55 protein-coding genes, 1 tRNA gene and 1 pseudogene (2 of these 57 running past the window's edge) are annotated in these 55,264 nt (G+C 68.1%); 35 read left to right on the top strand and 22 right to left on the bottom strand.

What is annotated here, in order from left to right:
• The 3 genes and pseudogenes from BN1959_RS13315 to BN1959_RS13305 form a co-directional block, all read right to left on the bottom strand.
• Positions 1-29, bottom strand: a pseudogene (locus tag BN1959_RS13315) (ATP-binding cassette domain-containing protein) (its annotated part extends 766 nt beyond the left edge of the window); the annotation flags it as partial.
• Positions 30-85: 56 nt separating this feature from the next.
• Positions 86-805 carry an ABC transporter permease gene (locus BN1959_RS13310; protein ID WP_053949106.1) on the bottom strand — a complete coding sequence of 240 codons (720 nt, stop codon included), beginning with the start codon at positions 803-805 and terminating at the stop codon, positions 86-88.
• A gap of 2 nt (positions 806-807) precedes the next feature.
• A complete protein-coding gene (locus BN1959_RS13305) occupies positions 808-1,731 on the bottom strand; it encodes a substrate-binding domain-containing protein (RefSeq protein WP_394325249.1) in 924 nt (307 codons plus the stop codon).
• Positions 1,732-2,040: 309 nt separating this feature from the next.
• Between BN1959_RS13305 and BN1959_RS13300 the strand changes: the two genes are divergently transcribed.
• The 15 genes from BN1959_RS13300 (at position 2,041) to BN1959_RS13235 (ending at position 19,978) form a co-directional block, all read left to right on the top strand.
• A complete protein-coding gene (locus BN1959_RS13300; RefSeq protein WP_053949407.1) occupies positions 2,041-3,117 on the top strand; it encodes a Na+/H+ antiporter subunit E in 1,077 nt (358 codons plus the stop codon).
• Complete coding sequence (locus BN1959_RS13295) at positions 3,114-3,383, top strand: cation:proton antiporter (protein ID WP_053949104.1); 270 nt, start codon at positions 3,114-3,116, stop codon at positions 3,381-3,383. Before BN1959_RS13300 ends, BN1959_RS13295 begins: the two co-directional genes overlap by 4 nt.
• Entirely contained in the window at positions 3,380-3,694 is a 315-nt protein-coding gene (mnhG, locus tag BN1959_RS13290; RefSeq protein ID WP_053949103.1) for a monovalent cation/H(+) antiporter subunit G, read from the top strand. The genes BN1959_RS13295 and mnhG overlap by 4 nt, the downstream gene beginning before the upstream one ends.
• Positions 3,691-4,224: a DUF4040 domain-containing protein gene (locus BN1959_RS13285; RefSeq protein ID WP_053949102.1), complete on the top strand. Its 534-nt coding sequence runs from the start codon at positions 3,691-3,693 to the stop codon at positions 4,222-4,224. The genes mnhG and BN1959_RS13285 overlap by 4 nt, the downstream gene beginning before the upstream one ends.
• The gene (locus tag BN1959_RS13280; RefSeq protein ID WP_053949101.1) at positions 4,224-4,718 is read left to right on the top strand and encodes an MnhB domain-containing protein; all 495 of its coding nucleotides are present in this window, start codon (positions 4,224-4,226) and stop codon (positions 4,716-4,718) included. The genes BN1959_RS13285 and BN1959_RS13280 overlap by 1 nt, the downstream gene beginning before the upstream one ends.
• Positions 4,715-5,071, top strand: coding sequence for a cation:proton antiporter subunit C (locus tag BN1959_RS13275; protein WP_053949100.1), 357 nt, complete (start codon positions 4,715-4,717; stop codon positions 5,069-5,071). The genes BN1959_RS13280 and BN1959_RS13275 overlap by 4 nt, the downstream gene beginning before the upstream one ends.
• On the top strand, positions 5,064-6,650 hold the full coding sequence (locus tag BN1959_RS13270) for a monovalent cation/H+ antiporter subunit D family protein (protein WP_053949099.1): 1,587 nt from the start codon (positions 5,064-5,066) through the stop codon (positions 6,648-6,650). Before BN1959_RS13275 ends, BN1959_RS13270 begins: the two co-directional genes overlap by 8 nt.
• The gene (locus BN1959_RS13265) at positions 6,647-8,401 is read left to right on the top strand and encodes a cation:proton antiporter (protein WP_053949098.1); all 1,755 of its coding nucleotides are present in this window, start codon (positions 6,647-6,649) and stop codon (positions 8,399-8,401) included. The genes BN1959_RS13270 and BN1959_RS13265 overlap by 4 nt, the downstream gene beginning before the upstream one ends.
• On the top strand, positions 8,401-10,179 hold the full coding sequence (locus BN1959_RS13260) for a Na(+)/H(+) antiporter subunit D (protein ID WP_053949097.1): 1,779 nt from the start codon (positions 8,401-8,403) through the stop codon (positions 10,177-10,179). The genes BN1959_RS13265 and BN1959_RS13260 overlap by 1 nt, the downstream gene beginning before the upstream one ends.
• 57 nt (positions 10,180-10,236) lie before the next feature.
• Positions 10,237-13,551 (top strand): hypothetical protein, encoded by a 3,315-nt coding sequence (locus BN1959_RS13255; RefSeq protein ID WP_053949096.1) that lies wholly within the window; start codon positions 10,237-10,239, stop codon positions 13,549-13,551.
• Positions 13,552-13,641: 90 nt separating this feature from the next.
• The gene (locus BN1959_RS13250; RefSeq protein WP_053949095.1) at positions 13,642-13,947 is read left to right on the top strand and encodes a DUF7518 family protein; all 306 of its coding nucleotides are present in this window, start codon (positions 13,642-13,644) and stop codon (positions 13,945-13,947) included.
• Between the two features lie 6 nt (positions 13,948-13,953).
• The gene (smc, locus tag BN1959_RS13245) at positions 13,954-17,541 is read left to right on the top strand and encodes a chromosome segregation protein SMC (RefSeq protein ID WP_053949094.1); all 3,588 of its coding nucleotides are present in this window, start codon (positions 13,954-13,956) and stop codon (positions 17,539-17,541) included.
• Between the two features lie 24 nt (positions 17,542-17,565).
• Entirely contained in the window at positions 17,566-18,582 is a 1,017-nt protein-coding gene (locus tag BN1959_RS15135; RefSeq protein WP_202594692.1) for a segregation and condensation protein A, read from the top strand.
• Between the two features lie 39 nt (positions 18,583-18,621).
• Entirely contained in the window at positions 18,622-18,792 is a 171-nt protein-coding gene (locus BN1959_RS15130) for a DUF7859 family protein (protein ID WP_202594691.1), read from the top strand.
• A gap of 64 nt (positions 18,793-18,856) precedes the next feature.
• Positions 18,857-19,978 carry an inorganic phosphate transporter gene (locus tag BN1959_RS13235; RefSeq protein ID WP_053949406.1) on the top strand — a complete coding sequence of 374 codons (1,122 nt, stop codon included), beginning with the start codon at positions 18,857-18,859 and terminating at the stop codon, positions 19,976-19,978.
• Here BN1959_RS13235 and tgtA read toward each other — a convergent pair.
• The 7 genes from tgtA to BN1959_RS13200 form a co-directional block, all read right to left on the bottom strand.
• Complete coding sequence (gene tgtA / locus BN1959_RS13230; protein ID WP_053949093.1) at positions 19,975-21,459, bottom strand: tRNA guanosine(15) transglycosylase TgtA; 1,485 nt, start codon at positions 21,457-21,459, stop codon at positions 19,975-19,977. The two genes, BN1959_RS13235 and tgtA, sit on opposite strands and share 4 nt — an antisense overlap.
• A gap of 39 nt (positions 21,460-21,498) precedes the next feature.
• A complete protein-coding gene (locus tag BN1959_RS13225) occupies positions 21,499-22,266 on the bottom strand; it encodes a CPBP family intramembrane glutamic endopeptidase (protein ID WP_053949092.1) in 768 nt (255 codons plus the stop codon).
• Positions 22,267-22,305: 39 nt separating this feature from the next.
• Positions 22,306-22,851 (bottom strand): NUDIX hydrolase, encoded by a 546-nt coding sequence (locus BN1959_RS13220; protein WP_053949091.1) that lies wholly within the window; start codon positions 22,849-22,851, stop codon positions 22,306-22,308.
• A 72-nt stretch (positions 22,852-22,923) separates the two neighbouring features.
• Positions 22,924-24,237: an aryl-sulfate sulfotransferase gene (locus tag BN1959_RS13215; RefSeq protein WP_053949090.1), complete on the bottom strand. Its 1,314-nt coding sequence runs from the start codon at positions 24,235-24,237 to the stop codon at positions 22,924-22,926.
• Between the two features lie 52 nt (positions 24,238-24,289).
• Entirely contained in the window at positions 24,290-25,630 is a 1,341-nt protein-coding gene (locus BN1959_RS13210) for an RNA-guided endonuclease InsQ/TnpB family protein (RefSeq protein ID WP_053949089.1), read from the bottom strand.
• Between the two features lie 199 nt (positions 25,631-25,829).
• Positions 25,830-26,345: an AAA family ATPase gene (locus tag BN1959_RS13205; protein ID WP_053949088.1), complete on the bottom strand. Its 516-nt coding sequence runs from the start codon at positions 26,343-26,345 to the stop codon at positions 25,830-25,832.
• Between the two features lie 262 nt (positions 26,346-26,607).
• Positions 26,608-26,680, bottom strand: a tRNA-Pro gene (locus tag BN1959_RS13200).
• Positions 26,681-26,950: 270 nt separating this feature from the next.
• Between BN1959_RS13200 and BN1959_RS13195 the strand changes: the two genes are divergently transcribed.
• Positions 26,951-28,234: an RNA-guided endonuclease InsQ/TnpB family protein gene (locus BN1959_RS13195; protein ID WP_053949087.1), complete on the top strand. Its 1,284-nt coding sequence runs from the start codon at positions 26,951-26,953 to the stop codon at positions 28,232-28,234.
• 11 nt (positions 28,235-28,245) lie between these two features.
• Here the strand turns inward: BN1959_RS13195 and BN1959_RS13190 are convergent, their stop codons facing one another.
• Positions 28,246-29,031 (bottom strand): hypothetical protein, encoded by a 786-nt coding sequence (locus BN1959_RS13190; protein WP_053949086.1) that lies wholly within the window; start codon positions 29,029-29,031, stop codon positions 28,246-28,248.
• A gap of 137 nt (positions 29,032-29,168) precedes the next feature.
• Between BN1959_RS13190 and BN1959_RS13185 the strand changes: the two genes are divergently transcribed.
• From BN1959_RS13185 to BN1959_RS13170, 4 genes are read left to right on the top strand one after another with little or no spacing between them, the layout of a single operon-like run.
• Entirely contained in the window at positions 29,169-29,969 is an 801-nt protein-coding gene (locus BN1959_RS13185; RefSeq protein WP_079978704.1) for a hypothetical protein, read from the top strand.
• A complete protein-coding gene (locus BN1959_RS13180) occupies positions 29,962-30,483 on the top strand; it encodes a hypothetical protein (RefSeq protein WP_053949085.1) in 522 nt (173 codons plus the stop codon). The genes BN1959_RS13185 and BN1959_RS13180 overlap by 8 nt, the downstream gene beginning before the upstream one ends.
• A gap of 34 nt (positions 30,484-30,517) precedes the next feature.
• A complete protein-coding gene (locus BN1959_RS13175; protein WP_053949084.1) occupies positions 30,518-30,841 on the top strand; it encodes a transcription factor S in 324 nt (107 codons plus the stop codon).
• Positions 30,842-30,883: 42 nt separating this feature from the next.
• Complete coding sequence (locus BN1959_RS13170) at positions 30,884-31,306, top strand: hypothetical protein (protein ID WP_053949083.1); 423 nt, start codon at positions 30,884-30,886, stop codon at positions 31,304-31,306.
• Between the two features lies 1 nt (position 31,307).
• Here the strand turns inward: BN1959_RS13170 and BN1959_RS13165 are convergent, their stop codons facing one another.
• Entirely contained in the window at positions 31,308-31,937 is a 630-nt protein-coding gene (locus tag BN1959_RS13165) for a dienelactone hydrolase family protein (protein WP_053949082.1), read from the bottom strand.
• Positions 31,938-32,030: 93 nt separating this feature from the next.
• On the opposite strand from BN1959_RS13165, the gene BN1959_RS13160 reads away from it, so the two are divergent.
• Both BN1959_RS13160 and BN1959_RS13155 read left to right on the top strand, forming a co-directional pair.
• On the top strand, positions 32,031-32,849 hold the full coding sequence (locus tag BN1959_RS13160) for a PspA/IM30 family protein (protein WP_053949081.1): 819 nt from the start codon (positions 32,031-32,033) through the stop codon (positions 32,847-32,849).
• Positions 32,850-32,880: 31 nt separating this feature from the next.
• A complete protein-coding gene (locus BN1959_RS13155) occupies positions 32,881-33,918 on the top strand; it encodes a hypothetical protein (RefSeq protein WP_053949405.1) in 1,038 nt (345 codons plus the stop codon).
• Here the strand turns inward: BN1959_RS13155 and BN1959_RS13150 are convergent, their stop codons facing one another.
• The 6 genes from BN1959_RS13150 to BN1959_RS13130 all read right to left on the bottom strand — a co-directional run bounded on the left by BN1959_RS13150 (position 33,919) and on the right by BN1959_RS13130 (position 38,030).
• Complete coding sequence (locus BN1959_RS13150; protein ID WP_053949080.1) at positions 33,919-34,959, bottom strand: dipeptide epimerase; 1,041 nt, start codon at positions 34,957-34,959, stop codon at positions 33,919-33,921.
• Positions 34,956-35,990, bottom strand: coding sequence for a DUF1611 domain-containing protein (locus tag BN1959_RS13145; protein WP_053949079.1), 1,035 nt, complete (start codon positions 35,988-35,990; stop codon positions 34,956-34,958). Before BN1959_RS13145 ends, BN1959_RS13150 begins: the two co-directional genes overlap by 4 nt.
• A gap of 117 nt (positions 35,991-36,107) precedes the next feature.
• Positions 36,108-36,416 (bottom strand): hypothetical protein, encoded by a 309-nt coding sequence (locus tag BN1959_RS13140; protein ID WP_053949078.1) that lies wholly within the window; start codon positions 36,414-36,416, stop codon positions 36,108-36,110.
• Between the two features lie 72 nt (positions 36,417-36,488).
• Positions 36,489-37,391: a Vms1/Ankzf1 family peptidyl-tRNA hydrolase gene (locus BN1959_RS13135; RefSeq protein ID WP_053949077.1), complete on the bottom strand. Its 903-nt coding sequence runs from the start codon at positions 37,389-37,391 to the stop codon at positions 36,489-36,491.
• A 40-nt stretch (positions 37,392-37,431) separates the two neighbouring features.
• Complete coding sequence (locus tag BN1959_RS14875) at positions 37,432-37,569, bottom strand: hypothetical protein (RefSeq protein ID WP_154018291.1); 138 nt, start codon at positions 37,567-37,569, stop codon at positions 37,432-37,434.
• 119 nt (positions 37,570-37,688) lie between these two features.
• A complete protein-coding gene (locus BN1959_RS13130) occupies positions 37,689-38,030 on the bottom strand; it encodes a DUF5802 family protein (protein ID WP_053949404.1) in 342 nt (113 codons plus the stop codon).
• Between the two features lie 132 nt (positions 38,031-38,162).
• Between BN1959_RS13130 and BN1959_RS13125 the strand changes: the two genes are divergently transcribed.
• Both BN1959_RS13125 and BN1959_RS13120 read left to right on the top strand, forming a co-directional pair.
• The gene (locus BN1959_RS13125) at positions 38,163-39,623 is read left to right on the top strand and encodes an outer membrane protein assembly factor BamB family protein (RefSeq protein ID WP_053949076.1); all 1,461 of its coding nucleotides are present in this window, start codon (positions 38,163-38,165) and stop codon (positions 39,621-39,623) included.
• Positions 39,620-41,176: a hypothetical protein gene (locus tag BN1959_RS13120; protein ID WP_053949075.1), complete on the top strand. Its 1,557-nt coding sequence runs from the start codon at positions 39,620-39,622 to the stop codon at positions 41,174-41,176. The genes BN1959_RS13125 and BN1959_RS13120 overlap by 4 nt, the downstream gene beginning before the upstream one ends.
• A gap of 204 nt (positions 41,177-41,380) precedes the next feature.
• On the opposite strand, the gene BN1959_RS13115 is transcribed toward BN1959_RS13120, so the two are convergent.
• A complete protein-coding gene (locus tag BN1959_RS13115) occupies positions 41,381-41,950 on the bottom strand; it encodes a peptidylprolyl isomerase (RefSeq protein ID WP_053949074.1) in 570 nt (189 codons plus the stop codon).
• A 103-nt stretch (positions 41,951-42,053) separates the two neighbouring features.
• On the opposite strand from BN1959_RS13115, the gene BN1959_RS13110 reads away from it, so the two are divergent.
• From BN1959_RS13110 to BN1959_RS13085, 6 genes are all read left to right on the top strand, one after another.
• Entirely contained in the window at positions 42,054-42,248 is a 195-nt protein-coding gene (locus BN1959_RS13110) for a XapX domain-containing protein (protein ID WP_053949073.1), read from the top strand.
• Between the two features lie 56 nt (positions 42,249-42,304).
• Positions 42,305-43,609, top strand: a complete 1,305-nt coding sequence (locus BN1959_RS13105; RefSeq protein WP_053949072.1) for a 5'-deoxyadenosine deaminase — start codon at positions 42,305-42,307, stop codon at positions 43,607-43,609.
• Positions 43,610-43,918: 309 nt separating this feature from the next.
• Positions 43,919-45,571 carry a glutamine hydrolyzing CTP synthase gene (locus BN1959_RS13100; RefSeq protein ID WP_053949071.1) on the top strand — a complete coding sequence of 551 codons (1,653 nt, stop codon included), beginning with the start codon at positions 43,919-43,921 and terminating at the stop codon, positions 45,569-45,571.
• Entirely contained in the window at positions 45,571-46,488 is a 918-nt protein-coding gene (gene guaA, locus BN1959_RS13095) for a glutamine-hydrolyzing GMP synthase (RefSeq protein WP_053949070.1), read from the top strand. Before BN1959_RS13100 ends, guaA begins: the two co-directional genes overlap by 1 nt.
• Positions 46,485-46,814, top strand: a complete 330-nt coding sequence (locus tag BN1959_RS13090; protein ID WP_053949069.1) for a DUF7126 family protein — start codon at positions 46,485-46,487, stop codon at positions 46,812-46,814. The genes guaA and BN1959_RS13090 overlap by 4 nt, the downstream gene beginning before the upstream one ends.
• A 215-nt stretch (positions 46,815-47,029) precedes the next feature.
• A complete protein-coding gene (locus tag BN1959_RS13085; RefSeq protein ID WP_053949068.1) occupies positions 47,030-48,088 on the top strand; it encodes a hypothetical protein in 1,059 nt (352 codons plus the stop codon).
• A 233-nt stretch (positions 48,089-48,321) separates the two neighbouring features.
• On the opposite strand, the gene BN1959_RS13080 is transcribed toward BN1959_RS13085, so the two are convergent.
• Both BN1959_RS13080 and BN1959_RS13075 read right to left on the bottom strand, forming a co-directional pair.
• A complete protein-coding gene (locus BN1959_RS13080) occupies positions 48,322-50,484 on the bottom strand; it encodes an amino acid permease (protein WP_053949067.1) in 2,163 nt (720 codons plus the stop codon).
• The gene (locus BN1959_RS13075) at positions 50,481-50,903 is read right to left on the bottom strand and encodes an NAD-binding protein (RefSeq protein WP_053949403.1); all 423 of its coding nucleotides are present in this window, start codon (positions 50,901-50,903) and stop codon (positions 50,481-50,483) included. Before BN1959_RS13075 ends, BN1959_RS13080 begins: the two co-directional genes overlap by 4 nt.
• Before the next feature lie 210 nt (positions 50,904-51,113).
• Here BN1959_RS13075 and BN1959_RS13070 point away from each other — a divergent pair, with 210 nt between their 5' ends.
• From BN1959_RS13070 to BN1959_RS13050, 5 genes are all read left to right on the top strand, one after another.
• Complete coding sequence (locus tag BN1959_RS13070) at positions 51,114-51,590, top strand: Lrp/AsnC family transcriptional regulator (RefSeq protein WP_053949402.1); 477 nt, start codon at positions 51,114-51,116, stop codon at positions 51,588-51,590.
• Between the two features lie 61 nt (positions 51,591-51,651).
• Positions 51,652-51,960 carry a cupin domain-containing protein gene (locus BN1959_RS13065; protein WP_053949066.1) on the top strand — a complete coding sequence of 103 codons (309 nt, stop codon included), beginning with the start codon at positions 51,652-51,654 and terminating at the stop codon, positions 51,958-51,960.
• Positions 51,960-52,736 (top strand): PHP domain-containing protein, encoded by a 777-nt coding sequence (locus BN1959_RS13060; RefSeq protein ID WP_053949065.1) that lies wholly within the window; start codon positions 51,960-51,962, stop codon positions 52,734-52,736. The genes BN1959_RS13065 and BN1959_RS13060 overlap by 1 nt, the downstream gene beginning before the upstream one ends.
• 49 nt (positions 52,737-52,785) lie before the next feature.
• Complete coding sequence (locus BN1959_RS13055; RefSeq protein ID WP_053949064.1) at positions 52,786-53,586, top strand: aldo/keto reductase; 801 nt, start codon at positions 52,786-52,788, stop codon at positions 53,584-53,586.
• Positions 53,587-53,694: 108 nt separating this feature from the next.
• Positions 53,695-54,126 (top strand): hypothetical protein, encoded by a 432-nt coding sequence (locus BN1959_RS13050; RefSeq protein ID WP_053949063.1) that lies wholly within the window; start codon positions 53,695-53,697, stop codon positions 54,124-54,126.
• 300 nt (positions 54,127-54,426) lie between these two features.
• Here BN1959_RS13050 and BN1959_RS13045 read toward each other — a convergent pair whose 3' ends face one another.
• Positions 54,427-55,264, bottom strand: partial view of a S9 family peptidase gene (locus tag BN1959_RS13045; RefSeq protein WP_053949062.1) — the 3' end only. It continues 983 nt past the right edge of the window; 838 of the gene's 1,821 nt are visible here — the last part of the coding sequence; its start codon lies beyond the right edge, outside the window; it ends in the stop codon at positions 54,427-54,429.

The following is a 55,264-nucleotide window of genomic DNA, read 5'->3' as shown; positions in this document are numbered from 1 at the left end:
GTTACCTCGCCGGGTTCGATCGACAGCGACACGTCGTCGACGACCCGCTCCTCGTCGTAGGCGTGGGCGACGCCGTCGAGTCGGATCATCGGTTTACCGCCTCCGTGTCGCCGAGCCGGACGACGATCGCGTTGACGAGCAGCACGAGCGTCACCAGCACCGCGCCGAGCACGAGTGCGGTGTCGTACTGGCCCTGTCGGGCCTCCAGTTGGATCGCGGTCGTCAGCGTCCGCGTCTGGGAGATGCCGTCGGCGCTGGTGATGTTCCCGCCGACGATGAGCACCGAGCCGACCTCGCTGATCGCGCGACCGAAGCCCGCCAGCACGGCAGTCGCGATGCCGTAGCGGGCCTCCTTGATCACGACCAGCGCCGTGTCGAGGCGGGTGCCGCCGAGCACGCGGGCGGCGTCACGGACGTTCTCGTCGACGCCCGTGATGGCCGCGAGGCTGATCGCGGTTATCGGCGGCGTCGCCAGCACGAACTGGGAGATGATCATCGCCTCCTTGGTGAAGATCAGGTCGAGCGCCCCGAGCGGCCCCTGGTTCGAGACCGCGAACAGCACGAGCAGCCCGACCACGACGCTGGGGAACCCCATCCCGGTGTTGATGACCGACTTCACGAACTGCTTGCCCGGGAACTCGGTAAAGCCCATGACGAGCGCCACGGGGATGCTGACGAGCGTGCTCAGCGCGACCGCGGTACAGCTCACGTACAGCGAGACGTAGACGATGCTCCGGACGTACCCCTGCTCGAACGGCGATTCGATAAACAGCGGGAGTAGCGATGCGACCGGATCGAGCAGCACAGTTACTCGCTGTCGGAGTCGCTACTCCAACCTTCCGGAACGTACTGCTGGAAGTCCGGGTCCTCCGAGACCGCCCGCGGGAAGAACAGCTGCTCCCCGTTCATCTCGTAGTTCGCGATGGCGTCCTGGGCGCCGGGGCTGGTGATCCAGCCGATGTACGCCATCGCGAGGTCGTAGTTCGCGTTGTCGTGGACGCCGGGGTTGACCGCCATGATCCCGTAGGGGTTCGAGAGGCTCTCGGGCCCGTCCTCGATCGGCCCCTGGACGAGGATCGTGAGGTCGATCTCCGAGCGCTGGGAGATGAAGGTGCCGCGGTCCGAGAGCGTGTAGGCGCCCTGCTGGTTCGCGTTGTTGAGCGCCTCGCCCATCCCGGCGCCGATCTCCTGGTACCAGTCGCCGCCGGGCTCGACGCCGGCGTCCTCCCAGAGGTTCAGCTCCTTGGTGTGGGTCCCGGAGTTGTCGCCGCGGGAGACGAACGCCGCCTGCTCCTCGGCGATGGTGGCGAGCGCCTCGGTCGCGGAGTCCATCCCCTCGATCCCGGCCGGGTCGCTCTCGGGCCCGACGATCACGAAGTCGTTGAACATCAGGTCCCGGCGGTTGATCCCGTAGCCGTTGCGCATGAACTCGTCCTCGAGCCCGCGGGCGTGGACCATCACCACGTCCGAGTCGCCGTTCCGGGCCGACTCCAGCGCGGCGCCGGTCCCCTGTGCGACGGCGTCGACGGTGACGCCGTACATCTCCTCGAAGCTCGGGTGGATCTCGTCGAGCAGCCCCGTGTCGTACGTGCTCGTCGTCGTGGTGAGCGTCAGCGTCTCGCCGCTCACGCCCGCCCCGCCCTCGGAGTCCGATCCGGAGAGCTGTGTACAGCCGGCGGTGCTCGCGATTGCGGCCAGTCCGACCCCCTGCAGGAACTTCCGTCGTTGCATCGTACTCGGCATAACGATGGGCGGGTCAAAAACGTTCGCTTCCCGGAGTAACCCATTACCGTTACACAGTGCCGCGAAAACGGGGCTCATCCGCGTGCCGAGGGTTGGGAGCGGTTACGTCGCCCCGCGCACAAATCTCTCGACGGCGACCGCGCAGTTGAGGGTCCCGACCGTCGGCCCGTGACCGGCCGCCGGCGGCCACGGCCGGAGTGAGAACTCCTATAAAGCGCCTGTACGAACCGTCGGGCGACTACTGATGCCACTCGATCCAGTTCGTCCGGCAGGCCGTCCGTCCGTGGGGTGGTCGCCGTGACCGAGTCACGGTTGCTCGTCCCGGTCGACGAGTCGGCGAGCCTCCGGAACACGGTCGCTTACGTCGTCGAGGAAGCGCGCTCCCGCGCCGACGAGGCGGGATCGCCGGCCGCGATCCACTTCGTCTACCCGCTTCCGGAGAAGGTCACGTTTCGCTCGGGTTCGACACGGGTCGACGCCGCCCGGACGCTGCTCGACCGCGTCGCCTCGTGGGCCGAGGAGGACGCCGACGGCGCGGACGTGACGATCGAGACGGCGCTCGTGGCCACCCACGAGTACCTCTCGACGCCCAACGACTACGCCGACGTGCTCGTCCGCTACGCCAACGAACACGACCTCGGGCTGGCGGTGTTCGACCCGCGGTACGATCCGATCGGTTCGACGCCGCTGCTGCCCTCGCTGGAGGCCGAAGTCCGGCAAGCCGGCCTCGCGGTCGAGGAGGCGCCCCGGAACGTCGAGACGCCGTCCCAGCCGCTGGTCCGGCGGGGGACGCTCACGCAGTTCTTTGCGCTGTTCGCCGCGTCGTTCGCGTTCTACCTCCTGCTTGCGGGCTCGATCTTCCCGTTCGAGCTCTCGGGGGGCTCGATCGCGCTCGCCGACGGCGCTCCCTTCGAGCTCGCGACCGGCGCGATCAGCGCGGGGATCGTCGCCGTCGCGCTGTGGCGCGTCTCGCTCACGTCGCCGATCGACCTGAGCCAGACTGTCCGCCGGCTGGCGCGGTTCGCGCTGTACGTCCCGTTCCTGCTCTGGGAGATCGTGAAGGCGAACTTCGAGATCGCGTACATCGTGCTCCACCCCGACCTGCCGATCGACCCCGAGATGGTGGAGTTCGACGCCGCGGTCTGGTCGGCGCTGCCGGTGACGACGCTGGCGAACAGCATCACGCTCACGCCCGGCACGCTGACCGTCGACGTGGAGCGCCAGCACATGATCATCCACACGCTCACTGGCAGCGCACGCGAGGAGCTGTTCGCGGGGACGCTCGAACGGGCGGTCCGGTTCGTGTTCTACGGCCGCGCGGCCGCCCGGATCCCGAGTCCGTTCGAGCGCCGCCAGCAGGAGGAGAACGAATGATCGAGCGAGTCCTGCTGGGCGCGGCGACGGTGTTCGTCCTCGTCTCGCTGGTCGGGATCTACCGGGCGATCACCGGGCCGACGATGCCCGACCGCGTGATCGCGATCAACTTCATCGGCTCGAACGTCGTGATCGTGATCGCGCTGCTCGCCGCCGCCATCGGCGAGCCCGGGGCGCTCGACATCGCGCTCGTGTACGCCCTGCTGAACTTCCTGCTCAGCATCGCCATCTCGAAGTTCCAAGTCGAACGCGGGGGTGTGCTATGACGCCCCGCGAGATCGCCGTGTTGGTGCTCGTGGTCGGCGGCGCGTTCTTCGCGGTCGTCGCCGCCGTCGGGCTGCTCCGGCTCCCCGACGTGTACTCGCGGGCCCACAGCACCTCCAAGAGCGAGACGCTCGGCGCCGTGCTCTCGCTGGGTGCGGTCGCCGTCACCTACGGGGTCGGCTTCGACACGCTGAAAGTCCTCCTACTGCTGCTCTTTATGTTCATCACGAACCCCACTGCAGCCCACGCGATCACCCGGGCGGCGAACGAACTCGGAATCGAACCGTGGACCGGCGAGGAGGACGAGCCATGACGCCGTTCGAGATCGCCCTCCTCGCGCTGGTCGTCGGCGCCGCGGTCGCGACGGCGGCGCTACGCAGCGTCCTGAGTTCGGTCGTCGCCTTCGGCGCGTACAGCCTCGGTATCGCGATCGTCTGGGTGTTCCTCCGGGCGCCCGACGTCGGGCTGACGGAGGCCGCGGTCGGTGCCGGCGTCATGACCGTGCTGTTCCTGCTCACGATCGTGAAGACGGACCACCCCGCCACCGAGCGGACGTTCGAACGGATCGACCTCCGGGCGGCCGGGGTGGCGGTCGCGCTCGTGTTGGTGCTGTCGTCGACCCTGTTCGCGCTGCCGGCGGTGGGCGACGCGAACTCGGCGGTGTCCGACGACGACGTGAGCGAGTACTACCTCGACAACGCGTACGACGAGACCGAGGTCAAAAACGCCGTGACGGCCGTGCTCGCGGCCTACCGCGGCTTCGACACGATGGGCGAGGCCGCGGTGGTGTACTCCGCGGGCGTCGGACTGCTGGTCGTGCTCGACAGGGAGGTGTTCGGCTGATGGTCCAGCAAGAGCCCGGAACGCCCGACACGGAGGCGCCGACCGCCCGCAGCGGCCCGTACGTCGGTAGCCCGATCATCATGGCCACCGTGCGCGTGGTGACGCCGTTCGTGTTCACGTTCGGGCTGTTCGTGATGTTCCACGGCGCCGACTCCTCCGGCGGCGGGTTCCAGGGTGGCGTCATCGTCGGCACGGTCGTCCTGATGCTGGGGATCGCGTTCGGGATCGAGGCCACCCGGGAGTGGATCGGCAGCCGGCTCCCGGTCGCGCTGATCGGCGTCGGGATGCTCGCGTTCCTGTTCACCGGGATCGGGAGCGTCCTGCTCGGTGCCGGCTTCCTCGAGTACGGCGTCTACCACGACCTCGGCATCCCCCACGCGACGAAGTACGGGATCGAGTTCGTCGAACTCGGGATCGGCGTGATCGTCGCCGGCATCGTCACCGGCCTGTTCTTCGCTATCGCGGCGGGGTTCGACGGGGGTGAGTCGGCGTGATCGACCTGCTCGCGTCGCGGGGGTACTTCCTCGTCGGCTTCCTGCTGATGGGCGTCGGGACGTACATGCTGATCGGCAGCGACAACCTCGTGAAGAAGGTGATCGGGATGAACGTGTTCCAGACGGGGATCTTCCTCTTCTTCGTCACCTCGGCGTTCGTCTCGGGGGCGAGCCCCCCGCTGCTGTCGGCGTCGCCGCCGTACGTCAGCCCGCTGCCGCACGTGCTGATCCTGACCGCCATCGTCGTCGGGGTCAGCCTCACCGCGGTGGCGCTGGGGCTGATCGTCCGGGTGTACGACGAGTACGGCTCGCTTCGGGAGAGCGAGATCCGGGAGGTGAGCCTCGATGAGTGACCTCCCCGCGCTGCTGGTGGCGCTCCCGCTGCTGGGGTCGACGCTGGCGTTCCTCGCCGGCCTCGCCCGTTCACGCTCCGGCTGGCCGGTCGCGCTGGTGACGACGGCCGTGCAGGTCGTCGGCGCCGGCGTGCTCGCCGCGCGGGCGTTCGACTCGACGGTCAGCTACGTCGTCGGCGGGTTCGAGGCGCCGTTCGGTATCGAGCTGTACATCGACGGCCTCTCGGCGACGATGGCGCTGCTGGTCGCCGTGGTCTCCTTCGGCGTGCTCGCGTACGCGCGGCGGGCGGGCCCGCGGAGCAACGCGTTCTACGCCGTCTACCTCCTGCTCGTCGCTGGGCTGACGGGGATGAGCATCACCGGCGACGTGTTCAACATGTACGTGTTCCTCGAGATCACGGGGCTGGCGGCGTACGCGCTCGTCGCGAGCGGCGAGGGCGGGCGCTCGGCCCGTGCCGCGCTCAAGTACCTGATCGTGGGCACGGTCGGGGCGAGCCTGTTCCTGCTCGGGATCGGCTACGCGTTCATCGCGACGGGGACGCTCAACATGGCCGACCTCTCTCAGCAGCTCGCGGCGGTCGGCTACGACGCGACGCTGGTCCAAGCGGCGTTCGCGCTGCTGGTCGTCGGCCTGTTCGTCAAGGTCGCCGTGTTCCCGCTGCACGCCTGGCAGCCCGACGCCTACGCCGGCTCGCCGGACTCGGTGAGCGCGCTGATCTCGGCGCTGGTGTCGACGGTCGCGGCGTACGCGCTGATCCGGATCGTCTTCACGGTGTTCACCGTCGAGTTCCTGCAGGCGAACCCCGCGGCACGCTCGCTGCTGGTCGCCGGCGCGATGGTCAGCATCGTCGTCGGCAGCGTGCTCGCGGTGTCCCAGACCGACATCAAGCGGATGCTCGCGTACTCCTCGATGTCGCAGTTCGGGCTCGTCGTCGGCGCCGTCGCCGTCGCGAACGAGACGGCGTTGATCGGCGCGACGATCCACCTCGTCGGTCACGCGATCATGAAAGGCGGCCTGTTCCTGACCGCCGGCCTGATCGCGACCGCCACGGGCGCCCGGACGGTCGACGAGTACTCGGGACTGGTCGGGCGGCTCCCCCTCGGCGCGGGCGCGTTCGGCGTGCTCGCGCTGGGGATGGTCGGCGTGCCGCCGGCGATCGGCTTCGTCGGCAAGTGGTACGTCGCGCTGGGTGCCGTCGAGGCGTCGGCGTGGCCGCTCGCGGTCGTGATCCTCGCGAGCACGCTGCTGACGCTTGCGTACTTCGCGCGGATCCTCGAACGGATGTTCTTCCGTGACAGCGAGGAGCTACGCTCCTCGGAACGCAGCGAGGAGCCACGGTCCTCGGAACGCAGCGAGGAGCCACGGTCCTCGGAACGCAGCGAGGAGCCACGGTCCTCGGAACGTAGCGAGGCGGGCGATACCCCGACGGCGACCGACGGCGGCGCCGACCTCTCGCGCCCCTCGATCGGGATGACGGCCACGGTGGTCGTCGCCGCCCTCGCGGCGATCGGCCTCGGGATGATCGCCTTCGAGTACGGACAGCTCCTCGAACCGACGGTTCAGGCACTCCTCTCATGACCGAGATAGCTTCACTCAGACCACTCGCAGCAGTGCTCGTGCCGGCAGTCGCCATCCTCCCGATCCTCGCCTCGCGGGGCCGGCAGAACGTCCGGGAGGTGTGGACGCTGCTCGCGGCGCTGTCGGCGCTCGGGATCGTCGCCAGCATGGTCCCGGGCGTGCTCGCCGGCGACACGTACGTCAGCGCCGTCGGGACGCTCGTCCCCGGCGTCGAGTTCGCGGTGCAGGCGGACGCGCTGGGCGTGCTGTTCGGACTGCTCGCCAGCCTGCTCTGGCTGGTCACCAGCTTCTACAGCATCGGCTACATGCGCGGGCTCGACGAACACGACCAGACGCGCTACTTCGCGGCCTTTGCGGGCAGCGTCGCCGCCGCGATCGGCGTCGCGTTCGCGTCGAACCTGCTCGTGCTGTTCGTGTTCTACGAGCTGCTCACGGTCGCCACCTACCCCCTCGTCAGCCACGACGAGACCGACGAGGCTCGCGCGGCCGGCCGCAAGTACCTCACCTACACGTTCGGCGGCGGCGTCGCTGTGCTCGCGGGCTCGGTGCTCGTCTACCTGCTCGCCGGGACGACGGCGTTCGCCCCCGGCGGGATCGAGGCGCTCGCGGGCAGCGACCCGACGCTGGCCCGCGCCGCGTTCGGGCTGCTGATCCTCGGCTTCGGTGTGAAGGCGGCGCTGATGCCGCTGCATTCCTGGCTACCTGACGCGATGGTCGCGCCGACGCCCGTCTCGGGGCTCCTCCACGCGGTCGCGGTCGTGAAGTCCGGCGTGTTCGGGATCGCTCGCGTGATCCTCGAGGTGTTCGGCCCCGAGACGGTCGCGGAGATCGGGATGGGGATCCCGCTGGCCGCCGTCGCCGCGTTCACGCTCACCGTCGCGAGCGTGATCGCGCTCCGGCAGGACAACCTCAAGCGCCGGCTGGCGTTCTCGACGGTGAGCCAGCTCTCCTACATCGTGCTCGGGCTCGCGGTCGGCGCCGCGCTCGCGCCCGGCCGGGCGTCGGCGTACGCGCTCGTCGGCGGGCTGCTCCACATCCCCGCCCACGCGTTCATGAAGCTCACCCTGTTCTTCTGTGCGGGCGCGATCCACGTCGAGACCCATACCGACGACATCAGCGACATGGCGGGGATCGGCGAGCGGATGCCGCTGACGATGGCCGCCTTCGGCGTCGCGTCGCTTGGGATGGCGGGGATCCCCCTGCTCGCGGGGTTCGTGAGCAAGTACTTCCTGCTGATCGGCACCGTTTCCGGCGGCCAGCTCGTCTTTACCGCCGCGCTGCTGGTGTCGGGGATCCTCAACATCGCGTACTTCTGGCCCGTCGTCTACGCCGCCTTCTTCGAGTCGAAGGGCGAGAGCGACGGGAAGCCGCTGCTCGAACACGTGCTCGGCGGGCGGTTCGCCGAGGACGAGCTCGCGACCGACGGCGGCCACCCGGAGGAGAATTCGGGCAGTGACGATGCGGAACACGTCGACGCCGGCGGCGAGCACGTCGACGGTGACACTACCGTCGACGGCGGTGAACACGACGAACACGGGTTCGCCGACGACCACGAGGGTGACCACGGCCACGAACCCCACGGCGACTGGGAGTCCCGGGGCTGGTTCGGCGGGGAGTCGACGTGGTTCATGCTCGGCCCGATCCTGTTCGCGGCGACGGGCTCGATCGTGCTCGGCGTCGTGCCCGACACCGCGGTGTTCCTCCGGATCGTCAGGCTGATCGTCGCGGCGACCACGGGGGTGAGCGTCTGATGGAGCCGATCGTCCCGCCGTTCGTCCCCGTCCTGCTCGCCGCGCTCCTGCTGCCGTTCCTCGGCCGGAAGCTCGGCCACGCGGCCGCGGGCCTGCTCACGGGCGCGGTCGTCCCGTACGTCTGGCTGGTCGATTCCGGCGCCCACTTCGCGGACGTCGACCTGTTCGGCTTCGAGACGGTGCTGTTCAACGTCGACCCGTTCTCGACGCTGATGGGACTGATCTTCGCGTTCATCGGCGTGGTCGGCGTGGCGTACTCCTACTACAGCGACGCCGAGAACATCCAGACCGCCTTTGCACTCTCCTACGTCGCGAGCAGTCTGGGCGCCGTCTTCGGCGGCGACTGGCTCACGCTGATCTTCTTCTGGGAGCTGATGGCCGTCACCAGCACGCTGCTGGTGTGGCACTACGGCGGGAAGGCGGTGCGTGCGGGCTACCGCTACGCGCTGCTGCACGGCGTCGGTGGCACGCTGTTCCTCGGCGCCGTCGTCTGGCACTTCGCGGAGACGGGCACGTTCCTCTTCGCGAGCGTCCCCGGCGGCCCCGAGACGGCGGGGCTCGCCGGCCCGGTAGCGCCGATCCTCGCGGCGCTGGGCGTCGGCGTCAACGTCGGCTTCGTCGGCCTGCACGCGTGGCTGCCCGACACGTACCCGCGCCCGCACATCGCGGCCAGCGTGTTCCTCTGCGTGTACACGACGAAGACCGGCGTGTACGGGATGTACCGCGTGTTCCCCAACGACGGCAACGTCGCGGTCGCGTACATGGGCGGCGTGATGGCCGTCTTCGGCGCGACGATGGCGCTGTTCCAGAACGACATGCGTCGGCTGCTCTCCTACCACATCCAGTCGCAGGTCGGGTACATGGTCGCCGGCGTCGGGATCGGCGGCGCGCTGGCCCAGTCCGGCGCCTTTGCCCACGTGTTCAACCACATCCTCTACAAGGGGCTGCTGTTCATGACCGCCGGCGTGGTGGTCTACCGCACCGGCGAGGAGAGCCTGAAGAAGCTGGGCGGGCTCGCCCGCGAGATGCCGATCACTGCGGGGGCGTTCACCGTCGCCGCGCTCTCGATCGCCGGCTTCCCGGGCTTCAACGGGTTCGTGAGCAAGGGGATCGTGATCTCCGCGAGCCACTACGCCTTCGAGAAGGGGCCGATCCACCTCGGCGACTTCTACACGCTCGAACTGCTCCTCCTGATCGGGGGCGTCGGGACGTTCATGTCGTTCATCAAGTTCGGCTACTACGCCTTCTTCCACGGCGAGTACGACGGCAGCGTGAAGGACGCCAACCGCGGGCAGGCCGCCGCGATGGTGCTCGTCGCGGCGCTGTGTGTGTTCTACGGCATCTTCGACGGTGCGCTGTTCAGCCTGCTCCCGTTCGACGTGACCAACGGCGACGTGGTCGCCCACGCCTACAAGACGTATACGGTCCCCCACCTGATCGAGGGGGTCGCACTGGCGGTGCTGGGGCTGATCGGCTTCGCGCTCGTCAAGAAGCCGCTCTCGGGGCTGGGTCGGGTGCCCGATGTGGACAACCTCTACAACCCCGCGACGTTCTACGGCGCGCGCTATCTGGTCGTGGGCGTCACGGAACTGTACGCCCGCGTCGACGACGCCGCGGTGGCGTTCGCGAAGGCGTCGGTCGCGGTCGCGAAGGACCCCGACGCCGCGATCGCGCGGGTGACGGGCCGTGAGTCCGTCGAGACGAAAGCCGGCATCGACCGGAGCCTGCTGTTGGTGCTGGCGGTGTTGGTGGCGGCGATGGCTGTGCTGCTGATCTGACGCCCCGCGCCGCCTCCGTCCCCCAACGTTAATTATTCCGACAGACCGCCTAGACGTATGGGCGTTACTCACACGCCGGACGTGCTGGTCGGCCTCGGCGGCGGCGGTGGAGATGTCGTCGCTCGGCTTCTGCGTCAGGACTGGCTGCTCGACGACGTGCTGAACGCCGATGTGGGCGACGAACCGGGAAAGCTCCGCGCTTCGATCGTCGACTCCGCGATCCGGGAGGAGCATCCCACGACGGCGATCGACGAACGGATCGCGGCCGCCAAAGACCGGGCCGACCACCCGAACGAGGCCACACTCTCCTTCGAGGGCCGGGTCGTCGTACCGGAACATCTTCCCGACCGATGGTTTCCGCTAGGGATAGCACCTGGAACGGTTAAAAATATCTGTCAGAGGGAGGGGCTACATAGCTGGTGGTTGGCGAACGATCGGGACCCGCTGGAGTCCGCGCTCAACCACGGGTTTACTAACGGGACGTTCCGACGCCGACCGCTGGGGAAGGCGCTCTATCACATCGCGACGTACCTGGACGTACCGCTCGTCCCGCCCACGACGAACACCGACGAGGTGGCGTTCGTGACAACGCTCGGCGGCGGAACGGGATCGGGGATGGCGCTCGACCTCGCGGCCGGCGTCGACAGCCGCCGGACACACCTCTATGCGATTCTCCCCCACGAGGGCGCGATTGCGGAGGAGAAGGCGAACGCGTTCGCGGCGCTCTCGGAGTTGGCGTACGCCCACCACGCGGGCGAGAGCCCGTTCGACACGGTCACCCTGCTCCCCCACCTCGATGGCGTCGACGCCCGTACGTTCGAGATGGCGGCCGTTCGGTCGATCCTCGCCCACCAGCAGGCGGTACAGGGCGGTCCCGCGCCGTGGAACGCGGGCCCGAACTCGGAGCCGTTCACCGTCGCCGCCCCGTACACGGTCGAGTTCCCGGTCGAGCACCGGCGAGCGGCGACGGAGGCGGTTCACGAGCTCTTCACGGCGAAACAGATGGAGCTCGAGATCGAAGCCGATCTCCACGCCCACGTCCGGACGTATCTCCGTGAGTGCTTCCCGAACACTGCCGGCGCCGCACTCACCGACGCGTCGTCGCTCGATCCCGCCGAACACGCGTCGTCCCTGTTCGAACTCCGGCACCGAATCGAGGCGGGGCTCCGGGAACGCCTGCTCGACAGCGACGCGCTCGACGCGGTCGGCACCGTCCATCAGGTCGAGGAACTCCGTGCGACGGTGGACGACAGCCTCGAACACGTTCGTTCGCAGCTCGACGCCGACGACGAAACCGAACGGGCCCGGCAGTACGTCGAGACCGCCCCGGAGCTGCTGATCGGGAGCCTCGACGCCGAAGCGTGGGAGTTCGACCCCGACACGGTCCCGGATAAGCTCCGCCGGACGTTGGTGGCGGAGCTGGAGAACGTCGCCGAGCGGCGGGAGCTCCTCGACGCCGTCGCCCGCATCACGCCCGAGGAGGCGGGAATCGACGAGGCGGACGCCCGGCTCGTTCGGGAGCTGCTGGCGGTCGCCCTCGACTCGGAAGCGGTCTACCCGGCGCGGACGCCGACCGCCGACGAACGGATCGCGGCGGTGGCGGCGGAGATCGACCAACTGGAGGACGAGCGCGAGGTGATCGAGTCGCTCCACGAGGAGATCGCGACCGATCTCCGCGACCGGCTCGACCGCGTGTTCGCGGAGTCCGGCGAGGCCGCGAGCGTGCTCACGGCCGTCAACGAGCACCGAGAGGGGGTCGTCGTGGAGATCGACGACCTCGAAGCGACGATCGCGGATGCCGTCGCAACGCTCGAAGCCGCGAGCACCGCTGAGGCTGCTGCGTCAGTCACCCTCGACCTCGGTGAGTTCGAGTCGCTGAACCCCCGGCTCTCAGAGATGGGGGTCATCCCCCTCCCGTTGGGGGAGGTCGAGGCGGCGTTTGACCGTCTCCGTGAGGCACGGGTCGCGTTTATCGACTATCGGGCGGGGTTCTTGTCGTCGCTTTTCCGACGCGATCGAGCAGGAGAGTACGAGGACCACATCACGGCGATTGCCGAGACGGCGTGGTTCGACGTCGAACCCCTGACAGTCACGGGAGAGGCGGCGTTCCGCATCGAGTTCTCGCCCGAACCGCTCCGCCGGGAAGACGAGATCGCGGCACGCCACGACGACGCGGTCGAGAACGTCGTCGACGCGTTCACGGCGCTGTTCGGCGGCGCCGACCCGCCGCAGTTCGAGCGAACGGTGGGCGAGTCGACGCACGTCTCGGTCCCGGAGCCGACGGAGCCCGAGACCGAGGCCGGACTACGGGACGCGCTCAAGCGCAGTGACGCCGAGGACGTCGATACGCTGTTCGAGTCGCTGTTCCCAACGGAGGAGCTCCACGCGATCGAGCGCACGACCCAACCGGACGCCGCCCCCGCGGCGACGCTGTACGACGCGTACCTGTCGCCCGTCCGGACGACCTACCGGCGAACCGTCGACCGACTCCACGCGCTCACGGGCGGCGACGGCGACGAGCTCACGGGGACGCTCGACCGTCTCGAACTCCTCCGGGAACTCACGGTCGGCGAGTCCGCGTCTGCGGAGCTCCCCAACCCCGACCCACACACCGAGGGGCAGGCTGTCACCGGCGCCGAGTTCGCGCAGCGGTATGAGGGGCGGTACGAGCCGGAGTTCGATCCCGGAATCGACCTCCGTGGAGCCGACAACCCCTACGTGAGCCGGAAACTAATCGAGTGGGATGGCCCCGTCACCAACCCTGCAGCGATCGATGAAACGGCGCTCGTGGGCGAGCAGTTGGATGCGGTCACCCGTCGGTTCGCCGACTTCACCGATCGCATGCTCGACGCCGACGAGCGCGCACCGATAGCGTCACTCCACGACGATGGGAGCGGGGGTGGCAGCTTGGATGCCTCCACCGTGTTTCTGTCGCCGGGGGCTCCGCCCGGTTCTGACAACCTAGAGGCGGTCGAGGAAGCCATATCCGAACGGGTACAGGCTGTCCCGATCGGCGGCCAGTACGCGACGACGGCGTACGCTACGGAACACCCTACCGCCGTGACGGCGGCGACGTTCTTCGATGGCCTCGCGCTTGACGACCTCGAGCTGGTCGGTGGCCCCGACGGCTACCGATCGGTCTACGAACGCGAGCGTAACAACGGGGCGTTCCCGGGAGCCTTCCACGCAATCGGGCTGGGCGGCGACTGGGCGACGTGGGAGACACTCGGCGAGTGGGTCGCGACTGCCGACGCGGACGACTGTGGCGGGTACGTCTACCGGGATACCCTTCTTGACGACGCCGAGGCCGAGGGCTCGTGGCCCGACCTGTTCTCGGCCGGCGTCACCGAGAGCACTGTCCCGCTCGACTGACTCGGCCGGAGTTCGATATCTCGATATGCGGTTTATCGATCGGCGAATCCCCGTCCGTGGCTTTATACAGGTGGCCTCGGTAATCCGCCCATGAGCAACCGAGGCGAGGATCTCGAGTCGCAGGTGGCGGAGCTACAGGCAGCGGTCGACGGGCTGACCGAGGAACTCGTGGAGACCAAAGAGCGCGTCCGGCAGCTCGAGGAGACGACCGACGCCCTCGAAGCCGACGAGAGCGAGCCGGAGGGGCAGACGACCGCCGAACAGCAGGCGCAGGCTCGCGGCGCCGAGCGCCGCGACGCCGAGTTCGTCGCCGAGGGGGACGACGGCGCCGAGGAGGCCGCCGCCGAGGAGGAGGAATCCGACGACGACGACGGCGACGACATCATCGTCGCCTGAGGCCGTATGCACATTCAGGAACTCGTTCTGGACGACTTCAAGAGCTTCGGGCGCGAGACCCACATCCCGTTTTACGAGGACTTCACCGTCATCACCGGCCCGAACGGCTCGGGAAAGTCCAACATCATCGACGGGGTGCTGTTCGCGCTGGGGCTCGCGCGAACGCGGGGGATCCGCGCGGAGAAGCTCACCGACCTGATCTACAACCCCGGCGGCGAGGGGAGCGACACCGACGGTCCGCGGGAGGCGTCGGTGACGGTCGTGCTGGACAACTCCGACGGCACCCTCAGCCGCTCGCAGGTGACCGCCGCCGCCGGCAGCGAGAACGTCGGCGACGTGGACGAGATCACGGTCAAGCGCCGGGTGAAAGAGACCGAGGACAACTACTACTCCTACTACTACCTCAACGGCCGATCGACGAACCTCTCGGACATTCAGGACCTGCTCGCACAGGCCGGCATCACCCCGGAGGGGTACAACGTCGTGATGCAGGGCGACGTGACCGAGATCATCAACATGACCCCCTACCAGCGTCGGGGGATCATCGACGAGATCGCGGGCGTCGCCGAGTTCGACGAGAAGAAAGCCTCCGCCCGCGAGGAGCTTGAGATCGTCGAGGAGCGCATCGACGAGGCCGAGCTCCGGATCGAGGAGAAGGAGTCGCGGTTGGAGCAACTGGCCGACGAGCGCGAGACCGCCCTCGAGTATCAGGAGCTCCGCGAGGAGCGCGAGGAGTACGAGGGCTACCTCCGGGCGGCCGAACTGGAGGACAAGCGCGAGGATCTCGAAGGGACCGAGGCGAAGATCGAGACCGCGGAGACGAAGCTCGAAGAGAAGCAGGCCGCACTCGACGAGGCCGAGGGGAAGCTGAGCCGGCTGGAGGCCGAACTCGACGAGCTCGATTCCGAGATCGAGCGTACCGGCGAGGACGAACAGCTCCGGGTGAAAGGCGAGATCGAGGAGGTCAAAGGCGAGATCGCCCGACTGGAGGACCGCATCGAGGCCAGCAGAGAGCGCATCGAGGAGGCAGAAGCCGAGCGCCGCAGCGCGTTCGTCGACATCGACCGGAAGGAAGAGGAGATCGAGGAACTGGAAGACGAGATCCGCGACCTGAAAGTCGAGAAGGCGAACGTCAAAAGCGACATCGTCTCGAAGGAGAGCGACCTCCAAGAGGTCGAGACGGAGATCGAGAACGTCGACACCGCGTTCGACGAACTCAAAGCCGAACTCGAACGCGAGAAGGAGGCACTGGAGGCGCTGCGCGAGGAGAAAAACGGAAAACAGCGCGAGAAGGACCGCCTGCTCGACGAGGCTCGGCGGCGCTCGAACCGCGTCAGCGACCGCGAGGACGAGCTCCAAGAGGTCCGGGACTCGCTGCCAGATCTCCGGGCACGCGTGTCGAACCTCCGCTCGGAGCTGGACAAAGCCGAGAAGAACGAATCCACCGCGGCGTCGATGGTCGAGGAGCTCAAGGGGCGCAAGCAGGAGCTCAACGGCGACATCTCCGAGGTGGACGAGGAGCTCCGCGAGCTGCGCAACGAGTACGCAGAACTCGAAGCCAAAGCGAGCGACAGCGGCGACACGTCGTGGCCCCGCGCCGTCACGGCGATCAAGAACGCCGGGAAACGCGGTGTCCACGGTCCCGTGGGCGAACTGGCGTCGGTCCCGCGTGAGTACGCCGAGGCGTGTGAGACCGCCGCCGGCGGCCGGCTCGCGAACGTCGTCGTCGACGACGACGGCGTGGGTTCGGACTGCATCGACTACCTGAAGTCGCGGAACGCGGGCCGGGCGACGTTCCTCCCGATGACGGAGATGGACGACCGCAGCCTCCCTCGGGAGCCGAACGACCCCGGCGTCGTCGGCTTCGCCCGCGAACTGGTGGACTATGACGACCGCTACTCGGGCATTTTCTCCTACGTCCTCGGCTCGACGCTGGTCGTCGAGGACATGGAGACCGCCCGCCACTTCATGGGCGACTTCCGGATGGTCACCCTCGACGGCGACCTCGTCGAGAAATCCGGCGCCATGACCGGCGGCTCCGGCGGCGGCTCGCGCTACTCGTTCTCGAAATCCGGCGGCGGCCGGCTCGAACGGCTGGCCGAGCAGATCCACGACCTCGAAGACGAGCGCCAGTCGATCCAGGACGACCTCGACGAGGTGGAGGCCGACCTCACCGACGCCCGCGAGCGCAAGAGCGCCGCGGCCGAGAAGGTTCGCGAGATCGAGACCGACGTGGAAGACGCCGAGGAGGACGTGACGGAGGCGGAGGCCCGGATCGAGGATATCGAGGACGAGCTCGCCGAACTCCGCGAGGAACGGGAGGCAGTCGACGAGGAGATGACCGAGCTCGACGAGGAGATCGCGGACCTCGACGAGCGGATCGTGGCCGCCGAGGCGTCCATCGAGGAGATCGAGACCGAGATGGCCGACTCGAAGATCCCCGAGCTCTCCGCGCGGGCCGAGGAGATCCGCGAGGAGATCGACGAGCTGGAGGACCGCAGCGACGACCTCGACGCCGAACTGGGAGACAAGCGACGCGAGAAGGAGTACGCCGAGGAGTCGCTCGAGGACCTCCACGACACCGTCGAGGAGGCCCAGAACCGGAAGGCCGAACTGGAGAGCGACATCGAGGAGTTCGAGGCGGAGATCGAGGAGAAGGAGGAAGTACTCGAGGAGAAACACGAGAAGGTCGCCGAACTCGAAGAGCAGCTCGCCGAGCTCAAAGAGGAGCGCGAGGCGCTCAAAGCCGACGTGCGCGAGGCCCGCAGCGAGCGCAACGACCGACAGGACGAGGTCGACCGCGTCGAGAACCGGCTCGACTCGCTCAAGCGCAGCGCGGTCGCGCTGAGCGAGGAGATCTCCGACCTCGAGAGTCAGGTCGGCGAGTACGACGCCGACGAGATCCCGCCCCACGACGAGGTCGAGGCGGAGATCGAGCGCCTGAGCGAGGCGATGGAAGAGCTGGAGCCGGTGAACATGCTCGCGATCGACGAGTACGACGAGGTCGAGTCGGACCTCGACGAGCTCCGTGAGCAGCGCGAGGTGCTAGTCGAGGAGCGCGACGGGATCGAGGATCGCATCGAGGGGTTCGAACAGCAGAAGAAACAGACGTTCATGGACGCCTTCGAGGCGATCGACGAGCAGTTCCAGCGCATCTTCTCCCGGCTCTCCGACGGGTCGGGCGAGCTCGTGCTCGAAGATCCCGAGAACCCGTTCGAGGAGGGGCTGACGATGAAGGCCCAGCCCGCGGACAAGCCCGTCCAGCGGCTGGACGCGATGAGCGGCGGGGAGAAGTCCCTGACCGCGCTCGCCTTCATCTTCGCGATCCAGCGGCACAACCCCGCGCCGTTCTACGCGCTGGACGAAATCGACGCGTTCCTCGACGCGGTCAACGCCGAGCGCGTCGGCGAGATGGTCGACGACCTCGCGGGCGACGCGCAGTTCGTCGTCGTCAGCCACCGCTCGGCGCTGCTGGACCGCTCCGAGCGCGCGATCGGTGTCACGATGCAGGAGGACAACGTCTCCGCAGTCACGGGGATCGACCTCGCCGGCGGGGAGGGTCCCGAGGCGGAGGTGGCGACCGATGACGACTAGCGGGAAACCGGTACGGAGGGGGCGATGAGCGACGAGGAGTTCTCGATCGACATCGCGGACCACGAGACCGGCGATCCGGGCGTCGACGACGACCTCGTGACGAGGGACCCCGACGACGCCGACGAGGAAGTCGAGCCCGTCGAGGTGCTCGTCAATCTGGCCGAGGACGGCGAGATCGACCCGTGGGACATCGACATCGTCGCGGTCACCGACGCGTTCCTCGCCGAACTCGACGAGGCCGACCTCCGTGCCTCGGGCCGCGCGCTGTTCTACGCGTCGGTGCTGCTGCGGATGAAGTCCGACGCGATGCTGGGCGACGACGAGCCTGAGGAGCCCGAACCCGAGCCGTGGGAGCGGGCCATGGGGGCTGAGGCGCCGCCGCCCGGCGAGGACGACGGGTTCGACCCGGTCGACCAGCTGGAGGCGGAGATGGACCGCCGGCTCGAACGGAAATCAACCCGGGGGACGCCCGAGACGCTGGATGAACTGGTCCGGGAACTCCGGGACGCCGAGCGCGGGAGCTGGTGGAAGGAGTCCCGGAGCTACGACACAAGCGAGTCCCCCGCCGGCTACGACCGCGGCCCGCAGACGCTCGACTACCACGCCGGCGACGACTTCCGGCGCGACGAGGAGCCGACCGAGGACGACGTCACCGGCACCACCCACACCGAGGACATCGACGAGGTGATCGCCGACGTGGACGGCGCGCTGGCCGAGCGCTACGAACGGGGCCGCGACGAGGTGCTGTTCGTGGAGGTGCGCGACGCGGGCGGCCGACCGGTGATGACGTATCTCGCTCTCCTCTTCCTCTCGAACCGCGGCGACGTGCGCCTGAACCAGGACGACCTGTTCGGCGACCTCTGGGTGCAGGATCCCACGGCCGTCGACGCCGAGGGGCCGGGCGGCGCCGGCGTCGTCGAGGCGGACGAGGCGGCTGAGGACGCCGGTGACGCCGCTGCTGCGGCGGCCGACGACGAACCCGACGAGGAGGACGGCGCGGCAGCGTCGAGCGGCGGGGACTCCACGGCGGCGGAGGACTGACGCCGAAACGCCTAACCGACCGCCGGGAGAACGCCGGGTATGGTCGCTCCAGCCAATATCGCGGGCGAGGCGTTCGATTTCCTCGTCTCGAACCCGCTGTTTACCGTGGTGCTGGCCGGAATGCTGGGGTTCGTCTTCTTCATGTATCTGCTCGTCCGTCGGACGGTGCTCGGCCTCCGCGAGGGGTTCGACAGCGGGAAAGGACGGTGAGGCTGCCGTGGTAGACCCGCTCACCATCGGAACCGCTGTCGTGGCGGCGCTCGCGAGCCTGTTCATGGCGTGGGCCATCGGCGCCGGCTCCTCCGGCTCGACGCCCTTTGCCCCCGCGGTCGGTGCCAACGCCATCTCGGTGATGCGCGCCGGCCTCGTGGTCGGCGTGCTCGGCTTCGCCGGCGCGGTGCTACAGGGCCAGAGCGTCACGGAGGCGGTCGGCTCCGAGCTCGTCGGCGGCGTCTCGCTGACCGCGCTGGCGGCGACGGTGGCGCTGTTGATCGCGGCCACGCTGGTCGCACTGGGCGTGTTCCGGGGCTACCCGATCGCGACTGCGTTCACCGTCACCGGCGCGGTCGTCGGCGTCGGGCTCGCGATGGGTGGCGACCCCGCGTGGGCGAAGTACCGGGAAATCGTGGCGCTGTGGGTGCTCACCCCCTTCGTCGGCGGCGGGATCGCCTACGCCACCGCACGGCTGCTACGCGCCGAACGGGTGCCCGAGCGCGTGCTCGTGCCGACGCTCGCGGCGCTGGTCGGCGCGATCGTCGTCAACGTTGGTTTCGCGCTGCTGGGTCCGGCGGGCGGCAGCGGCTCGATCGCGGGCGAGATCGCCGGGGTGTTCGGCGGCGGCACGGCGGCCACCGGCGCCGTCACAGTCGCGCTGTCGCTGCTGGTCGCGCTCGCGCTCGCGGCCGACACGCGGCGGGACGCGGAGGGGGCTCAGCGCCGCTTCCTGCTCGTGTTGGGTGGGCTGGTCGCGTTCTCCGCCGGCGGCTCGCAGGTCGGGCTGGCGATCGGCCCGCTGGTACCGCTGCTCGATACGTTCCAGTCGATCCCGATCGTCGCGCTCCTGCTCGGCGGCGGCGTGGGGCTGCTCGTGGGGTCGTGGACCGGCGCGCCGCGGATGATCAAGGCGCTCGCACAGGACTACTCCAGCCTCGGGCCGCGGCGCTCGATCGCCGCGCTGATCCCGAGTTTCGCGATCGCCCAGACCGCCGTCGCCTTCGGCATCCCCGTCTCGTTCAACGAGATCATCGTCTCCGCGATCGTCGGCTCGGGGTACGCCGCCGGCGGCGCCGGGGTGAGCCGGAAGAAGATGCTGTTCACGGTGCTCGCGTGGGTGGGTTCGCTCGCGCTCTCGCTGCTCCTGAGCTACGGCGCGATGGCGGCGATCGAGTCGCTCTAGTCCTCGCCCAACTCCGACAGGTCCTCCGTCACGACTTCCTCAGGCAGCGCCGCGAGCGCCTCGTCCGGCCAGCCGTCGTGGCCCAGCGTAAACGTCGTCTCGGGGTTCGCCTCGGCGAGTGCGGCGACGCCGTCGGCAGCGGCGACGTACGCCGGCGGTTCCAGCCGTTCGGGCGTCTCGGCGTGCAGCGGGTACGTCTCCGACAGCGACGGCGGGAACGGACCGAACGGTGGCTCGACGCGCCAGACGGCGTCGTGGTCGTGGTCGGCGGGCTCGCCGAACTCCGTCAGTAGCGTCTTCTCGGGCGTCTCCAGCCGGGCGAGACGTTCGTGGTGGCGGAGTACTTCGGGCCGGCGAGCGCTCTCCGGCGAGGTGTAGAAGAACGTCCCCTTCGAGACGCGGTCGTTCGCCTCCAACTGCTCGGCGTGATCGAGCAGCGCCTTGTAGCCGTCGGCGCTCGCAGGGTGGGCCCGGGCGCGCTGTTCGACCAGCTCCATGAGGCTCCCCTCCCGGATCGCCTGCCGGACCCGGCGGATCTCCGCGAACGTGACGTGGAGGTTGTGTTCGGCGAGCGCGTTCTCCCGCTCGCGCTCGTCGAGTGCGCGCAGGGAGTCGGGGTCGTGCTCGGTACAGATCGGGCAGGGGCAGGGGAGGTAGCTGAGTTCGTCGAGCTGTTCGGTGCCGCTGACGGTGAGATACCGGCCGTCGCGGGCGTACAGCGCGTACGCCGCCGAGTCGAACAGGTCACAGCCCACGGCGGCGGCCAGCGCGAACATCATGGGGTGGCCCGCGCCGAACAGGTGAACCGGGCAGTCGGCGCCCAGCCCCCGCTTGGCGGCGGCGGTCACGTCGATCATGTCGTCGTAGCGGTAGCTGTTCAGGAGGGGGACGACCGCGCCGACGGGGAACACGTCGAGATTGGTGCTCGCGGCGTGGGCGCCGGCCTGCTCGCGGAGGTCGGTGTACGTCGACCCCTGCACGGGCGCGTTCACCAGCATCTCACCCGTATCCACGGCCTCGGCGTCGGCGAGGGCTTCTTCGGTCGCAGCCAGTTCCTCCTCGGCCTGCTCGCGGGAAACGTCCGGCGGGGTGGGGATGTCGACGGGCGTCCCGATGTCGCTCCCGATCTCCTGCTGGAACTCGAGGATCTCGGTGGTGGTGGTGTCGATCTCGCCGTACTCAGCGAGTTGGAACGAGCCCGAGTCGGTGACGATCGCACCCGGGAAGTCGAGCATCTCGTGGAGGCCCTCTTTTTCGGCGCGCTCCCGGAGTTCGTCGGTGGTGCGGATGATGTAGGAGTTGGTGATCAGGATCTCAGCGCCGAACTCCTCGTGGAGCCGGCGGGGGGAGATCGTCTGGAGGTTGGGGTTGACGACCGGCATCAGCGCCGGCGTCTCGACGGTGACGCCCGCCCGGGGCACCGTCAGTCGGCCGACGCGGGCCAGCCCGTCGCTGGCCCGGATCTCGAAGGCGTCGCGCATGGATCGGTTTTCGCGGGGGAACGGTAAGGGGTTGTGTTGTCAGGGCAGCGCGGCGACGACGGCCGCCGCGGCGTTCCCCGTCTCCTCGACCATCCCGGTCGCGACGAGGTACAGCGAGAGGAAGATGATCGCGTTGTACGTGCCGTGGACGAGGATGGGGACGACGAGGTTCCGGGTGTACTCGTAGATCGCGCCGAGGATCAGGCTCGGCCCCATGAGGACGCCGATCGTCACCAGTATCGCCGAGGGGTTCGACGCGACCAGCGAGCCGACGTGGATCGCCGCGAAGATCGCGCTCGCGACGATCACGCCCGGCACCGCCGAGAACTCCTCGCGGATCCGGTTCTGGACGACGCCGCGGAACAGCAGCTCCTCGCCGGGGCCGATCAGCAGGTACGCCCCCGGGAGGAGGTAGAGCACGATCTCGGGGTTCGCCATCGCCATGTCGGCGATCTGGTTCTCGGCGGCGTCGGTCCCGGTCGATGCGAGCAGCTGGCTCACCGCGATCAGGTAGACGAAGCTTAGCACGAGCGCGCCGATCACGATTCCGAACTCCTTGATCGAGGGGAGCCGGATCCCGATCGATCGGACGGGGATCCCGCGTTTCCGGAGGTAGAGCGCCCCGACGCCGAGGAAGGCGACGCCCTGTGTCAGCAGGAGGGAGAGCACGATGCTGAGGACGGGGGTCATCGTGACGCCGGCGAGGCTCAGGAGGAGCCCGCTGAACAGGACCAGCACCAGTGCGGCGCCGATCCCGGCGACGCCGAGCCCGATGCCGACGCCGATCGCACGTAGTCGAGAGTCCATACCGGAGGGCGGGCCGCCGTGGTCAAAGACGTTCCCCTGTCAGCCGAGTTCGTAGCGGCTCACTGCCAGCGCGGCCCGCCCGTCCCGGATCTCTCCCTCGCGGACCGCGGCGACGAGCTCGCCGTACGCCATCGTCAGCGCCCGGATGCTCTCGTTCTCGTCGAGCGCCTGTCCGCCCGCGGGCTCGCAGCCGCGGGCGACGAACGTGTGGTGCAGCGAGTCCGCGATCCCGTTGACCGGCTCGGTCGTGCAGAGATGCTCGAGCGAGTCGGCCGTGTAGCCCGTCTCCTCGCGGAGCTCCCGCCGGGCGGCGGCTTCGAGGTGGTCCTCGCCGGGCTCGACCCCGCCTGCGGGCAGGCCCCGGTTGACGCGCCCGACCGCCTGCCGCCACTCCTCGATCAGCACTACCTCGTCGCCGCCGGGCAGGAACGGGAGCACGACGACGGTCTCGACCTCCTCGACGTGGTGGTAGTCCGTCTCGGTGCCGTCGGGCAGTGCCACGTCGTCGCGCCGAACCTCGAACCCCGGACAGCGGTAGTCGATCTCGGTGTCGAGCGTCTCCCACGCGAGGTCGTCGTCGGCCATGACCGGGAGTGCTGCCCGGACGCAAGAAAAGGCGGTCGGTCTGCCGAGGCGTCGGTGGCCGCAGCCGCCGCCCTACCGCGTCAGCCAGAGGTCCCGGGCGCCGACGCCGGCGACGACGACGGCGCCGACAGTCACGCTGAGGTCGAGCCCGGTGTACCAGAACGGCAGCCAGGGGAACACCCCCCGGAGCATCACGGCCACCTCGTCCAGCAGCGGGATGCCGCCCCCGGCCCGATCGGTCGGCGTCTCCCCGACGTACCACTCGCCCTCGGGCTGTTCACCCACTGGGGGGCGGTCGGCCTCGTAGGGGATCTGGTTGGTGGTGACCGACCACCGGACGGTGCCGTTGCGGTCGACTTCGAGGATGCGCTTGTTGAGCGTGTCCGTCACCAGCGTGTGGCCGTTCGCGAGCCGGTCGGCGTCGCGGGGCCAGCGCAGGTCGATGCCGCCGGCGCGGTCCAGCGTCCACGCGACCGTCCACTCACCGTCCTCGCGGTGGAGCTCCGCGACGCGGTTGTTGTCGCTGTCGGCGACGAGCACGGCCGCCTCGCCGTCGCCGCTGGGCGTGCCGCCGAGCCACTGCGGGTTGTGCTGGTGATCGAGCACCTCGGGGGCGCCACAGCGTACGTCGCCGTCGCCGTCGGTGTCCTCGAGCTGGCGCTTCCCGCCGGGCATACAGGAGTCGTCGGCGCCGTCGTCGTCGGCGTTGATGGTCTCGATCACGCCCTCGTCCCGGTCGACGACGAGGATCTGGTTGGCGTTGCGGATCGAGACGAGGAACTGCCCCTCGTCGACCACGTCGACGTCGTTGATGTGGAGCCAGTCGACCCGGGTGGGATCGTCGGGGGCGTCGTAGTAGCTGCTGGCGTTCCACTGCCAGACGGGCTCGCCGTCACGGACGATCAGGAGCCGCTCGTGCTCCATGTCGCTCAGCAGGTACTCGCCGCCGCCGAGCTTCTCGACGTCGTGGACCTCGCTGTTCCCGCTGCTCCGGACGGGGAAGGAGTACTCGTACTCGATCGACTGGCTGTCGGGGTCGAGGATCCGGAACCCGGTGTGGGTACACGGCGACTCGTAGGGGCCACAGTCCTCGTAGCCGCCGTCCATGAACCCGGCCATCACGCTGCCGTTGTCCAGTTGTGTCACGTCGAAGTAGCTGTCCGTATCGTCCATACGCCACGCCACGTCGCTGCCTTCGTACATCGCGACGCTGCCGTACTGGTGCCAGCCGGGGCCGCCGCCTTGGATCCCGACGAGCGTCTCCCGTTCGCCGTCGGTGCCGGCCACGGAGGCGTCGGGGGCGAGCACTGCGCTCGCGCCCATCGTCACCACGAGGAGGGCCACGGCGCCGATCACCAGGGCGGCGCCGCGTCGCTTCCGGTCCATTACCGTACAGTCGGTAGCCCCCGGGGCATAACCCTTGTCAGTTACCCACGACTCAAGTCGTTGGCTTGTCAGTGGACTCCCCTTCTGCCGTCGCTTGGACGGAGGCGTGGAAATCGCCGTTTAGGTTCAGCGTCCCTGACGTTAGCGCACACTGACAGGGTGCGCCTCCACTCGAAGACTTCTGCCCCGAGTGGAGACGTTTGAGCAGTTTACGAGCAACGTTCTTGCTCGCGTTGTAATCTGCGTTCAGTTCGTAGTCACACTTCTGACACACGAACTGGTGTTTCGACCGTCGATTATTCTCGTGGGTAAACCCACACTTGGAACATCGCTGACTTGTGTACGCCGGACTCACCTGTTTGACCTCGATGTCGTACATCTCGGCTTTGTACTTGACGTACTGGTACAGGCGTCGGAACGCCCATGTGTGGAATCGCTTCGCACTAGCCATCCGGTCACGAATATCGGTCAGGTTCTCGAACGCGACGTGGGTACAACCGTGGTCACGTGCTTCTTTGAGAATCTGGTTTGAGGCGCGGTGCAGTTCATCCTGCATCCAGCGGTGTTCGCGGTCGCTCATCGACTGAATCGACAGGTGTGCCGACCGCGTTCCCGTCTGTTGCATCGACCCACGAGTCTTCTCGAACTCTCGACGTCGATGATTCATCTCGTCAGCATTCCCGACGAACGCGCCAGTAGAAGTCACGGCGAGCGAGCCGTCCACGTTCAGGTCAACACCAAGGACTGTTCTGTGCTTGGCGTCCTCAGAACGCTCCGCATTCTGATGGGTTGCATCAGACGGAGTCTGATGAACGTCAGAAGAATCAATCGTGGACTGCTCTTGCTCATCTGTGGTTCGGCGCATCCGTGCGTGGAGATAGAACCTCTCCGCGTGATGGTCGTACTGCAACGTGGACATACGGAACTCGTAGTCCTCGTTCAGCATGTACTCCCCAATCGGTGTACCCTGGGGGTCGTCGGGAAACACGTAGTCGCACTCGACGCGACCGTTTACTGTAGAAAGCGAAACGTGGTCGCGGTAGAACGTCGCTGAACGCTTGTCGTAGACGACGCTCCACGCATCGAAATGTGGTTGACTCGTTTTCTCGCCTTTCTTGAGCCGGGCAACTCCGCTTTTAGTGGCCTCGATAGCACGTCGAATCCCTTTCTGGACGAGGTTCGCTGTTAACTCCGTTTCGTTGCGGGGTCGCTCATACAGAGCGTTCTCGGCCTTCTGTTTCGAGGTCACGCAGTAGTCGCTCGGGTACCTCCACGCCCACTTTGCAGTGGTGTTCGCACAATGGAGGAATTGGTCTTTAGTGTGATGGAGGTCGTCGTACCGTTCGTCAGGTACGTCGAGTGTGATCTTGACGGTGCGGATCACGTCCTCCATCCGTGTTTCACATATTATGGTTGTTTTTATTAATTCTACGTCTGGCGTTGGGGAGTCGGCCTGCTATCACTCGTGGATTGTCGGATTCTTCCCACGGCTAAAGCCATGGGCTTCCTTGACTCTGTGTGCGGCCGGCCCGTGCGGCGCAGGGTCGCGACGGTCGGGAGAGGTGAACGGGTAGGGTTTCTCTCGCTATGCCTCAGGCGGTTACGACGGTTCGAAACGCGTCGTCGACCGCCGCGAGCGTCGCCGCGAGCGAGCCGGAGTTGTCGACGACGACGTGGTCGTCGCCCTCGATCGGCTCGAACTCCTCTTTGAGTTGGTTGTACACCGCGAAGTCGGCGTCGCTCTCGTCGTCCTCCTCGCGCTGGCGGCGCTCGATGCGCTCGCGGACGACCGACTCCGCACACTCGACGCGGACGAGGCGGAACTCGACGCCCGCGTCGTCGGCGACCGCGGCGGCGCGCTGTCGGAGCTTCCGCCGGCGGAACGTGGCGTCGAGGACGACGTGCTCGCCGGCGTCGAGTCGCTCCCGCGCGCGGTCGAATAGTTCGTCGTACACCGCGGCGGACTCCTCGGCTTCGTAGGTCGGCTCCGGGAACAGTTCCTTGCGCACCACGTCGGTTCGGAGCATGCGCGCGGGCAGCAGTTCGGCGACCCGCTCGGCGACGGTGGATTTGCCGGTGCCGGGCAGCCCACACACGAGGACGAGCATTCGTTTTGTTGGGTGGGGTGCGAGCACTAATAGTCAGCGCTTCGGGGTGGGGGTGTCACTGCTCGCCAACGAAGTGGACCGTTACACACTACGCCGGACTGCTCGCTGTCGCTCGTCGTTGCGAAGTGGGGTGAAAAGTGGGCCGGCGCGAATTCGGAATCACGTGAGACCTGCGGTCTCGCTGGCCCTCGTTCGCTTCGCTCACGAGGACGCGGTTACGGCCACCCGAAGGCCGGTGCTAGAGGTGTGAGAATGCGGGAAGTGGGCCGGCGCGAATTCGAATCGCGGTTACGGCCACCCGAAGGCCGAAGGATACCAAGCTACCCCACCGGCCCGCAGGCGAAACGAGGCACCCGGCGAGGTTAAGAGTTGCCATCTTTCAGCGCCGGCGACCGAACCGCGGTGATCGGAACCGATCGACGGCGGCCGGGGCGTCGATCAGCGTAATTCAAGGTGGAGACTCCGGTCTCAAGGAGCGACCGAGGGGAGCGAGTAGGCCGGAGAGGGAACCGACACGGGATTATACCAGCCACGATCGATGGCTGACCAACTCCCCCATCGAACCGTTACCAATATAAAGACAAGCGCAGACATCTGAAACACGGATGGAGGTCCGTCGCACTGTCCCCGTCAAACTCGACGTGACCGACAACGACGCCGACCTCCTCCACGAGACCATCTCCGAGTTCCTGTGGGCCGCCAACTACGTCGTCGACCACGCATGGCAAGGCGAGTACAAGACCACGAGCAAGGCCGAACTCCAGCATGAAACCTACGACGACGTGCGGGCCGAGACGCGACTTCAAGCGAACCTCGTCCAGAACGCCCGCAACAAAGCCGCCGACGCTGTCCAGAGCGTCGTCGCCCGATGGAAGCAAGGCGACTACGCGGGGAAACCGCACTTCACAGCCCCGACACTCGTCTACGACAAGCGGTGTGCGACGTTCAACGACGATCACGTGACGCTCTCGACCGTTGAAGGACGCATCACTGCCGAGTACGTTCTTCCTGACAAGAGCCGCGAGACCCCCCACTCGGAGTATCTGTTCAACGATGATTACGAAGTGACCGGTGGGGAGCTACACTACCGCGACGGCGAGTTCTACCTTCACGTCCGAACAAAGGCGGATGTGGAGTTCGAGACTGCCGACGACGGCAACGACGAGCACAGCACAGTCCTCGGCGTTGACCTCGGCATCGAAAACGTCGCCGTCACCTCAACAGGAACGTTCTGGAACGGGTCGGAGTTGAACCACTGGCATCGTGAGTTCGAGAAACGACGTGGGTCGCTCCAACAGCGTGGGACGCGAGCCGCCCACGAAACCATCCAATCTGTCGGACGCACTGAGACGGGCCGCTACGACCACTTCTTACACACCGTCTCGAAGGAACTTGTCGCAGAAGCCATCGAGAACGACTGCGACGTGATCGCGTTCGAGAACCTGACGGGGATTCGTGAGCGGATGCCGAACGCCAAAAAGTTCCACGCATGGGCGTTCCGACGCCTGTTCGAGTACGTCGAGTACAAGGCGGAAGTGGTCGGCATCTCGGTCGAACAAGTGAGCCCCGCCTACACCTCCCAGCGGTGTTCAAAGTGCGGGTTCACGCACGAGGATAACCGCCCGAATTCGGACGGGCAGGACGTATTCGAGTGCCTGAAGTGCGGCTACTCACCCCATGCGGACTACAACGCGGCGAAGAACATCGGTCTGAAGTATCTCCGCTCGGCGCAAAAGTCGTCGGGCGGAGGCGCACCCGTAAACGTGCGCTTGAATCGCGGGACGCTGAACGTGAACGGCGAGTATTCGTCTGCCTGTGAAGGCCAGAACGGGAGTCCACGCGAAAGCCCCACCCGCAACGAAGCGAACGGCGACGCCGTGAGCGAGTAGGGTAGGGTAGTTTACGCGTAGTCGAAGCCGGAGTCGTCGTCGAGTCGTTCGACGCCGTCGTCGTCGTTCGTCTCGGACGTCGTCGGCGCCTCCTCGCTTTCGAGCTGCTGGTAGGCGTCGATCATCACGGCCAGCGAGAAGATGCTCACGAAGCCGGAGACGACGTACGTGAGCACCGTTCCGGCGACCGGGCTGAACACCGTCACGATCCCCGTCGGGAGGCTCGCGAGCAGGCTGATGACGAAGATCACGATGCCGAGGCCGAACAGCGGGAAGCGGTTCCCCTTCGCGAGCGACCAACTGGAGGAGAGCGCCTCGAACGGGCCCTCGCCCTCGACGGCGACGTACACCTGCGTGAAGATCAGGCTGACCAGCAGGAACAGCCCCGGGATGAACAGCGCGACGAAGCCGATCCCGACCGCGATCCCCTGGACGATCAGCGCGACCACGAGGAACACCCACGTTTTCAGCATGTCGTCCGTGACGCCGCCGGGGATCGAGCCGAGTTCGGCGGCGTCGTGGTCCAGCGCCCGCAGGGCGACGATCGTGAACGCGACGTTGAGAATCCCGCCGAGGGTCGCCAGCGCGGCGCCGCCGGCCACCCCGATCGGGAGCGACAGCGTCGTGGTCGCCATTCCCGAGGTGTCGGTCGACGTCGCGATCGACGCTACCGCCGAGTTCGTGCCGAGAACGGTGAGCAGTTGGAGCAGGACGTAGACCACGCCCAACTGGATCCCGCCTGTCGTCGTCAGCTTCTCCGCGCCGGCTGAGAGGGCATCACCGATGTTCAGGGACATACGGTTTTCTGGCGAGACTCAGCTTAAAACATTTTTGATAGATGAACTCTACCACTGACGGATCGGTCGGCGTCGCTAGCGGGGTGGGTGGGCCGGAGCACGATGTTACTTATGTAGTGGGACACTACCCCTCTACGATGGCAGAGGAGCAACCCCAGTCACTCCCGACCGAACTCGACGCCTGGCTCGACGACCGAGCCGCCGAGACCGGCCGGGACCGTGGGGAACTGCTCGCACGCGCGGTCGCGACCTACCGCCTCCTTTCGCAGGCCGAGGACGCGACCGACACGGAGCCGCTGGACCGACAGGTCGAGGAACTGAACGATCGAGTGGCGGCGGTCGAGGCCGACGTCGACGACCGGGTCGAGGACGTGCGCGACCGGGTCGTGCAGGTGATGCAGATCGCCAAGGCGAAAGCCGACGAGGAGCACGACCACCCAGAGCTCGCCGAGCGTATCGACGAGATCGAAGACGCCGGCACCGACGACGTCGAGGCGCTCCGGCGCGCGCTCGCGGAACTCGATCGACAGGTCGACGGCGGGTTCGACAACTACGAGGCGGTGCTCTCCTCGCTGGCCGACCGCGCCGACGACGCCGAGGGGAAGCTCGACACGCTCGCAAACGCGGTGGTGCGCCTGCGCCGCCGGGTCACCGAGCTCGAAGCCGCCGACGCCCGCCGGAGCGCCGTCGAGGAGCTGCAGGCCGAGGCCAACCGACGGAACGTGAGCGCCGGCGACTGCGCCGCCTGCGACAGGCAGGTCCACGTCGGCCTGCTGTCGGCGCCGCGCTGTCCCCACTGCGGGGAGGCGTTCGTCGACGTGGAGCCCGGCAGCCGCTTCTTCGGCTCCGCGACGCTCGTGACTGGCGACCAGCCGGCGCTGACCGGCGAGTCGTTCGACCCCGAAACCGCCGAGGAGGTGTTCGACGGCGATGAGTGAGGACGACGAGTTCGGCGACGCCGAGGCCGACTCGGAGGAAGATCTCCCCCTCTCCGGGCTGCGCGAGCGCGTCGAGGCCGAGCGCGAGAAGGAGCAGGAAGAAGACCGGGAGAACCCCTTCGAGACGGTCGCCGAGGAGGAGCCGGCCGACGCCGCGGCGTCGGCGGAGCTGTTCGAGGAGGTCGACGTCGATGAGATCGACGGCGAGGAGGTCTGGGACGCCGTCGTCGAGGGCGACGCCGAGCCCGAGGAGCTGCTGGGCGAGGAGCCCCGGACGGAGAGCGAGTCGGAGCCGGCGGTCGAACCCACCGACCTCCCCGAGGAGCACGTGATCGACAAGCGGGAGTACTGCCAGCGGTGTGAGTTCTTCGCCGCGCCGCCGGATGCGGTCTGTACCAACGAGGGAACCGAGATCGTCGAGCTCGTCGACAACGCCCATTTCCGGGTCCGGGGCTGCCCGAAAGTCGCCGCCGACGACGAGGCGCTCTCGGGATTCGCCGCCGAGGAGGAGTGAACAGCCTTTCCTGCGGGACGCCCCTTCCCCGGGTATGCAGTTCTGTGACGACTGTGGCTCGATGATGGTCGCCGAGGGCGACCAGATGGTCTGCAAGGAGTGTGACGCCACCCAGCCCCGCGACGAGGAGGCCGAGGCGGCGTTCGTCTCCACCGACGAACAGACCGAGGGCGACCTGATCGAGGCCGACGAGGACGCCGAGTACGAGGGGAAGCCGACGGCCTCGGACGTGACCTGTGAGGCGTGTGGCCACGGCGAGGCGTGGTACGACATCAAACAGACCGCCTCCGCCGACGAGCCGCCGACGCGGTTCCTGCGCTGCAAGGAGTGCGACAACACCTGGCGAGAGTACAACTGAGCCGCGGTACGCTTTTGCCGACCGCCGCCGACTTCGGACAGTATGGCCCTCCCTGATCGCTTCGAACCGTGGCACGTCCTCGTCGTCGCCGCCTTCCTCGTCGGCGCCGGCGGCTCACTACTCGGCAGCGGTACCGAGGGATTCGTGCTCGTTATCGGCCTCAAAACCGTCCTTAGCGGCCTACTCTGGGCGTTCGCTGTCTACATCTTCGTCGGGACGTTCCGGAACTACGTCACCAGCTATAGCGAGACCGGGGGATCGCTGTGGGACCCGCGCTTCCTCGCGCCGTTCGCCGTCGGCGTGCTCGCGGCGGCCGCCCTGGTCGGCTGGCGGCTGCCCGAGGAGGGGGTCACGCCGTCGCTGGTCGCCGCCGCCCTCTCCGCCGGCTTCTGGGCGTTCGTGCTCGCGATGGTCGCCGTGTTGACCGCGAGCTACGTCGTCGCGGGCTACCGCGAGGCACAGTAGCTCAGAGCGCCTCGAGCAGGAACCCCCCGACCGTCTCGGCCACGACCTCGGTCCGCCCGACGAAGAAGTGATCCGCCGACAGCGCCGTCGTCGCCCAGCCCAGTTCCTCGGCCCGCTCGACGACCGACTGCCAGTCCGCGAGGTCGTCGCGCTCGCCGTACACCACCGTCGCGGGCGCCTCGATCCGATCCATCGCGGGCACCGCGAGGAGATCGTCGTTCAGCCGCGAGGGCGGCGCGAGCGCGGCGACGGCGGCGAGTTCGGGCAGCTTTCCCGCAGCGCCGTCGACGGTCGTCCCGCCCGCCGCGAGCAGCGTCAGGCAGGCGCCGAAGCTGAACCCCGTCACCCCGACCCGGTCGTAGCGCTCGCTCGCCCACTCGAGCGCGGCGTACGTGTCGCCGAGTTCGCCGTACCCTTCGTCCCAGTCGCCGTAGTCGAACCGCAGGCAATCGACGCCGGCGTCGGTGAGGTGCTCGCTGATCCCCACGAGGCGCCCGTCGCCGCGGTGGCCGCCCTGTTGGGGGTGGGGTGGGCAGGCGACGACGCAGGCGTCAGTTTCGCCGTTCCCCGTGTCGAGATTCCCCCGCACGTCCCGCGCGCTCGGGATCACGATCGGCTCGCTGTCGCTCATAGGTCGGGCTGGGGCCGCCGTCGCCAAGCGCCTTCCGCTCGGGAACCGCGTCTCCGCGGGAGGTTTAAGGCGGTGACGGCCGCATACCCGGCCATGGGAATCCTTTCGCGCGCCTCGTACATCGTGCGGTCGAAAGTGAACTCGGTGCTCAACCGCGCCGAGGATCCGAACGAGACGCTCGACTACTCCTACGAGCAGATGCGTGACCAGCTACAGGAGGTCAAACAGGGGATCGCCGACCTGACGACCCAGAAGAAACGGCTGGAGATCCAGAAGCGCCGACTCGAGGAGAACGTCGAGAAACACAACGAACAGGCCCGCGAGGCCGTCCGGCAGGACCGCGACGACCTCGCCCGCGAGGCGTTAGAGAAGAAGAAATCGAAGATGAACGAGATCGAGGATCTGGAGGCCCAGATCGCCGATCTCCAGGAGTCACAGGACCGCCTCGTCGAGAAGAAGGAGGAGCTCCAGAGTCAGATCGAGGAGTTCCGTACGAAGAAGGAGACGCTGAAGGCGCGCCACGACGCCGCCGAGGCGGAGACGCGCGTCTCCGAGGCGATGACCGGCGCCAGCGACGAGATGGGCGACGTGACCCGGGCGATCGAACGTTCCGAGGAGCGCACCGAGGAGATGGAGGCCCGCGCGGAGGCGATGGACGAGCTGCAGGACTCCGGCGCCTTCGAGAACGCCCTCTCCGACGAGGACCGCATCGACCGCGAGCTCGAACAGGGGCGGACCGACACCGAGGTCGAGTCCGAGCTCGCGACGCTGAAAGGCGACCTCGGGGAGGGGGAGAACGGGGCGGGCGAGACCGCGACCGACGACGCGGAGAGCGAGACCGAGACGGCCGACAGCGAGACGACCGACCCCGAGATCGAGAGCGAACTCGAGGAGCTTCGGGACGAGGAGTGATCCCTCGGACAGTTACCGGCGGTGAGTGGCCGTGAGCACCCCCGAATCCCCGGGCGAGACCCAGGACACGGTCCGGGAGCGTGCGGGCGTGAGCACCGCGAAACTCTGGCTCTACATGGCCGCCGACCGGCGGCTGGTCGCGCTTGGCGTCGTCGGCGCGCTCTTTCTCGGCGTCGTCGGTGGCGGCGTCGCCCGTCCGGACACCGTCTACCCGCTGCTCACCGAGGGTGACTCGATGGAGACGCTGTCGCAGGCGCTCGTCGGGTCGACGGTGACCGGCGTCACCCTCGTGCTCACGCTCTCACAGTTGGTGCTCTCCCAGGAACAGGGCGCCGTCGGCGACCAGCGCGGCCGGATGGAGGAAGCGACGACGTTCCGCTCGGACGTGGCAGACCTCCTCGAGGACCCCGTCAGCCCCACCGAGCCGTCGGCGTTCATCCGGGCGCTCGTGGGTGCGACCGAGGAGCGGGCCGACGAGGTCGCGAACGCCGTCGAGGATCTCGACGACGAGGAGCTCCGGGACGGAATCATCGAGTTCGTCGACGCCATCCGGGAGAACAGCGAGGGGGTGCGTTCGGACCTCGAGGGCGCCCGATTCGGCGAGTTCGAGGTCATCTCGGCGGCACTGAACTTCAACTACTCCTGGAAGCTCTACACCGCCCAGCGGCTGCAGGCCGAACACGCCGAGAGCCTGAGTGCCCACGCGAGCGACCGTCTGGCGGCGCTCGAGAACGTGCTCGAACTGTTCGGCCCCGCCCGCGAGCACTTCAAGACGCTCTACTTCCAGTGGGAGTTGATCGACCTCTCGCGGACGATCCTCTGGACGTCGCTGCCGTCGCTGGTGGTGTCGACGTGGGCGCTGCTGTTCTTCGACCCCGCGCCGGGCGGCGTCGCCGGCGTCCCCTTCGCGCTGATGCAGGCCGCCGCCGTCGTCGCAATCGCCCTGTTGCCGTTCGCGGTGCTGCTCTCCTACATGCTCCGCATCGTCACCGTCACCAAACGAACGCTGTCGATCGGGCCGTTCATCCTCCGGGAGACGGACCGGGACACGGTGATCGAAGAGGAGTAGCTACGCCTCGCGGGCGCCAGTGCCGGGCAGCCCCAGTTCCGCCAGCCGCATCTCTCCCTCCGCGAGATCGACGCCCTCGTAGGCGTCCGACGAAAGCAACAGCGAGCCGTCGAGGTCGGCGTAGTCCAGCAGCGGCCCGAGGTGGACGCCGGCGGCGATGCTGGCGTTGCTCTCGATCATGCAGCCGAGCATCACCTCCAGCCCCTCGGCGCGAGCGGCGTGGATCATCCGTTTCGCCTCGAGCAGCCCGCCACACTTCATCAGCTTGAGGTTCGCGATGTCACACTTATCGGCGATCTCGGGGATATCCTCGAGCGTGACGCAGGACTCGTCGGCGGCGATCGGAAGCTCGCTGCGCTCGTACGCGAACTGCAGGCCCTCGGGGTCCTCGGCGGGGACGGGCTGTTCGATGAACTCCACGTCGTGGTCGGCGAGCCACGCCGAGTTCTGCACCGTCTCCCGCGGCGTCCACGCCTCGTTCGCGTCGACGCGCAGCGTCGCGTCGGGCGCCTCCTCCCGAATCGTCTCGATGATCTCCCGATCCCGGTCGGTGCCCAGCTTCACTTTCAGCGTCGAGTGGCCCCCCTCGACGGCGTCTTCGGTCTTCTCGCGGATCTTCTCGGTCGTGTCGAGCCCGATGGTGAACGAGCTCGTCGGCGTCGACTCGGGATCGAGTCCCCACATCCGGTAGAGGGGGAGGCCCGTGCGTTTGGCCGCGAGGTCGTGCAGCGCGATCGACACCGCACACCGCGCGGCGGGGTTGCGCTCGACGGTGTGGCGCATGCGCTCCTCGATCGTCGTCAGCGCGTGGGGGTCGCCGACCTCCTCGACGACGTCGAGCAGGTCCGGCAGCACCGCCTCGACGGTGTCGGCCGTCTCGCCGTAGTGCGCCGAGGGCGCGGCGCCGCCGATCCCGGTCATCCCGCCCTCGTCGGTGATCGTCACGATCACGTTCTCGGCGGCCTCGGTCGTCCCCCGGGAGATGGTAAAGGCGTCCGCGAGCGGGAGCGAGACGCGCTCGAACTCGGTGTCGAGGCTCATTCCCCGACCACCTCGTCGACGATCTCCGCGGCGTCGAAGCGCACGGGATCGGTGGCGGCGGCGCCGATCTGGTCGGCGAACGCCTCGACGGCCTCACGGGCCGCTTCGTCGCCGTCCACGTCCTTCGTGTTGAGCGCGCCGGCGACGACCTCGGTCTCGTGGACCGGCGCCGCGAGCGACTCGTAGAGGTCGACGTACTCCGCGACCGGCGGCAGTTCGGTGTCCTCGTAGCCGTGGACGACCTCGCGGCCCGCCTCGTGACAGAGCACCAGCTTGTCCGCCATCGAGCCGTGGAGGATGCCGCAGGTCACCGCGGAGTAGGCGGGGTGGACGATGCTCCCCTGCCCCTCGACAAACAGCACGTCGTGCTCGTCGCCCTTCTCCAGCAGCATCTCCTCGACGGCGCCGGCGGTGAAGTCCGAGACGACGCGGTCGACGGGGTTGCCCCAGCCGGCGATCATGATCCCCGTCTGGCCCGTGGGGACGAAGCCGGCGTCGATGCCCGCCTCCTGTGCGGCGTCGACCAGTTCGCAGGTGGCGGTCATCTTCCCGACCGAGCAGTCGGTACCGACCGTGAGGACGACCTCGGCGTCGACCTCGTCCGACCGTCCCTCGGCGACGCCGATCCCCGGGTGGGGTTCGCGCACGTCGTGGATCTCCGCGCCGTGTTCGGCCGCGAGCGTCGCGAACTCCTCGTCCTCGTTGAGGAAGTAGTGGAGGCCAGCGACCACGTCGACGCCGGATTCCAGCGCGGTGGTCACGTCCGACCGCCACGACTCGTCGAAGCCGCCGCCGATCGGGGCGATCCCGATCAGCAGCGCGTCTACCTCGTCGTCGATCTCCGCGAACGAGTCGACGATCGGCGCGTCCGGGACGGTGTCGGTGTGGTCGTGCACCCGGCTGCCGGCGGCGTCGCGGTCGATCACGGCGACTGTCTCGTCGTCACTGTAGCGCATCACCCCGAGGGCGGTCTTCGCACGGTCCGGGAACTTCTCGTGGGCGAGGATCGCGAGTCGTCGCTGGTCGGGCATGGTTGGGGAATCGGGGAGCGGGGGTATAAATCGGTGGTCCGCGGTCACACTCGCTCCGGATCGGTTCGGGGGCGGGTCGGCGCTCGCGTCGTCGGAACGACGCCGACCCCGGTGACCTCACTCCTCGGCGGCTTTGGCCATCCGGCTCTCGCGTTTCTCCTGGCCGATCGTGAGCGCCGTCATCGCCTGCTTGGGCCCCTCGAACTCGAGTTCGTCGACGGGCACCTCGCGTGGCTCGTCGTACTGTCCGAGGATGTAGACGTAGTAGTTCTGGAGCGCCCGCCGGGCGTTCTGCCGGGGGCTCTCCGTCAGTAGGTCCGTCGACAGCCCCAGTTCGACCACCTCGGGGAACGTCAGTCCCAGCACCTCCGACGCGGCGGCGATCCGTTCGTAATCCTCGTCGCTGACCCGTATTGTCTCGGTCATACCGCTCACGACAGGCGGCTCTCACTTCACTGTTACGGAGCGTAACGAACTGTTACACCATGCGGCGAGAGTTCACAGCCCCCGAACCCGGACGCTCCAGAAGTCGCGGAACGCCGTCTCGAGCGCCGCCTCCGGATCGCCGGTCGCGTCGACGCGGGCGGTCGTGTCCGCGAGCTCGCGCAGTTCCCCGAGCACGCTGCGCTCGCCCACGATCACGACGCGGTCGGCGTCGGTCGCGTGGTCCTCGACGGTCGCGGCGGCCTCCTCCAGATGCTCGTCGATCTGGGCGTCCCGTCGGCGCTCGAAGCGACCCTGCGAGAAGCCGCCTTTCGAGTGTTCGTTCATCACGTCGCTCTCGAACCCCACGAACTCCACGCGGTCGCCGTCCTCGTACACGCCGAGGGCGAACCGGTCCGAGCGCACGAGCGCGAAGCAGAGCCGGCCCGTCGGACCGATCCACTCCGGATCGACCCGGAAGCTGTCGCCCCACTCGACGAACGGGTCGGGCTCGACGGGGAGCGACAGCGCGGTCGCGACGAGGCCGGCGTCGTCGGCACAGACCAGACACGGCGCCGCCCGCGAGACGAGCGCGGCACGGTCGCCCAGCGTCTCCCGGACCGCCTTGGGCACCGACTCGTCGTCGGCGACGAACGCGGTCAGCGCGCCCTCGGGGCCGGCGTCGGCGCTGCGCAGTCGGTCGGCGACGGCCTCGACGCGGCCGCCGCTGGCGGTCTCTTCGTGTCGGAACGTCTGGTCCGGCTCGCCGTCGCCCTCGGCGCGGTCGAGGCGGTCCTCGAGTTCGGTGACGCGATCTTCGAGTCTGTTGACCTCGCGTTCGGCGTTCTGGCGGGCGCTGACGGCCTCGGCCCGGCTCTCCTTGGCCGACTCGGCCTGTGCCCGGAGGCTCTCAGACTCCTCCTCCAGCTCCGCGATGCGCTCCTTCAGGCGGCGCCGGCCCAGCAGGCGGTCGAGCATACCGAACCCGCGGGCGGGAAGGGGTTTGTAGCTTCGGGGCTCAGTTCTCCTGCTCGTCGAGATGCAGCAACTGCATCGACTCCCGGATGTGGTAGCGTACCTCCGGGCACTCGGCGGCGTCGAGCGCCTCTTCGAGCTGTTCCTCCACGACAGTGTTGGCGCGTTGTCGGGTTGCCATGGCTGGACAACCGTGCTTCCACCTTAAAGTAATGGGCCGCTTTCCGTCCCGTAATGAGGTCGAAGGGGGACCTTGTCGGGGCCGTACGCTGTCCTCGTCGAACCGCCTCCCTCGGCGGGTTACGCCGCGTCCGCCCGCTCCCAGCCGCCGTACTTGAGCAGCTGCCCCGCACGTTCGGGGCGGGCCAGCAGCACCTCGCGGCGCGCCGGCAGCTCGTCGTCGGCCAGCGACTCGGGCACCGTCAGCGTCCCCGTCGGGACGCCCTCGGCGCCCCGTACCGGGAAGTGCGTGCCGTCGAGCTTCATCACGAGCGGGGAGTCGAGCCGCTCGATCCCCTCGCTGTCGCCGTAGAGCTGGCGGTTGACCGCCTCGTGGTCCTCGACGTTGAGGGCGGCCCGTTCCTCGCCCGGCTGGACGTACAACACTCCCAAGTAGTAGCCGCTGGAGAACTGCTCGAACATACTATCCATGTTAACAACCAACGCGGGTCGTGGTAAGCTTTACCGAGGTACGCGTGTTCCGAGGAGCGTTCGCACCACCTGACCGACGTGAGTCACCAAACGATTATGTCGAGTCGACGGAGTGTTGTTCACATGAACGAGCCGTTCTCGCGACGCGAGTTACTTCGGACGGCCGCCGGAACAGGGGTCGCTATCGGCCTCGTATCCGGGGTCGGCACCGCGATTGGGACGGATCCGACCGACTCGCAGACGACGATCGCGACGAACTCGGATTGGCCGATGTTCCAGCACGACGCCCACAACAGTGGGACACTGGATACGGTGGGGCCGTCGGAACCGGTCGAGGCGGTTTGGACGTTCGAGACGGACGACAGTCTCGTCGCCCAGCCGATCGTCAAAGACGGAACTGTCTTCCAAGCCAGCCGGGACTCGCGGATATACGCTGTCTCGGCCGACACCGGCGCCGAGGAGTGGTCGGTCGGAACCAATCAGCCGCTGGTCCGGACACCTGCCGTCGCCAACAGCATCGTCTACGTTCCGACCCGGACGGGGCGCATCCTCGGGCTCTCGGTTGGAACCGGTTCGGGGCAGTGGGTCAACGACACCGGAGTCGATGCACCGAGCACGGTCACGGTGACGGGGGAGGGGGTCGTCTTCGCGGAGACTGACGACGCTGCCGACCACGTGTACGTGCTCGACCCGGCGACGGGGGACCGACAGTCGCGTTTCGAGATACCGGATGCATTCGAGTTCAGCCTTCCAACGATCGCGGACGGTCGGGCGTACGTCTACTGCCGGAGTCCCGAGAACGGCCGTCACCTCCTCGCTGCACACACGCTCTCGGACGGAGCCGAGAGTTGGCGAACCAGGCTCACCGGCGACGCGTACGACGACACGAACGCCTCCAGTGGCACGACTTACGCCGACTACGACGGGGGAACGGTGTTCGTCGGTGACGGCAGCGGAGTGCTCGAGTCACGCGATGCGGCAACCGGGGAGCAAAACTGGCAGTTCAGTAACCTCGGCGAGATCGACACGGTCCCCACCTTCGCCGACGATACGCTCTACGTGACGACGGAGGAGCCGGCGCTGTACGCGATCGACCCGTCGATCGGAACTGAGCAGTGGCGTGTCGATCTCGACGGGTCGCCGACGTCGCCGGTCGTCGCCGACGACATGATCTACCTCGGCACTGGTGCCAACAGTGTCTACGGGTTCGACGCCCAGTCGAGCGAGCAACGCTGGCGGTTCGAGACCGGCAACGACGTGGTCGTCCCGCCGGTGGTATTGGACGGCACCGTCTACGTCGCCAGCACGGACGGGAGCCTGTACGCGCTTCGCGAGGAGGGGGCTATCAGCCCCGGCGACGTGACCGGCGACGGCGCGCCAGCACGGGACCTCGACGAGGATGGTCTCTACGAGGACGTCAACGGTGATGGCGCGTTCACAGTGATCGACGTACAGGCGCTGTTCGCCAACCTCGACAGTGACGTGGTTCAGAACAACGTCTCGAAGTTCGACTTCAACGGCGACGGTGAAGTCGACATCGCCGACATACAGGCGCTGTACGCGCGGCTTCAGGAGGGGGAATGACGGGGCGCTACTTCCGGGGGGTCGGTACGTCCCGCGTGGCGGTCCTCGCGGTCTGTCTGTGCCTGCTGGCCGTTCCGATGGTCGCTGCTGGCCAGAGTGTCGCGAGCGACGGTACCTCCCCCGGTAGCGTCGGCGTCACAGCGAATACGACAGACGCCACTGCCGGATCGACGACGGTTCGGCTCGATCCCACGACCGCGACTGTCGACGAAGGGGAAACTCGTACACTCGACGTCGTCGTCGCGAACGCGGACGGTGGTGTCGGTGCGGTTTCCGGGGAGATATCGGTCGTCGAGTCGGAGTACGCGGACATCGTCGGTTTCGAACTGCGTGGGGACCCCGGACTCGAGAACGTGACAGTTACCGACGACGCCGTCACCTTCGACGGGGCACTGATGGACACGGCGGACACCGGGTTGGTCACGGTCGCCGAGGTAACCGTCCGGGGCCAGCTTGAGGGGACGACCGATCTGGCCCTCTCGATAGATTCGCTGGGTGATGAGTCGGGCGATCCCTACGACGTCGGGGGGACACCAGACACGGCACTGACCGTCGAGAACTCCCGCAACGACGTTGCCCTCTCCGTTACGGCCGATGCGGACAACGCTACGCTCGATGAGTCGATCACGTTCACGGTCATGCGCACGGACTCGAACGCCCGTGTCGAAGCCAACGTCACTGTCGGGAACCGGACCGTCGACACCGGCGTCGACGGTGAGGTGACTGTCGTCGTCCGCGAGTCGATGATCTCGGACGCTGGCACGGTCACTGCCGTGGCGAGCAAGCCCCCGACGAACCAGGAGCGCTATCGGAACGATTCCGTCACTCTCTCGGCCGTCGGTGATCGGTCCGGACCGAACGACGACGGTACAGGGAGTGGCGGCGTGATCGTCCGCACGGATCCCGGGTCGATCGACCTCTCGGTCGGCGAGACGACGACGGTCGACGTGGTCGTGACGAACGCCGATGGCGGGGTCGGAGCCGGTAACCTCACCGTCACACTCACGACGGACAGCTCCGCCGAGATCACGAACGCGACTGTGACCGGTGATCCCGGGATCGGCGGGGCAGAAATCCGCGACCGTGGAACGAGGGTTGCCGCCGAGTTCGCACTCCGTGACGGTGCTGACGAAGCACCCGCTCGGATCGTCGAGCTCACGTTACAGGGCGTCTCCACTGGATCGACGGCCCTGTCGCTGTCGATCTCCTCGCTCGGCGACGAGAGCGGCAACAGCTACGGTATCGCGTCGGCCCCCGACAGCGGCATTGACGTCCATGACGACGGGAGCACCGACGACGAATCGACCGACACCGTGGCAGACGGTGAAGAGGCTGGAACGGCCACCGAGCGTCCATCGGCGACCCCCACGACCGCCGGTACCTCGGACGGCGAGTCGACGGTGGCCACCACGGAGGGGTCGACGGCCGACACCGCCGTCGGTTCGCCGGCTGACGATGGGGGTGCGCCGACGGATGCCCCGCTGGCGGTGTTCGGAGCGCTCGCGTTCGTCGTCGTCTCCCTGTTCGGTCTCCTCGCCGTGGCTGGCGACTGACGGGGAGTTTCCCCCCTTCCGTCCGTCGCAGGCAGTGGGTTCGGTCGCCGCACGTCCCCTCGTTCATCTCGATTGGAGCGATCCGGTTCCCGGTGTGATCGTCACGCGACGCGATCTTACGGGATAGCCGAAGGCTCCGAATTCGGCGTATCCGAGTGGAAAACTGGCTTCGTGGTGACCTCGCCGAACTCGTCCCCGACTGCGTTACTCCTCGACTGTGACCGATTCGAGCTTCGCCTCGACCTGCGGCTGGTCGTTGCGGTCGGTCGGGACGTTGCCGAGTTCACGCACCACATCCATCCCGTCGATCACGCGGCCGAAGACGGCGTGCTTGCCGTCGAGGTGGGGCTGGGCGTCCAGCGTGATGAAGAACTGCGAGCCGTTGGTGTTCGGGCCGGAGTTGGCCATCGAGAGGATCCCCGGGCCGTCGTGGGTGAGTTCCTCGTGGAACTCGTCTTCGAACTCGTAGCCGGGGCCGCCGCGGCCGGTCTCGCTCGGGTCGCCGCCCTGGATCATGAACCCGGAGATGATGCGGTGGAACGCCACGTCGTCGTACAGCGGATCGACGCGCTTCTCGCCGTCGTCCTCCCACGCCTCGCCCTCGGGGCCGACCTCGGCGTCGTCGTAGTCCTCGGCGTGGGTCGCGAGGCTGACGAAGTTGTGGACGGTCGTCGGCGCGCGCTGCTCGAACAGCTCGACGACGATGTCGCCGTGGGTGGTGTGGATCGTCGCGACGGGGTTTTCGGGGTTCTCCATCTCGTCTTCGTAGCTCATGCCCGTGAATCCGGCCGGGCGACGGTTAACGTTGCTGACTCCCGACGCGTTCCCGCTGCCGATAGCCGCATTTACGGTCGCGGACCGCGTCGCTCCGGGAACCATGAACGTCGCTGCCGTCGTCGCGGCTCTCGCCGTCGGGATCGTCACCGGGGCGCTGTTCACGTTCCTCCGACTGCCGATCCCGGCGCCGCCGGCGCTCCCGGGCGTCGTCGCGATCGTGGGGATCTACGTTGGCTACTACGTGATGGCGCATCTCGGCTGGGGGTTCGATCTGCTGGATGCGCTGGGATTCTGAGGGACGCTGTGGGCGATAGTCAGCCTCTTAATCCTCCACACCATCCCACGCAGGGGATGCTACTCACCGGAACGGTCGTCGTCGACGCCGAGACGACCATCGAGGACGGCGCCGTCGTCACGGCGGGCGACCGCATCGAGGCCGTCGGCCCCGCCAGCGACCTCCGCGAGCGGTTCCCGGCCCACGAGCACCGCGCGTTCGACATCGTCGCCCCCGGACTCGTGGGCGCGCACGTCCACTCCGTCCAGTCGCTGGGTCGCGGTGTCGCCGACGACGCCGAACTGCTCGACTGGCTGTTCGACCACGTGCTGCCGATGGAGGCCGGCCTCGACGCCGAGGGGATGCGCCTCGCCGCCGACCTCGGCTATCTGGAGTGTCTGGCCTCGGGCACGACGACCGTGATCGACCACCTGTCGGTCCACCACGCCGCCGAGGCGTTCGAGGCCGCCCGCGACCGCGGGATCCGCGCCCGGATGGGGAAGGTGCTGATGGACACGGAGTCGCCCGACGGCCTCGAACAGTCGACCGAGCAGGCGCTCCGGGACAGCGAGGCGCTGATCCGGCAGTACCACGGCGTCGAGAACGGTCGGATCCAGTACGCCGTGACGCCGCGATTTGCCGTCTCCTGTACCGAGGCGTGCCTGCGCGGCGCCCGCGAGCTCGCGGACCGCTACGACGGCGTCACGATCCACACCCACGCCAGCGAGAACGAAGACGAGATCGCCGCCGTCGAGACGGAAACCGGGATGCGGAACGTCCACTGGCTCGACGAGGTCGGCCTCACCGGCGAGGACGTGGTGCTGGCCCACTGCGTCCACACCGACGAGGCCGAGCGCGAGGTGCTCGCGGACACGGGGACGAACGTCACCCACTGCCCGTCCTCGAACATGAAGCTCGCCTCGGGAATCGCGCCGGTCGAGGACTACCTGAGCCGCGGGGTCACGGTCGCGCTGGGCAACGACGGCCCGCCCTGCAACAACACGCTCGACGCGTTCACCGAGATGCGGCAGGCCAGCCTGCTCGCGAAGGTCGACGACAACGACCCCACCGCCGTCGCCGCCGAGACCGCCTTCGAGATGGCGACTGAGAACGGCGCCGCGGCCGCCGGCTTCGAGAACGTGGGCGCGCTCCGGGAGGGGTGGAAAGCCGACGTGGTGGGGCTCACGACCGACAGCGAGCGTGCGACGCCGGTCCACGACCCCGTCTCCCACCTCGTGTTCGCGGCCCACGGCGACGACGTCGAGTTCACGATGGTCGACGGCCGGGTGTGCTACGAGGACGGCGAGCACGTCGGCGTCGACGCGGCGGCGATCCGCGAGCGTGCACAGGCGTACGCCGAGGAACTGTTCGCGGCGATCTGACGGTCGGCGGCCGATAGCCCGTTCGACGGGATCGACGGAGACTGATCCCGGCACGTGGCGGCGGGATCGACGGAGACTGATCCCGGCACGTGGCGGCGGGATCGACGGAGACTGATCCCGGCACGTGGCGGCGGGATCGACGGCGACTGATCCCGGCACGTGGCGGCGGGATCGACGGCGACTGACTCCGGAACCGCTGGCGGAATCGGTGGGGATTGATTTCGGCGCGCTGACGCGATCGGACGGGAGCCGTCACCAACCCCGGGGTCCCTCCGAAATCGTTTTGCCGGGGGGACGGGGATGGTCGGTATGCCGACGGACCCGCAGCGCTACGACCCCGACCTCGGACGGAAGTTCGTGTTCGTGACAGGCGGGGTGATGTCCGGCCTCGGCAAGGGCATCACCGCCGCGAGCACCGGACGCCTCCTCTCGAACGCCGGCTTCGACGTGACAGCCGTGAAGATCGACCCCTACCTCAACGTCGACGCCGGGACGATGAACCCCTACCAGCACGGCGAGGTGTACGTGCTGAAAGACGGCGGCGAGGTCGACTTGGACCTCGGGAACTACGAGCGGTTCCTCGGGGTCGACATGACCTCCGACCACAACGTCACCACTGGGAAGGTGTACCAGAACGTCATCGAGAGCGAGCGCGCCGGCGACTATCTCGGGGAGACGGTGCAGGTCATCCCCCACATCACCAACGACATCAAGCGACGTATCCGCGAGGCCGCGGAGGGCAGCGACGTCTGTCTGATCGAGATCGGCGGCACCGTCGGCGACATCGAGGGGATGCCGTACCTCGAAGCGCTCCGGCAGTTCGCCCACGAGGAGGACGACGAGGACATCCTCTTTACCCACGTCACGCTGGTCCCCTACTCGAAAAACGGCGAGCAGAAGACCAAGCCAACCCAGCACTCCGTGAAGGAACTGCGGTCGATCGGGCTCCAGCCCGATATCTTGGTCGGGCGCTGTGAGAACGAGCTCGACGAGAAGACGAAAGAGAAGATCGCGCTGTTCTGTGACGTGCCCACCGACGCGGTGTTCTCCAACCCCGACGTCGAGGACGTCTACCACGTCCCGCTGATGGTCGAACAGGAGGGCCTCGACGAGTACGTGATGGAGCGCCTCGACCTGCAGGACGAGGCGCTGCCCGAAGACGAGCGCTCGACGGAGTGGCGCGACCTCGTCACCCGCGAGCGTACCGAGACCGTCGAGGTCGCGCTGGTCGGGAAGTACGATCTGGAGGACGCGTACATGTCGGTCCACGAGGCGCTGAAACACGCCGGCATCCAGCGCGGCGTCGAGGTCGACGTGCAGTGGGTCGACGCCGACGACATGGACGACTGTCACGCCGAACGGCTCGAGAACGCCGACGGCGTCGTCGTCCCTGGCGGCTTCGGCTCCCGGGGCAGCGAGGGGAAGATCGAGGCGGTGCGCTACGCTCGTGAGAACGACGTCCCGTTCCTCGGGCTCTGTCTCGGCTTCCAGATGGCGGTCATCGAGCACGCCCGGAACGTCGTCGGGCTGGAGGGCGCCGACAGCACCGAGATCGAGTCCGACACGCCCCACCCCGTGATCGACCTGCTGCCCGAGCAGTACGAGACCGAGGAGATGGGCGGGACGATGCGGCTGGGCACCCACGAGACCGAGATCGACGAGGGCACCCTCGCCGCGGCGGTGTACGGCGACACCTCCTGTACGGAACGGCACCGCCACCGCTACGAGGTGAATCCGGAGTATATCCCGCAGCTGGAAGCCGACGGGCTGACGTTCTCGGGGTACGCTGACAACCGTATGGAGATCGTCGAACGCACCGACCACCCGTACTTCATCGGCACACAGTTCCACCCCGAGTTCCGCTCTCGGCCCGACCGCGCGAGCCCGCCCTTTGTCGGCCTGCTCGACGCGATCCTCGACGAACAGGGCGACGAAACCGCCGAAACGGAGGTGAGCGCCTGATGGTCGACCCCGAGTCGTTCATCGACGAGAAGGTCGAAGAGATCCGCGAGGAGGTCGGCGACGGGAAGGCCGTCATCGCCCTGTCGGGCGGCGTCGACTCCTCGGTCGCGGCCGCGCTAGCGTACGAGGCGATCGGCGATCGGCTGGTCCCTGTCTACGTCGACACGGGGCTGATGCGGAAAGGCGAGACCGAGAGTATCCGCGAGACGTTCTCCTACATGCACTCGCTGACGGTCGTCGACGCCGAGGAGCGGTTCCTCGCCGAACTCGCCGGCGTCACCGATCCCGAGGAGAAGCGTCACGTCATCGGCGAGCAGTTCATCCGGGAGTTCGAGCGCGAGGCGCGGGCGGCCGACGCCGACTACCTCGTGCAGGGGACGATCTACCCCGACCGCATCGAGAGCGAAGGGAACATCAAGTCCCACCACAACGTCGGCGGGCTGCCCGAGGCCGTCGACTTCGAGGGGATCGTCGAGCCCGTCCGCGACCTCTACAAGGACGAGGTCCGGGAGGTCGCCCGCGCGCTCGACCTCGAAGCGGTGATCTCCGAGCGGATGCCGTTCCCCGGCCCGGGGCTGGCGGTCCGCATCGTCGGCGAGGTCACCAAGGAGAAGGTGGAGGTGGCCCGCGACGCCTGTCACGTCGTCGAGGAGGAGACCGCCGAACACGAGCCCTGGCAGGCGTTCGGCGCCGTGCTCGGGAAGGCCACGGGCGTGAAAGGTGACAACCGCGTCCACGGCTGGGTCGTCGCCGTCCGCTCCGTCGAGAGCCGGGACGGGATGACCGCCCGCGCCCAGGAGCTCGACTGGGACACGCTCCAGCGGATCCAGAGCCGGATCACCGGGATGAACGACAACGTCTCGCGAGTGGTGTACGACGTGACCCACAAACCGCCCGCGACGATCGAGTACGAATGAAGGCGATCGTCGCCGGCGCCGACGCCGAGGGGATCAGCGAGGAGCTTGAAGCGCTTGGCGTGACCGTCGAGCGCGTCGACAGCCCCGTGTTCGCCGACGCGCTCGAGGACGCGGGGGTCGCGGACGCCGAGCTGTTCGTGCTCACCGACCTCGCGGAGGGGATCTCGATCACGCTCGCGAAGGAGATCAATCCCGACGTGCGGGCGGTCCGCTTCGGCAGCGGGGAGCTGCCGGAGTCGGTCGCCGGCACCGTCGACCTCGTCGTCGACCCGTCGCTGCTGGGGCCCGAGGCGGTCGCGGAGGAGCTCGTCGACGAACTCGCGTAGGGACTCCGCGATGCCGTTCTCCGACGGCCACGCGCCCCGGCCGCCGCCGACTGCGTTCCGAGCGAACCCACGCCCGCCAGCGACGGCTGTTTCGACCGTCCCCCGGAACCGGCTGTTAAGCCGACTTAATTCGGTTTAGAATGGGCTCAAACCACCGGAATCGGCGTTTGGCGCGTTCCCCATTCAAGGGGGAGTAGGTCGTCGGGACGGATGCGATGAACACCACGAAACTTCTCACGGTGCTGGTGGCGGCGCTGGTCGTCTCCGCGGGTGCGGGGGCGGTCACCGCCCAGACCGACGACGCGAGCGCCGACACGAGTATCGAGGCGAACTACGACGACGGGACAGTGACGCTCTCCGTCGCCCAGAACGGCACGGGCGTCGAGAACGTCTCAGTCGAGGCTAACAGCGAGGACGTGGGTGCGACCGACGCGAACGGCACGCTCACGTTCGAGACGAACGCGACCGAGGAGCTCGAACTCGAACTCGAGGGCGAGGGGATCGACCAGGAGGTCGAGTACGTGATCGAGGACGGCGAGCTCGTCCGTGAGTCCGACGAGGACGACGATGACGAGGCCGAACTCGCGGCCGACGTGACGTTCGACAACGGTACGGTCGACCTGACGGTGACCCAGAACGGTAGCGGCGTCGAGAACGCGTCGGTCACGGCCAACGGCGAGGACGTAGGCACGACCGACGCCAACGGCTCGCTCACGTTCGAGACGAACGCGAGCGAGGAGCTCGAGATCGAGATCACGTCCGGCGAGCAGGAGCTTGAACTCGAGTACGCGATCGAGGATGGCGAGCTCGTCGAGGAGAGCGACGACGAGGCTGGCCCCGACGAGAACGCCTCCGACCGCGCGAAGAACGTCTTCGCCGTCATCCAGAACTGGCTCGACAGCGGCCAGGAGGGCAACCTCGGTCAGCTGATCCAGGAGCAGCTCGGGAACGGCAACGACGACGCGCCGGGCAACTCCGACGAGGCGCCGGGTAACTCCGATGACGCGCCGGGTAACTCCGATGACGCGCCGGGTAACTCCGATGACGCGCCGGGTAACTCCGATGACGCGCCGGGCAACTCCGATGACGCGCCGGGCAACTCCGACGAGGCGCCCGGCCAGTCTGACGACGAGAGCGACGACGAGTCCGAGAGCGAGAGTGAATCGGACGACGAGGACGAGGAGGATGAAGACGACGACGAGGACGACGAAGACGACGAAGAGGAAGACGAGGATGACGACAGCAACCCCGGTAACGGCAACGGCAAAAACTAACCGCTGAGTCGCAGTTCGGCGGCGCAGTGGGTTTCGGAGCCGCCCATCCTCCCGCGAGGGAGGCGGCGGCCTCGGCGTGTCTCCGGCGGCGCGGACGATGGGGGTGCCCTCTGTCAGAGGCGGGGCACCGGGATGGCCGTCCCAGCCGCCGGCCGCACGCGTTTGTTTCGTGCGACGCCCTCCATCGGCGTCGCCTTCTCTCGACAGCTTTCGACCGCCAGCGGCGCGGCCGCCTACAGCAGGTACCGTTCGACCAGGCGCCGGGGCAGCGACGGTCGACGGCTCTCCCGCGGGTACACTGTGACGGTCGTCCCGGCGACCCCCGTGAACGGCTGCCCCCCGTCGGCGAGCGCCCCGCGGAGGCGGTGGTCCGCGCCGCGGCGGACGAGCAGGTCCGCCGCCGGCGGGCGCTGGTCGGTCGGGATCGCTTCCGCGTCGGCCGGGACGTCGAGCCTCGCCGAGAGCTCCGTCCGGTACTCCTCCACCGACTCGTCGCGGCCGCCGTCGCCGTCAGCTGGATACCACAGCGAGACGCCGCCGTCGTGGGCCGCGGCGATCGACGCGGCGACGCTCACCGGCGCCGACGGGAACGGGGCGGTGTCGCTCGACACGACGACTTTCTCGGGCAGTCGCGGGGCGGAGCTGTCGACCAGCAGCACGTCACACGGCGCGTGGCGTACCATCCAGTCGATCGGGTCGCCGAGCAGCCGCGAGCGCAGTCGGAGCGGCTCGTGTTCGGCGACGATCGCGTCGACGCCACGCGACTCGGCGAAGTTGACGATGGCGTGTTTGGTGTCGTGGCTGACGATCTCGTCGGCCTCGACCTCGACGCCGAGCTCCTCGCCGAACCGTTCGACCCGGCGTTCGAAGCTGCGGTCGGCGTCGGACTGGGCAGCGACGTCCGCCGTCAGCGGTGCCTGATCGGGCACTTCCTCGAATTGGACGACGACCACGCGGCCGTCGTCGGCACGAACCTGATCGGCCGCAAGCGAGATCAGCGTCTGCACTCGCCGCTGATCTATCTGCTTCGTGAGCGCCACCAGCACCTCGTGAGTCGCACCCGGGGACTCGATCTCGGAGAGGTTCTCCTCGCTGACCTGTCGTCGGATCGCGCCCGTCGCGGCCCCCTCGCGGTCGACGCGCGGGCGGACGTAGCCCGCGTACCAGAGCACGCTCGCGACCGTGATTATCCCCGCCCCAGCGAGGGGCACTCGACCCATCTGGGTCAGCAGCCCGATGCTGGTCACCGCGCCGAACACCTGCACCCAGGGGTACAGCGGCGAGGTGAACTCCGGCTCGTACTCGACGGTCCCCTCCCGGAACGCGATCACGGCGAGGTTGATCAGCGCGAACACCATGATCTGGAACGCGCTCGCGAGCTTGGCGATGTCGAGGATCGGGACGAACGCGATCAGCGCCAGCAGCACCGCGCCGGTGAGCGTGATCGAGTTCACGGGCGTCCCGAGCCGCTCGCTGACCGCCGCCATCGACGGCGGCGCGAGCTTGTCCCGGCTCATCGCGAAGGGGTAACGGGAGGAGGAGAGGATGCCGGCGTTGGCCGTCGACACCAGCGCGAGGATGGCGGCGCCGATGACGGCGATCACGCCCGCGCTCCCCAGCGTGACCTCCGCAGCCACCGCGACCGGGGTCGCCGATCCGGCGACGGCGCCGGGGTCGGTCACGCCGACCAGCACGGCGACGATGGCGACGTAGAGGACGGTCGTGAACGCCAGCGAGCCGAGGATTCCCAGCGGGATGTTCCGGCCGGGGTTCTCGACCTCCTCGGCGACGCTCGCGACCTTGGTGACGCCCGCGTAGGAGACGAACACCAGCCCCGTCGCCGCCAGTAGCCCGCCGATCCCGTCGGCGAAGAAGTTCGCGTAGTTGGCCGTCTGGACCTGCGGGGCGCTCCCGGCCGCGAACCACCCGAGTGCGGCCAGCATCACGACGACGATGGCGACCTGCAGGCGCCCGGTTTGTTTGGCGCCGACGATGTTCACGAGGATCAACACCGTCGCCAACCCCAGCGCGACCGGCTTCATGGGCAGGTCGAACAGGAGCAGGAGGTAGGGAACGCCGCCGACCAGCGCCAGCGCGCCCTTAAACGAGAGCGAGAACCACGTCCCGACGCCCGCGATGGTGCCCAGCAGCGGCCCCATCCCGCGCTCGATGTAGATGTACGTCCCGCCGGCTTCGGGCATCGCGGTCGCCATTTCGGATTTCGACAGCGCCGCGGGCACGACGAGCACGCCTGCCAGCAGGTACGCGAGAATCACCGCGGGGCCGGCGATCTCCAGTGCCAACGCCGGGAGGATGAAGATGCCGCTTCCGATCATTGCGCCGATGCTGATCGCCAGCACCGACGGCAGGCCGAGGTCGCGTTCGAGCTCCTTCATACGTGCTCGGTGACGGCCGCGGAGACGGCGCTGGTCGCACAGACGACCTCGTGGCCGGCGTCGGCGAACAGCTCGACGCGGTCGTCGCTGTTGACGAGAACGACGACTCGGGGCGTGTCGAATCGGACGCGGATCGACTGGGCGAGCAGGAGGTTCCGCCGGTCGGACTGGCTCGCCACGACGACTGCCGACGCTGCCGGGAGGCCGGCCTCCCGAAGCGTCTCCACGTCGGTGGGGGAGGCTTCGACTGTCCTGATACCGGGGGGATCGACCGCGTCGTCGACGAGGACGACGGTGTGGCCTGCCTCCTGGAGCTCTCGGCTGACGGCGGCGCCGACCCCGCCGCCGCCCAAGACGAACAGTTCGCCGTCGGTCGATCGCCCCCTCGATGCGTCAATGTCGGTAGAGATGTCGCTCATGGTGGTGCATGCCACCCGCTGTCCGCGGGTGCTCACCCGACTGTACGGGTCGGAAGTGTATAAATTGGCTGCTTTCAATGACGTTCCGTCAAAATAGCTGTCTATTACTGCTAAAACCGTCAGCAAAACACGCGGGTGGCAGGTGCGATCGAACGCTTCTCCGGCGGGATCGGGGGGACTAAGACGCTACCGGGCGTCTCGTCGATAGCGATGAAAGACGGAGAGCTGGACGACGTGGACCGCCACATCCTCTACTACCTCCAGCAGGACGCCCGGGGCACCTCCTCCAGCGAGATCGCCGAGAAGCTGGACCTGTCGGCGAGCACGGTTCGTACCCGAATCAACAAGCTCGAGGAGTCCGGCATCATCCGTGGCTACCACCTCGACATCGACTACGACCTCGCAGGCTACCCGCTGTACACGAAGATCATCTGCACCGCCCCGATCCCCGAGCGCGACGAGCTCGCGAACGCGGCCCGGGAAATCGAGGGCGTCACCGCGGTCCGGGAGATCATGACCGGTGAGCGCAACGTCTACGTCAACACGATCGGCCGCGACCACGACGACCTCAACCGGATCAGCGAGGAGCTCGACGCGCTGGGGCTGGAGATCGTCGACGAGCAGATCATCCGCGACGAGTACGTCTGCCCGTACCAGGGCTTCCTCGACGGTCCCGACGAAGCGTAGCGAACGCCAGACCCGGGCCGACGTAGCCGGACTTTTCTCCCCGCCCGCCGAGTGGGGGTGTATGGACCGACTCCCCGACGTGACCCCGGAACCGGGCACGATCGAGACCCGCGAACTGGTGGTCGATGACGACGCCCTCGTCAAGGCCTTCTTCCTCGGCCCCGGCGCCGAACTCGACGCACACGATCATCCCGAGAGCCTGAACGTGTTCCACGTCCTCTCGGGCACCGTGACCGTGATTCAGGAGGACGACGAGGAAGCGATCGCCGCGCCGGGCGTCGTCGCCCACGACCGCGGCCTCGCCCACGGCGCGCGCAACGACACCGACGAGACCGCCGTCTTCACCGCGACGCTCGCGCCACTGCCCTGATGGTCCGGTTCGACTACCACACCCACTCGAACTACTCGGACGGCCACTTCATCCCGGGGATGATCCGAGCCGCGGAGGCCGCGGGGCTGGACGGGATCGGATTCGCCGACCACTGCAACGTCACCGCCGAGGGCGATGCTCGTCGGCGCCTCGACGGCCTCGGGTTCGCGATGGACGAGACGTACCCCCGCCGCCGCGAGGGGATCCAGTGGGCCCGCACCGAGACCGACATCGCGATCTACGATGCCGTCGAGATGGACTACGTCCCGGGCCGGGAGGCCGACATCGCCGCGTTCCTCGACGAAGCGGGGTTCGACTACGCCATCGGCAGCGTCCACAGCGTCGACGGCGACGACGTGCAGTGGTCTGAGAACTTCGTCGGCCTCGACGACGAGGGCCGCCGCGCCGTCGTCGACGGCTACTACGACGCCCTCGCCGCGCTGGCCGGGACGGAGCTGTTCGACATCGCCGCCCACGCCGACCTCGTGGAGCGAACGCCCGAACTCCGGGGGTACTCGACGGCCGAGCACTACGAACAGGTGGCCGCGGCGTTCGCCGACTCCGCGACGATCCCGGAGATCAACGCCGGCCGCGTGCTCGACGACTACGGCGAGTTCCACCCCGCGCCGGGGCTGCTCGACAGCTTCCTCGACCACGACGTCGAGTTCGTGATCGGCACCGACTCACACCACCCCGAGGAGATCGGCGACCGGATCGACGCGCTGGAGGCCCACCTCGACGACCGCGGCATCGAGCCGGCGAGGCTCGACGTCTGAGATCGCCGGGACCGGTGGGTTGAGGGGGCTCGGCGCCCCCGCTGTGCCCATGCAGGAGATCCCTCGACTCGGCTTCGGCACCTACGAGAACGACGACCCCGAGCAGTGCGCCGAGAGCGTCCGGACCGCCCTCGAAGCGGGCTACCGACACGTCGACACCGCCCAAAGCTACGGTAACGAGAGCGCGGTCGGCGACGGCATCGCCGCCAGCGACGTGGCCCGCGAGGACGTGTTCGTCGCCACCAAGCTCTCGACGGAGAACCTCGCGTACGACGACGCCGTCGAGACCGCCCGTGAGAGCGCCGACCGGCTGGGCGTCGACACGATCGACCTGCTGTACGTCCACTGGCCGATCAACAGCTACGACCCCGAGGGGACGATCGAGGCACTGAATGACCTCTACGAGGACGGCGTCATCGACGCCGTGGGACTGTCGAACTTCCGCGTCGACCAGCTCAACGACGCGCTCGATCGGCTGGAGCCACGGCTCGCGGCCCATCAGGTCGAGTGCCACCCGATGCTCCCGCAGGACGAGCTCCGAGCCCACGCCGTCGATCACGACTACGCGCTGGTGGCGTACTGTCCGATCGCGCGGAACCAGGTCGCGGACGTCGAAACGATACAGGAGATCGCCGAGAAACACGACGCCACGCCCGCGCAGGTGAGCCTCGCGTGGCTGCTCGCGAAGCAGAACGTCGCCGCCATCCCGAAGGCGACCGGCGAGAGCCACATCCGGGAGAACTGGGAAGCGCGGAAGCTCGATCTCGACGACGAGGACGTGGCCGCCATCGACGGGATCGACGAGCGCCACCGCATCGTCGACTTCGACGCGGCGCCCTGGAACCAGTAGCGCCGTCGCGCTCCTTATGCCCGAGAACGCACAAGTGGGGTGTATGTCCCTCTCGACGCCCGCGCGATCTCCCGTCTACGACCGACCGCGTCGGCCGGCGGGGCGCCGATGAGGCGCTCGGAGTTCCCCGGCCGGCCCGACGACGGGCCGGACCAGCCCGACCCGACGCCCGTCCCCGACGCGGACGACGTGCCGTTCGACGCCGCGGTGCTCCAGCAGGTCGCGGGCGGCGACGGTGTCGACCCGCGGACGCTCCCGGAGCTACTGGGTCGCGTCGAGGCACACCTGACGGAGAGTCGGGCGTCGCTCCGACGGAAGTTCGAGTCGCCGTACAGCGACGACCGTCGCGAGCTGTTTTTCGTCCCACCGGACTACTGGGAGGGAGTGGCGTCGGCGCTCTCGCTGACGCCGCAGGAAGCGCTGACGGTTCGGCAGACACACGAGCGACAGCTGCTCCGGATCGGCGCCGAGGCCCGCCGCGGGAGCGAGTTCGACGCCGCGCTGGACATCCGGACCGCGGTGGTCGTCGGTCGGGAGTAGCGGCGTCGGCGGCGATACACAGCCACGGCATCGAGTTCCGTGGCCGCGAGTCGGAGCTCGCGGCAGGTCACGCGCCGTGGTGGGTTACACACAGTCACGGCATCGAGTTCCGTGGCCACGACACGAAGGTCGTGGCAGCTCACGCGCCGTGGCTGGTTACACACAGTCACGGCATCGAGTTCCGTGCTCGCCGGACGGAGCCGGCGAGCGGTCACGCGCCGTGACTGGCTACAACACGATCACGGCATCGGCTCCGTGGGCGGAACACAGAGGTTCCGCCAGGTTGCTCGCCGTGATCGGTTAGAGCCGCCGCTCGAGGTACTCCCCGATCAGCCCGAACGCCCGCACTTTCTGCTCGGCGTCGGAGCTCCCGTGGCCCTCCTCCTCGAGCTCCTCGTACTCGAAGTCGCCGTCCGGCCCCATCTCCCAGCCGCGCTCCTGTAGCGCGTCGCGGAACACCCGCGCCTGCGAGATCGGGCAGCGCGGGTCGTTGACGCCGTGGACGACGAACACCGGCGCCTCCATGTCGCCGACGTGGGTGATCGGCGAGCGCTCCCGCCAGAGCGCCTCGTTCTCTTCGGGGTCGCCGAGCTGCTGTTCCAGCGTCGCCTTGAAGTGGGGCATCGACTCCTCGTACAGTAGTTCGAGGTCGGTGATGCCGATCCATGCCACCCCGGTCGTCCAGATCTCGGGGTGCATCGTGAGCTGGCAGTACGCCGAGTAGCCGCCATAGGAGCCGCCGAACACCGCGAGCCGGTCCTCGTCGACGAACTCGCGGTCGCCCAGCCACCGGCCGCCGGCGGCGATATCCTCCTGCTCGCTGCCGCCCCAGTCGCCGAGGATCGCCTGCTGGAACTCCCGCCCGCGGCCGACCGAGCCGCGGTAGTTCGGCAGCAGCACCGAGTACCCCTCGCTCACGAGGAACTGGGCGTAGAGGTCGAACGACTGCATCGACTGGCCGTGCGGGCCGCCGTGAACCTTCACGACGCCGGGGGTTTCCTCACTCTCCTCGCCGTCAGGCCGGTCCCGCGCGTCGTACAGCAGCGCGCCGATCTCCAGCCCGTCCGCGGACTCGTAGGTGACGTACTCGGCGTCGACGAACGCGTCGGGGTCGATGTCGCCGTAGTCGGGCTCGATC

Origin of the sequence: Halolamina sediminis (assembly GCF_001282785.1) — an archaeon.
GTDB classification, from domain to species: Archaea; Halobacteriota; Halobacteria; order Halobacteriales; family Haloferacaceae; genus Halolamina; species Halolamina sediminis.
Note: the sequence above shows the minus strand (reverse complement) of the source record. Positions and strands in the feature narration are given on the sequence as shown.

What these genes read in the sequence shown, in the direction of transcription:
- BN1959_RS13305 (WP_394325249.1), bottom strand. Translation starts at nt 1,731, where the DNA reads ATGCAACGACGGAAGTTCCTGCAGGGGGTCGGACTGGCCGCAATCGCG.
- BN1959_RS13295 (WP_053949104.1), top strand. Translation starts at nt 3,114, where the DNA reads ATGATCGAGCGAGTCCTGCTGGGCGCGGCGACGGTGTTCGTCCTCGTC.
- mnhG (WP_053949103.1), top strand. Translation starts at nt 3,380, where the DNA reads ATGACGCCCCGCGAGATCGCCGTGTTGGTGCTCGTGGTCGGCGGCGCG.
- BN1959_RS13285 (WP_053949102.1), top strand. Translation starts at nt 3,691, where the DNA reads ATGACGCCGTTCGAGATCGCCCTCCTCGCGCTGGTCGTCGGCGCCGCG.
- BN1959_RS13280 (WP_053949101.1), top strand. Translation starts at nt 4,224, where the DNA reads ATGGTCCAGCAAGAGCCCGGAACGCCCGACACGGAGGCGCCGACCGCC.
- BN1959_RS13270 (WP_053949099.1), top strand. Translation starts at nt 5,064, where the DNA reads ATGAGTGACCTCCCCGCGCTGCTGGTGGCGCTCCCGCTGCTGGGGTCG.
- BN1959_RS13265 (WP_053949098.1), top strand. Translation starts at nt 6,647, where the DNA reads ATGACCGAGATAGCTTCACTCAGACCACTCGCAGCAGTGCTCGTGCCG.
- BN1959_RS13260 (WP_053949097.1), top strand. Translation starts at nt 8,401, where the DNA reads ATGGAGCCGATCGTCCCGCCGTTCGTCCCCGTCCTGCTCGCCGCGCTC.
- BN1959_RS13255 (WP_053949096.1), top strand. Translation starts at nt 10,237, where the DNA reads ATGGGCGTTACTCACACGCCGGACGTGCTGGTCGGCCTCGGCGGCGGC.
- BN1959_RS13250 (WP_053949095.1), top strand. Translation starts at nt 13,642, where the DNA reads ATGAGCAACCGAGGCGAGGATCTCGAGTCGCAGGTGGCGGAGCTACAG.
- smc (WP_053949094.1), top strand. Translation starts at nt 13,954, where the DNA reads ATGCACATTCAGGAACTCGTTCTGGACGACTTCAAGAGCTTCGGGCGC.
- BN1959_RS15135 (WP_202594692.1), top strand. Translation starts at nt 17,566, where the DNA reads ATGAGCGACGAGGAGTTCTCGATCGACATCGCGGACCACGAGACCGGC.
- BN1959_RS15130 (WP_202594691.1), top strand. Translation starts at nt 18,622, where the DNA reads ATGGTCGCTCCAGCCAATATCGCGGGCGAGGCGTTCGATTTCCTCGTC.
- BN1959_RS13235 (WP_053949406.1), top strand. Translation starts at nt 18,857, where the DNA reads ATGGCGTGGGCCATCGGCGCCGGCTCCTCCGGCTCGACGCCCTTTGCC.
- tgtA (WP_053949093.1), bottom strand. Translation starts at nt 21,459, where the DNA reads ATGCGCGACGCCTTCGAGATCCGGGCCAGCGACGGGCTGGCCCGCGTC.
- BN1959_RS13225 (WP_053949092.1), bottom strand. Translation starts at nt 22,266, where the DNA reads ATGGACTCTCGACTACGTGCGATCGGCGTCGGCATCGGGCTCGGCGTC.
- BN1959_RS13220 (WP_053949091.1), bottom strand. Translation starts at nt 22,851, where the DNA reads ATGGCCGACGACGACCTCGCGTGGGAGACGCTCGACACCGAGATCGAC.
- BN1959_RS13215 (WP_053949090.1), bottom strand. Translation starts at nt 24,237, where the DNA reads ATGGACCGGAAGCGACGCGGCGCCGCCCTGGTGATCGGCGCCGTGGCC.
- BN1959_RS13210 (WP_053949089.1), bottom strand. Translation starts at nt 25,630, where the DNA reads ATGGAGGACGTGATCCGCACCGTCAAGATCACACTCGACGTACCTGAC.
- BN1959_RS13205 (WP_053949088.1), bottom strand. Translation starts at nt 26,345, where the DNA reads ATGCTCGTCCTCGTGTGTGGGCTGCCCGGCACCGGCAAATCCACCGTC.
- BN1959_RS13195 (WP_053949087.1), top strand. Translation starts at nt 26,951, where the DNA reads ATGGAGGTCCGTCGCACTGTCCCCGTCAAACTCGACGTGACCGACAAC.
- BN1959_RS13190 (WP_053949086.1), bottom strand. Translation starts at nt 29,031, where the DNA reads ATGTCCCTGAACATCGGTGATGCCCTCTCAGCCGGCGCGGAGAAGCTG.
- BN1959_RS13185 (WP_079978704.1), top strand. Translation starts at nt 29,169, where the DNA reads ATGGCAGAGGAGCAACCCCAGTCACTCCCGACCGAACTCGACGCCTGG.
- BN1959_RS13180 (WP_053949085.1), top strand. Translation starts at nt 29,962, where the DNA reads ATGAGTGAGGACGACGAGTTCGGCGACGCCGAGGCCGACTCGGAGGAA.
- BN1959_RS13175 (WP_053949084.1), top strand. Translation starts at nt 30,518, where the DNA reads ATGCAGTTCTGTGACGACTGTGGCTCGATGATGGTCGCCGAGGGCGAC.
- BN1959_RS13170 (WP_053949083.1), top strand. Translation starts at nt 30,884, where the DNA reads ATGGCCCTCCCTGATCGCTTCGAACCGTGGCACGTCCTCGTCGTCGCC.
- BN1959_RS13165 (WP_053949082.1), bottom strand. Translation starts at nt 31,937, where the DNA reads ATGAGCGACAGCGAGCCGATCGTGATCCCGAGCGCGCGGGACGTGCGG.
- BN1959_RS13160 (WP_053949081.1), top strand. Translation starts at nt 32,031, where the DNA reads ATGGGAATCCTTTCGCGCGCCTCGTACATCGTGCGGTCGAAAGTGAAC.
- BN1959_RS13150 (WP_053949080.1), bottom strand. Translation starts at nt 34,959, where the DNA reads ATGAGCCTCGACACCGAGTTCGAGCGCGTCTCGCTCCCGCTCGCGGAC.
- BN1959_RS13145 (WP_053949079.1), bottom strand. Translation starts at nt 35,990, where the DNA reads ATGCCCGACCAGCGACGACTCGCGATCCTCGCCCACGAGAAGTTCCCG.
- BN1959_RS13140 (WP_053949078.1), bottom strand. Translation starts at nt 36,416, where the DNA reads ATGACCGAGACAATACGGGTCAGCGACGAGGATTACGAACGGATCGCC.
- BN1959_RS13135 (WP_053949077.1), bottom strand. Translation starts at nt 37,391, where the DNA reads ATGCTCGACCGCCTGCTGGGCCGGCGCCGCCTGAAGGAGCGCATCGCG.
- BN1959_RS14875 (WP_154018291.1), bottom strand. Translation starts at nt 37,569, where the DNA reads ATGGCAACCCGACAACGCGCCAACACTGTCGTGGAGGAACAGCTCGAA.
- BN1959_RS13130 (WP_053949404.1), bottom strand. Translation starts at nt 38,030, where the DNA reads ATGTTCGAGCAGTTCTCCAGCGGCTACTACTTGGGAGTGTTGTACGTC.
- BN1959_RS13125 (WP_053949076.1), top strand. Translation starts at nt 38,163, where the DNA reads ATGAACGAGCCGTTCTCGCGACGCGAGTTACTTCGGACGGCCGCCGGA.
- BN1959_RS13120 (WP_053949075.1), top strand. Translation starts at nt 39,620, where the DNA reads ATGACGGGGCGCTACTTCCGGGGGGTCGGTACGTCCCGCGTGGCGGTC.
- BN1959_RS13115 (WP_053949074.1), bottom strand. Translation starts at nt 41,950, where the DNA reads ATGAGCTACGAAGACGAGATGGAGAACCCCGAAAACCCCGTCGCGACG.
- BN1959_RS13110 (WP_053949073.1), top strand. Translation starts at nt 42,054, where the DNA reads ATGAACGTCGCTGCCGTCGTCGCGGCTCTCGCCGTCGGGATCGTCACC.
- BN1959_RS13105 (WP_053949072.1), top strand. Translation starts at nt 42,305, where the DNA reads ATGCTACTCACCGGAACGGTCGTCGTCGACGCCGAGACGACCATCGAG.
- BN1959_RS13100 (WP_053949071.1), top strand. Translation starts at nt 43,919, where the DNA reads ATGCCGACGGACCCGCAGCGCTACGACCCCGACCTCGGACGGAAGTTC.
- guaA (WP_053949070.1), top strand. Translation starts at nt 45,571, where the DNA reads ATGGTCGACCCCGAGTCGTTCATCGACGAGAAGGTCGAAGAGATCCGC.
- BN1959_RS13090 (WP_053949069.1), top strand. Translation starts at nt 46,485, where the DNA reads ATGAAGGCGATCGTCGCCGGCGCCGACGCCGAGGGGATCAGCGAGGAG.
- BN1959_RS13085 (WP_053949068.1), top strand. Translation starts at nt 47,030, where the DNA reads ATGAACACCACGAAACTTCTCACGGTGCTGGTGGCGGCGCTGGTCGTC.
- BN1959_RS13080 (WP_053949067.1), bottom strand. Translation starts at nt 50,484, where the DNA reads ATGAAGGAGCTCGAACGCGACCTCGGCCTGCCGTCGGTGCTGGCGATC.
- BN1959_RS13075 (WP_053949403.1), bottom strand. Translation starts at nt 50,903, where the DNA reads ATGAGCGACATCTCTACCGACATTGACGCATCGAGGGGGCGATCGACC.
- BN1959_RS13070 (WP_053949402.1), top strand. Translation starts at nt 51,114, where the DNA reads ATGAAAGACGGAGAGCTGGACGACGTGGACCGCCACATCCTCTACTAC.
- BN1959_RS13065 (WP_053949066.1), top strand. Translation starts at nt 51,652, where the DNA reads ATGGACCGACTCCCCGACGTGACCCCGGAACCGGGCACGATCGAGACC.
- BN1959_RS13060 (WP_053949065.1), top strand. Translation starts at nt 51,960, where the DNA reads ATGGTCCGGTTCGACTACCACACCCACTCGAACTACTCGGACGGCCAC.
- BN1959_RS13055 (WP_053949064.1), top strand. Translation starts at nt 52,786, where the DNA reads ATGCAGGAGATCCCTCGACTCGGCTTCGGCACCTACGAGAACGACGAC.
- BN1959_RS13050 (WP_053949063.1), top strand. Translation starts at nt 53,695, where the DNA reads ATGAGGCGCTCGGAGTTCCCCGGCCGGCCCGACGACGGGCCGGACCAG.